Consider the following 57,671-nt stretch of genomic DNA (forward strand, 5'->3'; position numbering starts at 1 on the left):
AGAGATGGAATCGTGGCAGAATATCACACAGGTGCTGGCGCATGAAATCATGAATTCCATCACTCCAATTGCCTCCCTTTCCGGGACCATCCACATGTTGGTTCAACAGCGTTCAAAACAAGAGAACAATCAGGTATTGCTGGATCCTGAAACGGCTGGTGATGTGAATGAAGCTCTCAACACAATCAACAAGCGCAGCCACGGCCTGATGCGGTTTGTAAACTCCTACCGGGATTTCACACAAATCCCCACTCCGAACTACGAACATTTTTCTGTGAAAGAACTGCTTCACCGAATTGAACACCTGATGAAAGCGGAATTTGAAAAACAGGGGATTACTGTTAAAACCGAACTGCAAACAGAAACGCTTGAACTGCATGCCGATCCCCAACTTATTGAACAGATTCTGATTAATCTGACCAAAAATGCCCTGAGAGCTTTACGAAGGGTTGATGATCCCGAATTAACCTACAAAGCCGGGATCAATATTGACGGACGGGTTTTTATTGACATTATTGATAACGGTCCCGGCATCAAAAAAGAAGATCTTGAGAAAATCTTTATTCCGTTCTATTCAACCGCGGGAAATGATCCGGATAAAGGCACGGGAATTGGCCTGAGTTTATCCCGTCAAATCATGCGACTTCATGGCGGAGCACTTCAGGTTCATTCTGAGCCCGAAAAAGAGACGGCTTTTACATTGAAATTTTAAAACTCAGCCCTCACCATAATCTTCATCATCAAACCCGGTCATGCCACCAAGCATGCTTCCCAACATGTCGGAGTAAGTTCGGGTTTCGTCCGTATCTTCTTTTCCAAGCTTTGAATTTTGATGTAAGGCTTCAATAACCAAATCCATCAATGCATAGATGTTATCATCAGAATCGTTAGCATATTTTTTTACGATTTGGCTCAGCCCTGTTATCTGATCTAACCGGTTTTTGTACCCGGTAGTACTTAACAAGTCTGGAATTTCAAGTGAATTTCCCTTCGCAAACCAGTCCAGAATATCCTGGTATTCACCTTCTTCCTCACTTTCCGACCGTCTTTGGGGATCCGGGAAATAGCTCTTGAATGTTTTATTCACCGCTTTTCCAATGATGTGCTTGGCTACATTCGTTGCCCCTTCCTGCTCGCCTTCATACACAAGTTCCAGCTTTCCGGTAAGGGCCGGAATCATTGCGTAAAGATCCGTAATCCTGAGAGTTACCTCTGATTCATCATTACTTACCGCCCGGCGTTCAGCAGCAGAAATAATTTGCTCCATCGCTGTAATTGTCATCCTGGTAGACACACCACTTTTCTGATCGATATACTCGCTGTTTCGGGCCTCAAAAGCCACATTTTCCAGAATCATACGATAGCTGTCCGGTATGTTCACTTTCACTCCATCCTCCCGATCGGTCCACGACTCCTGCTTTGTGATTTCCACAGCAACATCCATTTCACGCGGATAGTGTGTGATGATTTGTGAATCAATCCGGTCCTTCAGAGGCGTAATGATATTTCCGCGGTTTGTGTAATCTTCGGGATTGGCAGAAAACGCCATCGACACATCCAGCGGAATTCGAATATTGAAACCACGAATTTGAATATCTCTTTCCTGCATAATGTTGAGTAAGGCTACCTGGATTCTCGGCTGTAAATCCGGAAGCTCGTTAATTACAAAAATGCCACGGTTTGTGCGTGGAATTAACCCAAAGTTGATTACTTCTTCATTAGCCAGAGCCAATTTTCTTGAAGCAGCTTTAATAGGGTCCAGGTCACCAATTAAATCGGCAACGGTTGTATCCGGAGTGGCTAATTTTTCTCCATATCTCCGGCTTCTGTGAATCCATTCGATTGGAGTTTCATCTCCTTCTTCATCAAGCAGGTCTTTGGCATATTTCGATACGGGTTGAAAGGGATCGTCATTCACTTCAGAACCTTTAACGATCGGCATGTATTCATCCAATAACTGGACCAACATCCGTAAAATCCGGGTTTTAGCCTGTCCTCTAAGTCCCAGTAAGATTAAATCGTGCTTGGCAAGAATTGCATTTTGAATCTGTGGAATCACCGTTTTTTCATATCCCAGGATTCCAGGAAATAATGCTTCTTTGTTTTTCATTTTCCGAATGAGGTTTCTCCGCATTTCCTCCTTGATGGATACGGATTTCCAACCACTTTCTTTTAACTGGCCAAACGTTGTTTCTTTTTTTGTCATCTCAATTTGTTGATTCAATGCTTATTTAACTCTTTAACTTAAAAACCAAGAGCTTCATTTCTAAAGATTGGATTCTTCTGCAAAAATTTCTGTCAAATTCCTGGATTTTATCATACACTCTTCCCATTCCAACTCCGGGTCAGAATCGCTGGTAATGGCTCCACCCACCGGGTAAAAAAGCGAGTCGCCTTGTAAAATGGCCGTCCTGATGACAACGTTAAAATCAAAATCATCGTCCGGAGTTATATAACCTATGGCACCTGAGTAGATTCCACGTTTATACATTTCAATTTCATCAGTGGTTTTCATTACTTCAATTTTCGGCGCGCCGGTCATCGAACCCATCGGGAAACAACTTTCAATAATATCAACAAGATCAATGCCATCGCGTGCAACGGACTCAACCGTTGAAATAAGCTGATGAACGGTACCGAATGTCTGAACATCATACAAATTGGATACTTTCACCGACCCCGGTTTTGAAACTCTTGCAAGATCGTGCCGCACCAAATCAACAATCATCAAATTTTCCGCACGATTTTTTTCATTCAGAAGTTGTTTACGATTGATGGCATCCAACTCACTATCCTGAGACCGGGCGGCAGTTCCCTTAATTGGCTCGGACAGAATACTGTCTCCCTGTTTTTTCAGAAATTGCTCCGGAGAAGCACAGCAAACGGAAAATTTCTCATCAGAAATAAATGCGCCAAAAGGTACGGGATTGATGTCACGCATTTTGGAATAGAGCCAAAAAGGATCACCCATGTAGGACCCACATAATGGAAAGGTGTAATTCATTTCATAAAAATCACCATTGTGGATCTTCTTCTGGATAGTTTTAACATTCCGGATATACTCATTCTTACGGATTAATGCCCCCAGCTCATTTTCAATCGAACCGGGAAGAGGGTTTTTTGAGTTCATCTCAACAGAAAAATCTCCCAAAAGAACTTCCGCTTCATTGTTTTCAATTTTGATGAGAATTTCAGGTTCCATGAAATAGAGATCAGGAACGTCCGTCAGCGGTGAATTTAGTGATTCCAAACCTTCGGTATGATTCTTCAGATCATAACCCAAAAATCCAAAAAGCCATCTTTTCTTTTGAGCACGAAACTGTTTCAGAGCCTCCCATGGATTCATCTCCAAGGTTTGTTTATCCCCATTTTCTACAATCTCAACCTTTGTACCGGTTGCGGTTATTGAACTTTGGGGTTTGGCTGCGATAAAAGAACTTTTGGAGGAGCGATGATCTTTCAGTTGAGATTCAAGAATCATCAGAGGATATCCACTCAGACTCTCATAAATCCCGTCGATCGTCAAATTTTTAGGAAGTATTTCCATGGGGTGAATGATAACAGATTTATTATTTACAATGAACAAGTTTCGTTATTAACCGTTCACTCTGTACCTTTAAGAAAACGCGTTCGGACCCAAAACTATGTATAAATATTTAGCCCGGCCTCTGTTATTCCGGTTATCTGCGGATACAACCCACGAGGCCACTGTTAGATTTGCTTCCTCCGTGGCCCAGCATGAATGGATGAAAAAAGCAGTAGGATCTATCTATTCCTACTCCGACCCAAGTCTCGAACAGAATATTTTCGGGTTGAAGTTTCCTAACCCCATTGGAATCGCCGCCGGCTTTGACAAGAATGCAACGATGGCCCCGGTTCTATCAAAAATGGGTTTTGGATACCTCGAAATCGGAAGTATAACTGCGAATTCATCTACAGGAAATCCCAAACCAAGAAGCTTTCGCCTTCCGGCCGACCGGTCCCTCATCAATCGCCTCGGATTGAATAACGATGGTGTTCAAACCATTTCAAGACGGTTAAAAAAACTGGATCTGCCGATTCCCATGGGTATCAATATTGCAAAAACTCATGATCCATCCATTACGGGAGAGGACGCCATCCAGGATTATGTGTACAGTTTTGAAATTCTAAAGAATATTGCCGATTACGTTACACTGAACATCTCCTGCCCCAATACAACAGAGGGTAAAACATTTGAAGAACCTGAAACGCTGAATGCTTTACTCGAGCATCTTGAGATTGGAAAAGATTCAAGCCTTCCCCCGGTTCTTATAAAATTTTCTGTTGATCTTGAAGACTCTCAGCTTGAAGAACTGATTTCCATTTGCGAAGATCACGCTATTGACGGATACGTTGCAACCAACACATCCTCCAAAAGGGTAAACTTAAAATCTTCTTCTTCGGTCGTTGAAAAAATTGGAAGAGGTGGGTTGAGTGGTAAAGCAATAGCAACGAGAAGCACCGAAATGATTCGGAAAATTTATGCCCAAACCAAAGGAGAAAAAGTAATTATTGGTGTGGGTGGAATCAGCACAACCGAAGATGCCATTGAGAAACTAAAAGCCGGTGCCGATCTTTTACAAATGTATACTGCTCTTGTCTATGAAGGGCCAGGAATTGTGAGAAAAATCAATAAAGGATTGGCTCAATATCTTGAGAAGCATGGAATTGAGCATATCTATCACATCCGAAAAATCAGAGATTGAACGGAAAAATAACCGTGCACTGAACAGTCTCTTCTTCCTCCGGAGGAGTAAAGCGAAGGCTATTTTCAATACCGGCTTCTACCGCCTGGGGAATGCCTGAGCGATCCATTTTGCTGATTTGTTCGTAGGATTGTATCGTTCCGTCCGGTGCAATTGTAAAGAGGTATTCCAATTCTCCCCGAATAGAAACGTCATTCGTCCAGGACGGATAACTTAGTGAATTCATAAACGAGTCGATCCCGCCGTCAACATTTACATTCATTCCCAAATCACTGCATCGTTGATATTCCGACAATTCCTCTCCATCCAACCCATCGAAAGCCTGTTCAAAAGCTTCATCAAAAGAAGAATCCGCAAGTGCGGAATCAGCACTTGGCTTGGCGAGTGTTTGTTGCAGGATTTGAACCTGAGGCATGATTTTACTTGAAGAATATTGATTTTCAATTTGGGAAAGGACGGTCCGGGAGCTGTCCCAGTAAGCACCTTCAAAGGGAAAAACATCGGAAAAATCCGGTTCGGAAAGTGTTGAATCTGCGATCTGTTGCCAATGCTGTAATTGTTCTTCGGTCAGGCTTGTATCTGAAAGTATTACCTGCGCTGAATCTTTCAGAGCCTGAAGCTCATCTTTTTGGGATTTAAATGCTTCTTCTCTCTCGTACCATTGGCGAATCGACTCATCGAAACCAGGTTGGTTTTTGGCCTCTTGCATGTAATTTTTCGCTTTGTCTAAAAGTAAATATGGGCGAATATTTTCATTGGATGTACTGTCCGATAACATCACCAATTCGTTTGAAGCCGTGGCAGAATCACTTGCAAAAAAAACATACTCAGGTTGTGGTTGAGCGGCAGGCTGATCAGATTGTTCTCCCTGTTCAATGTCAAGTCGTTCTGCAAGGCGGTTTGAAAAATTCGCGGCTGAATCTCTCTCTCTGAGTTTTTGATACCATTGCCTGGCCTGATCAGGATTGTTATTCAAAAGTTCAACTTCTGCAATGGAGTATATGGACTTTGTAATTAGCTCTTCATCGTATCCGGAATCAATCACTTTTTGATAATAAACCTTTGCGCTGTCCGGCATATCCAAGGAGAGGAAAAAGACATTTCCAAGCCGATAGTTCAGAGCTTCGATTTCCGATTGCATCTGCGTTTTCGCTTCTTCCGAAAAGGGAATATCACTTGTATCGATGGTGGGCTCGATACCTGTGGAGGTCAACTCCCTGTTGAGGCGTTGATTCGATTCTGTACTGCCTTCACTTATTTGATCAAACCGGCTGCCGCTCACAGCTTCACGCCGACGCCAGTTATCGGCCAAAGGACGATCGCCCCAAACAGCCTGGAATTGCAAACTTGCATCGGCAAGCCTTGGTGGGCTTTCGATATTCAAAAATCCATATTCCGCTGTGGCAGCGGCCTGTACGGGTTCCTCGCTTGAATCGACAACCAGCATTTGGTTTCGCTGATCATTTATTTCCTCAAGCTCCTCTTCCATTCTCTCCAGTTCCTGTTGTCTCAGTTCCTCGATAAATGCCTCCAACTCTTCCGGGTCCATTTCAGCAAGATTCATCAAACTGTCTTTTCCTGCAATATCTCTTTTGATGGAGACATATTCCCCAAAAGAAGTGGCCAGTTCCCGTGCATCAAAATCTTCAACCAGCAATGATTGATCCACTCTTTGAGAAGCTGCCGAATCGAAATAGGCGGCAGCCAGTCCAAGATCTCCCCTATCATCGCGGTATATCTCTCCCAAACCATAATAGGTTTTGGCTATGGTGATATTGGCAGGCGTCTGGGCCCGATCCGAAAGTACATTATTATAGCTTGTGATGGCTGCATCTACATCTCCCTTCAAGTGAAGGCTACGGGCAATTTCATACTGAAGATCACTGCGGTATTCAAGAAATTTATCATCGCGGCGGATTCTCCTGTAGATGCTAACCGCATAATCATAATTTCCGATTTGCCTCGACACTTCGGCTTGTTTTCGAAAGGCATTGAACTCAAGATCAAAATCTGTTCGGAGTTCGTTGATCCTGTTGTAAGAAAAAAGGGCTCGATTTAAATCACCCATCCGTTCAAAAACCTGGCCCAACAGAAATTGAGTCCGCGCTTTTTTCTCGTCACTCTCTATATTCGTGAGTGAGTTTTGAAGATGTTCTGAAGCGGTCACCCAGTTCTCCCGCTCCGTGTAAAGCTCGCCGAGAACAATATCCGCCTCTGCTCTCCAGTGAGGTGTCCACTCCATATCACCATCCATTTCAAACTCCAGGATTTCTATTCCCTGATCGAAGTTCGACATTTCCAGATAGGTCAAACCCAGCCAGACAATTGCCTCCTGCCGGTCTTCGCTGGTTGCAAGCGCGTTTAGCTCCTGGAATTTTTCGAGAGCGGCAAAATATTCAGACCGGTAGTAATAAGATTTCCCGATAATGAATAACGCCGGTATTACATATTTTGAATTCTCATGACTTCGAAGAATGCCGCTCCCTTTTTCAATCGCTTTTTCAAAATCTTCCAAACCAGCATTGGTTGGTGAAGGGTGAACCCGAATGGGCTGGTTTGGATTGATTTCCGGAAGCTGATTCAGATTTTTTTCCAACCCGGAATTGTAAAACTTCTTGGCGTTGTAAAATGTGTTGTAGTATGCTGTAAAATTATTCCATCCTTGCTTCAGACTTCCGCAGCCTGCAAGCAGAAATGCAAGAACCGTTATTTGAACAGCTTTTTTCACATTAGTTAAACGCCATTCTTCCAGGCAGCGTATTTAATTTAGGAGTCTTTAATGGTGCTTACTTTAATCATATTGGTTCGGCCTCGTTTTGCCAATGGAATTCCTGTAGCAATAATTACTCTATCTCCACTGCTCACCAGTCCGTCTTCCAAAAGATAATCTTCCATCATTTTCACGCTCATATCGGTATCAAAAATTTCATCGAGCCGTACGGAACTCACACCCCAAACCAAATTTAACTGGCGCCGCACAATCTGGCTTTCGGTAAATGCCACAACCGGAACGCGGGGCCTGAATTTGGCAATTCTTCTCGCGGTATTTCCGGAATGTGTAATCGTGCTGATTGCTTTAGCATCCACGTTGTCGGCAATTGTAACACACGAATAGGCAAGCGATTCAATAACCTGTTTCTCTTTCCAATCGGGCTTTCTGTATTTCAGGCTGTAGTAAATAGAAGAGGCATTATCCTCAACAGATTTAATAATCTTAGCCATCGTTCTAACCGCTTCGACCGGGTATTTTCCGGCTGCTGTTTCACCTGAAAGCATTACCGCGTCCGTTCCGTCAACAACGGCGTTCGCCACGTCTGAGCTTTCTGCACGGGTTGCCCGCGGATTATTAATCATGGAATCGAGCATTTGCGTAGCTGTGATAACCGGTTTCCCGGCCATACGACACCGTTCAATAATTTTTTTCTGAACCAGCGGAACCTGCTCACTCGGGATCTCAATACCCAAATCGCCGCGGGCCACCATAATTCCGTCCGCTTCTTCAATAATTTCATCAATCACTTCAACAGCTTCCGGTTTTTCAATCTTGGCGATAATCGCTGCATTACTATTTTTTGCGCGAATCCGGGAAATTACATCCTGCACATCGCGGGCCGACCGTACAAAAGACATCGCTACAAAATCCACACCTACATCCAGCCCAAACTCCAAATCCCTGATGTCTTTCTCAGTAAGGGACGACATGGAGATATCCACATCCGGGAGGTTGACCCCTTTTCGTGATTTCAAAACTCCTCCCACAACCACTTTCGCTGTTAAATCAGAACCATTCTTTTTGATGATTTTCAACTCAAGAAGGCCATCATCAACTAAAATCTGGTTGCCCTCCACAGCATCCTGAGCAAGATTGGGGTAATCAATGGGAACAACTTCACTGGTTCCTTCAATATTTTCGGTTGTTAACTTTACGATGGATCCGGTTTCAACAAACTGGCCACCATCTTTCATATTTCCGACGCGAATTTTCGGACCCTGGAGATCCATCAAAACCGGTAGAGAGTATTGATGCTTTCGGGCAACTTCACGAACATAGCCAATGGTTCGCTTGTGATCTTCGTGCGAACCGTGAGAAAAATTAATTCGAACAACGTTCATTCCTGCCTGGTAGAGTTGTTCAATCCCTTCCAGGGTATTACTACTTGGACCTAATGTACAGACAATTTTAGTCCTTCGGGCACTTCCTAACATAAATATGCGTTTGTTATTGAGAAAATTTTTGAATAGATAATATAAATACTGCTAAAGGTAAGCAATTATCCCGCAGTTTATACTGTTATAATAATGCAAACTTAACTTTCTGATGACTTCCGCTTCCATGAAAACCAAATTTAAAACGGCAAGCCTGTTGATAATATTACTTTTTACAGGATATGCAACAGGTTGTGTTCGCTCATCAAACCCCGATGTTGAACGAGGTTCAACATTTCGTTTCCAGGATGGATATCCAGAAGTAAGAATGTCTTCTATCGGCTTACTGAGCGAAGATGATCAAGCGTTAGTAGACATTACCACTGATATTGTTCTTGGAAGTTTAATCTATTCAACAAAAGACAGCGTACGATCGGCGCAGGTTTCTCTTGAAATTCGAATTCTTGAAAAAGAAGGAGAATTCACAAAAACGGTTCGCCGAGATTTTAGTGTAGAAGCCGACTTCGCCGCCGGCTATCAAAGCCAGGAGGTGTTTACCCATCAAGAATCTATTGAAGTAGAGCCAGGTGACTACGATGTTACTGTAACCGTTTTGGATCAGTCCTCCGGCAAGGCAACCAGCCGATCGAGCGAGGCAGAAATACCCGATCCGGAAAATCCCCAGATCAATTTAACAACTGTTCGCCTTCTTGGTAAACCAAACGCCGAGAATATTAGAGCAACCCCTCAGTATACTCCCATTACCACGTATACCGTTTCGGCCGGGTTAGATAGTCTGAAGTTTATGTTTCAGGTTACCAATAACGATATGGAAGATCCACTGGAAATTCGTTCCCGGCTTTTAAAATATGAGGCGGATACTTCTGTTGCACGCCCCATGAATTATAATAACTACAGCCCCTCAACCTTGCCATACGTGGGTGTGGAAATGAGAGGTCCGGAGGAAATCGATTTTATAACACGGCGCCTGGACCAACCCGGAAGTGTATTGATTGAATTTAAATACGCAATGCTGGAGAAGGGTACATACCGTTTTGAAGTTGAAACTACCGATGAAAATGGAGATGAAGTTTACAAAGCCAGGGATTTCTCTATTAAAAGTGAGCACTACCCCACCGTGCAAACTCCCCAAGAACTGGCCCGTCCTTTAATTTATTTGATGGACAGGGGCGAACATGAAGAAATGATGGAGATCCAGGATTCCGACTCCCTTAAAGCAGCCATTGACCGTTTCTGGTTGTCGCACATCGGTAATATGAACAAAGCAAAATCCGTCATCAGCCTTTATTATGAACGGGTTGAACAGGCTAATAAACAGTTCACTAATTTCAAAGAGGGCTGGAAAACCGATCTAGGAATGATCTACATTTTATTTGGCCCGCCCTGGTATGTAGACCGATATCTGAATACAATGGTCTGGTCATATTCTTATGACAGAACGGATCCCAGGTATAACTATACCTTTGAGCGGCCTCAAATGAAAAATGAATTCTTCCCCTTCGACAATTATTTACTTCAGCGAAATCAGGGATACTTCAATATCCAATACAGGCAGATTCAGCTTTGGCTCTCCGGAAACATTCTGACCACACGAATTTAAACAAAAAAAGGCTTGTCTCTTTCTCAAAGACAAGCCTTTTAATTTTGTGGTAAAAATCAGGATAACTGAAATCAGCCTTTATCCTGACCTTCTTTTATAAACGCATCAAAAACCATTTCCAGATCCTGGGCAACTTCTTCGCGGGTTCGCCCTTCAATTCTGTGTCTTGGTATCATAGCTTTGATTTCGCCGTCTACAAAAAATGCAAATGCCGGTGAAGATGGAGGATACTCACTAAAATATTCTCGCGCCCGTGCAGTCGCTTCCTTATCCTGGCCGGCAAATACCGTTACCAGGTGATTCGGTTTTTGAGCCGTATTTTCTAATGCGATGGAAAGTCCGGGACGGGCATTTCCAGCTGCACAGCCACAAACAGAATTAATGGCCATCAGCATTGTTCCCTTATCATATTCTTTCATAGCCCGGTCAACATCTTCGGGAGTTTTAAGCTCTTCAACTCCTACATCCGTAAGTTCTTTCCTCATCCAGGAGGTATCGGGGCCTACGCCAAATCCAAATTGCATAGCAGTTTCGTTTTGTTTGAAATTTACACTCAAAATATAACGATAATTCATCACTTTTAATACCAGCGGGTCTTCTATATTTATTATGAATCCGTTAGTTAAAATTGATGATCAAAATTTCATTTCATTTTTAAATATTCGCTCTTTATTCTAATTACCACTCATTTAAAAAATACAGAAACCCGATGTCTATGATTTACCAAAGATTATTTCTGCTGCTCTTTTTATTCGTTTTTCTTCTGAACTGTTCTGGTCCGGAGCAATTAACGGTTCATCAGGAAGATCAACCCATAGAAGTTGACGGAAGTCTTTCGAACTGGAATACAAACGAAGCACTGCTAAAATCGGACGATGGTGTTGATTATTATGCTACCGTCGTTGGAAATAATCTCTATCTGTTTGTGGACGTAAAAGGAATTATGAAGTACAGTGCTATTACCAGATCGGGTTTAATTGTTTATTTAAGTGATTCTGAAGAGAACAGGAAACGCTCCGGCCTGGCTTTTCCTCCGGGATCTTTCAACCTGCTGAGGCAATATCCCAATGCATTTGAGGAATTTACAACGGACATGGAGTGGATGCGCCAACCCGAAAATACCGAGCTCATGGAAAACCTTTCGGAGCAACTATTTTCCAATATTATGATTGTAGAACGCCCACTGGGAAATAACGATCCAGAATATGGATTTATCGATAAGTCTCAGCTGGAAATTGACGGCTTTGAAATTGCAGGAAATGAAGAACAGCGATTTATCTCCATGGAAATGAAAATTCCACTGGGCGAGACATCCCTTTTTAATCTCACGAAAGATCAAATCTGGCTCGGGTTTTCTATCGAACCGCCGGATTTTAATTTCCGGGACGAAAGTTCTTCAACGCCAAGCCAACGGGACAATTATGGGCAACGAAGCCAGCGACAGGCAAATATGCGGTTTGCAATGAGCCGAAATTTGGGCGAAAACGATGAATGGTTTCTTATCGACTTGAATTAGGCAAATAAAAAAAGGCGCTCAAATGAGCGCCTTTTTAGTTAAATCAATCTTGAATGCGCGTTTACTTGGCATTCTTGTAATTCTCTTCAACCTGATCCCAGTTAACAACATTCCAGATTGCAGACAAGTAATCCGGACGCTTGTTTTGGTAATTCAGGTAGTAGGCATGTTCCCAAACATCAACGCCCAAAATAGGGGTTAATCCATGCATGTATGGGCTGTCCTGGTTCGCAGTTGAGATTATTTTCAGATCGCCTGATTTATCTACAACCAACCAGCCCCATCCAGAGCCGAATTGTCCGGCGGCAGTGGATGAAAACTTGTCTTTAAATTCATCAAAACTGCCAAATTTCTCATTGATAGCTTCAGCAAGTTCTCCGGAAGGTTCTCCGCCGCCATTGGGTGACAAAACAGTCCAAAAGAGTGAATGGTTGGCATATCCGCCGCCATTGTTGATAACTGCCTGACGAATGTCTTCAGGAACTTCTTCAATTCTGCTCAACACTTCTTCAATCGGCAGATCCGCAAAAGGATGCCCTTCAAGAGCTGCATTCACCTTATTCGTATATCCCTGATGATGCTTTCCATGATGGATCTCCATTGTTCTTTTATCAATGCTTGGTTCAAGCGCATCATGTTCATATGGTAATTCAGGAAGTTCGTAAGCCATTATATTTCTTTTTTATGATTTAAGTTTACTACTCTAATGTATTTAACGTCAATACGTTAACTATTGGTTCTTACATTACTGATAATATCAAATTAGATCAAAAACGTTCCAACTTTTTTAGCTCCACCAGATATTCATTAAACTTGAGAAGATTTGCTCTTTTATTTCTTCTATCTTTGGTCTTTGAAAAAGAATAATTATTAGATTTTTATGAAGTACGATTACGACGTAATCATTATCGGCAGCGGACCCGCTGGTTTTTCCTGTGCCATGCAAAGCACAAAATTTGACAAAAAGGTACTTATTGTTGAATCGAACGATGCTAACCTGGGAGGTACCTGGGTTAATAAAGGAACGGTGCCCAGTAAAGCGCTGCGTGCAGCGGCAAAACTAATTCAGTCTTACCATTATCAATTCGGTGATGAAAAGGGCCGGAAACCCTACGAACGCTTCCGAATGGAAGATATTATGGATTACAAGCGCCCCATCCTTGAAAGCAAGAACAAAAAAATCAAGGATGATATTATCAAAAATGAGGTAGATACCGCCCGTGGCTGGGGTAAAATTGTTGATAAAAATACGGTAGAGGTTTTTACCAATATCGACAATAAGGAAACCTATACAGCCGAATACATTCTGATATCTACCGGAAGCCGGCCTTCGTCTCCCAAAAATGTAAATATTGATCAGACCAAAGTGCTGGACTACTCATCCATACTGGATCTTACGCACATTCCACGCCGACTTGTGATTGTGGGCAGCGGTATCATCTCGTTTGAGTACGCTACCATCTTTGCAGCATTGGGAACCCGCGTTACCATTTTAAGCGATCTGGATGAAATCCTTCCATTTCTCGATTCCGAAATCAAAACCTCCGTTTTTAAATCCATTCGGAAGAAAAACATTCAAATTTTCAATAACACCACGATTGAAAATATTTCCAGCAATGATCTGAGAACTTGCGACGAAGTTCTTTTCCGAACCAAAACGGACGATCGGCTTCAGGTTGTTGAAACCGATCATGTGCTTTACATCGGTGGAAAAATTCCAAACACAGATAATCTCGGCCTGGACGAATTGGGCGTAAAAAGAGATGCTGAAGGCTATATTGAAGTGAATGATCAATATCAGACCAATATTCCCAACATTTTTGCTGCGGGTGATGTGATTGGTTATCCCGCACTTGCATCCGCATCTTTTCTGCAGGGACGGCTTTCTTCATGCGAAATGTTTGGAAATAAAGTGGTCGCAGAAATGAGCGATACCAGCATGCCATACGGCATTTATTCAATACCTGAAATTTCCGGGATTGGATTAACCGAACAACAGGCACAAGATTTGGATATTGATGTAACCGTTGGCCGCGCCTATTTCGAAAACCTGACCCGCGCCGACCTCAATCATGAAATAGAAGGAATCCTGAAACTCGTTTTCCGAACGGATAACCTGAAATTACTGGGTGTTCATATTTTTGGTGAGCATGCTTCCGATATGATTCATCTGGGCCAAAGTATCATGGCGCATAATGGAAGTATCAAGTATTTCATTGAACGGGTTCTCAATTACCCGACGTACACAGAAGCCTACAAAATTGCGGCATTCAATGGTTTGAACCGAGTGCACAAGGCAGGCGTTAAGTACAAGAAGATTTTGGATAAGAGTTAAAGCTGTTTATCCGCAAGAGCCATCGGATGAATGTTTGAGAGCTTAAAAAATACTTTAAGCACATTCACTCATCCGGTGATTCACTTTAGATTAAACGTAATGAATTGCTTTAATCAACCCGCTTGAGTCTTTTTCCGGGTTTTCAGGAAGTGTTTTTATCCCCTTTTCTACAGATTGCTTTGCACCGAGTGCAAGAGCCATGGAATCCACGATATCATCTTCCTCTACCTCATTTCGCCGGAAATCCTCTTTGATATCCCGGAAAAAATCCTTGGCGATATCTTCCCGTTCGCTCACCAGTGAGAGCCGATGGCGTAATCCTTTCTTCGTGTTCTTCTTCTGAAAAATCATTCCGCCATTCAAATTCATAAAAAGCAGCTCCGGGTGGCTCTCAAAAACCACATTCTGAAGTTCGGGCTCTTCAGTCAGAAATCGATCAACCACTTTTATTTTTGGCGTGATATTCCATGCCTGAACAGTCATTTTCTTTTCGGTGAATTCAAAACTTTGCATGTTGGCTTCCACGTAAGATGGTGCATGCAAAGCCGGACGAATGGGCGGATTAAATACACTTGCCGCGTATTCCGGACCCAGTTTTTTTCGTAGAAGCGCATCGCATTCGCGTGTATATTGGTCATCCTCCAGGCCGATTGGCATATCAATAAAAATACGATCAAACCGATGAAAGGCATCCTTCAAATCATCATCGGTACGCAGTACTTCATATTTGGGATTGTCTTCGTCAAATGTGATCAAAATCCAGCCGGCTTTACAGCCGTCAATTCCGGCAGTTTTCAAATTATTTTCGCTTTAATTGATGGTTGGTTATTAATCGTCATTGGCATTGGATTCATCGCGAGGAGAAGACGCTCCGACGAAGCAATCTATCCGTGGTGATAAATCCTGAGATTGCTTCGCCTGGCTCGCAATGACATACACACTAATTACTTTTTGCAGTATTTCTCAATGAAATATGAAGCTCTCGGAGTTGTTTTTCATCCACTGTGCCCGGTGAATTATCCATCAGGCTCTGTGCTTTTTGATTCTTCGGAAATGCGATGACATCCCGCAGGCTTTGCGCGCCGGACATCAGCATAATCAGCCGATCCAGACCGAAAGCAATTCCGCCATGAGGAGGCGCTCCGTATTTAAAAGCGTTCATTAAAAATCCGAACTTCTCTTCCGCTTCTTCATCATCAATACCGAGTACATTAAACACTTTCTGTTGCAACTCGGAATCGTGAATACGAATGGAGCCGCCGCCAAGCTCATTTCCGTTCAGAACAAGGTCATAAGCCCGTGACTTCACTTTCTCGGGTTCATCATCCAGCAATGCCACATCTTCTGGTTTCGGCGCCGTAAACGGATGATGAAGCGAATGATATCGTAAATCTTCTTTGGACCACTCGAGTAACGGAAAATCCGTAACCCACAAGAATTTCGTTTCATCTTTTCTGATGAGATCAAAATCTTTGGCCACCATTAAACGCAGCGTTCCCATTTGCTTAAACACATCGGGTGACGGACCAGCAAGAATTAACACCAAGTCTCCATCTTTGGCGCCAGATGTATTTGCCATGTTAGCCATGGTTTCATCATCCAGGAACTTACCGACACTACACGTAATTTCGCCTTCCTGAAGCTTCATGAAAATCATTCCGGCTGCACCGGTCTGCGATTGAACGCGTTCGGTCAATCGGTCGAGTGCGCCTCTTCCCATACTTCCCTCACCGGGAACCGTGATGGAAACCACAGCACCGCCTTTGGCAACGGTTGACTGAAAAATTTTGAACTCGGAATCCTTCACATCTTGTGAGATATCATTGATTTCCAGGCCAAACCTGAGATCGGGTTTGTCGGACCCATATTTGTGAATGGCTTCTTCGTATGGCATTCTCTGGAAAGGTGTTTCTATATCCACATCTAAATGTTCTTTCCAAAGTTTTACCATCAACTCTTCATGAGTTGCATAAATATTTTCTTCATCAACAAACGACATTTCAACGTCAATCTGTGTGAATTCCGGCTGTCGGTCAGCTCTTAAATCCTCATCCCGAAAACATTTCACAATCTGGAAATAGCGGTCCATTCCGGAAACCATTAATAATTGCTTGTATGTCTGTGGGCTCTGGGGCAATGCAAAAAACCGCCCAGCATTTACACGGCTTGGCACCAAATAATCACGCGCACCTTCCGGAGTAGAACGCATCAGTACCGGGGTTTCCACTTCAGCAAATTCGTTCTCATGGTAAAAATTGCGAACCGAGTGATATACATCCGATCGTAGCATCAGCTTCTTCTGGATTTCGGGCCGGCGAATATCCAGATACCGATACCGAAGGCGCGTCTCCTCATTTGTCGGAATTCCATCTTTTATCTCGAACGGAGGCGTATCCGCTTTGGAGTAAACGGTCAGTTCGGTAACCTCTACTTCAATCTGGCCGGTAGACATCTCAGGATTTACGGTTTCCTCGTCCCTTTCAATCACTTTTCCCTTCACCCCTATTACAAACTCCGTGCGAAGATCTTCAGCCAATTCATGCAGTTCCTTATTGGTTTCATCGAATACAATCTGTGTAATTCCATACCGGTCCCGGAGGTCGATAAAAATAAGGCCGCCTAAATCGCGCCGGGTATTAATCCAGCCATTCAGCACTACCTCCTCTCCCTCATTACTACTCGTTAATTCGCCACATGTATGGGTTCGGTTCCAACTCATAAAAATCTTATTGATTAAATCTGTATTAAATCGTTTTCTTTGTAAGCGGCAAAAATAATCATTCTGATAACCATTCGCTCATTTGATCTTAAACTTTTATGCAGAACCTTATCCTTATTGCCAATATTTTCAGCAGTTTTGCACTTTCCGGGTTGATTTGGTGCGTGCAAATGGTTCACTATCCATTTTTCCTGCGTTCCGATCAGGTACATTTTGTGGAGCACATCGCGTTTCACAAAAACCGGATATCATTGATAGTAGCCCCATTGATGATTTTGGAACTGGTAACATCAGGCATTCTTTCCTTCCAATCTGAAACGCATACCGGTTTGAATATTTTCGGCTTTGTGGTTGTCATCCTCATATGGCTTGTAACGTTTTCAGTACAAGTACCCCTTCACGGAAAATTATCGAACGGATACGATGAACAAACCATTCAAAAACTGATCCAAACAAATTGGATTCGAACTTTTTTATGGACGGTTAAATCTTTTTCAAGCTTATATCTATTGAATGCTATCATGCCATAATCAAAGCTATCATAAAAAAACTTTACATTTTAGGATAAAGGATTATATTCAAAGTTGTAAAAGAAGGTTGTACAGAGTTTTATAAGTTATGGCGGACATATAAAGCAATCTCCTCTCTTTATTCATGGAATGGAAATTGTCCCACTTTGTTCGCAATTAGATCTATACTTCCTTTAAAAGACGGACCTCTCAGCGATCATTATGGGCAAAGTTCATGTATTAGTTGCGGAAAGTTCTGACATCTACAGGCGCGGGTTAGAAACTGTTTTAAAAGAATCCTCAAAGATCCAGCTGGGGAAAGTCTGTACCTCGGGGAAAGAACTTGTCAGGCACTATAAAAAGTCGTCTAATTCTGTCTGCCTGGTTTCTTCGGGAATATCCGACATGAATATTCATGACCTGATGCAGGAACTTGAAAAGGTCAACAAAAATGCGGCCGTTGTTGTTTTAACTCACTCCACAGAAATCTCGCATCTTAACCAATCTTTGAAAGCCGGTGTTAAAGGTTATCTGACGAAGAATGCTTCCATTGATGAATTGATTCATGTCATCCTCCATGTACATGACGGTAAACAGGCTTTTGGCAAAACGGCTTCACAAATGATGATTGGCAGGTATGCAGACATCACCAAAAAAACGCCTACCGCAAACAAAAAGCTGATTACAAAACGTGAGAGAGAAATCATGAAATTAATCGTGAAGGGTTACACAAGTGCAGAAATAGCAAACCAACTCTTTATCAGCACACGTACTGTAGAAACACATCGGGCTAATCTTATGAACAAGCTCGAGCTAAAAAATACAGCTGCTCTTGTTCGGTATGCCATGGAAGAAAATCTCGGATAACTCAATCATGCTACGTATTTATACGTAATTAAATTACGTTCAAATACTTATTGCAGAAAGCTATTGATAAAAGTATGTTAATTTTGCAAATGGGGTAATAGCCGTCTGTAGATGATATTTAGCAGCATTCTTTGATCGGAATGCTGCTAATTTTTTGCTCTTTAGTTTCAGTTTCCTCACCTCAACACGCCTAAAATAAACAGAAAATCTCGACTGGATATTGTGTTCTGATTTTTCAGAAGAGACGAACTACCTGTTGGTAAATTCTTCGATGAGGTTCTTGAAAAAAGGAATCAAAACTTTTGAGGTTTTTACCTTTTGTTGATGAGACATTTTCCGCGGCGGCCCACCGGGATGGCTGTTTATATCTACAACATAAATCTTTCCATCGCTGTCTCGCAGTACATCACATTCTCCATAATCAATCCCCATTTTTTTATTCATTTCAAGAATGTTGGAAATCTCATCTTCAGCAAAAACCTCATCCGGTTGTTTGACTTCAACCCTATCGTAGTGGCCTGTAAACTGAAATTCATACGGCCGATATTTCAGATAGACAATCGGAATCTTGCCGGCATAAACAGGAACTCTGTATACAACCGTCAGGCCATCAAACCCGGAGATGTTTTTAATTTCTTTTTGATAAACATAATCATCATGAATTTCCTCAGCAGTAATCGGCCCTCCGATAACGGTAGCGAAATTTGTTCCGTTATAAATTGATTTTTTTACAATAGAACCGTGGTAAGTTGTAGGATCAACATCCAGGGAGTAACCAAATATTTCTTCAAAATAGCGGCCGACTAATTCTTTACTCAGATTTGTGCAGTGGCTATTTATAATTTTTTCTCCCCTCTCTGCAAAACGCTGTATATCAGATGGATCGGGAAATGTTGAACTATGCGACCAAAAAATGACATCGCCCTTTTTCTGTGGATTTATTGAAATCTTGTATCCACACAACGCACATAATTTATAGATTACATGATACTTTGAAGGACGGCCGGGATAACAAAGAAGAGTTTTTTCCGGGCTGAAAAACATCCGTAAAGCTCCGGACAAGTTTTTAAAAAATGAAAAGTTTGTATATTCGCGCCTGATTAAAAAAAAACCTCTTACATCCTTCGCGGAAGCATAGATGTCTCGTAAAACATGGTAAGCCGAAATAGGTAATATTTGTTTTGAAAATTTTCTGACTGCCATCAAAAATTTACAGGTAGAATTGTTGCCGGGGAAAAATCATTCAAGTTTAAGCATTATTGGTCTACAAACGAATTGAAAAATAAATTATCTCTTGAAGATCCAAACGTTTTAATTGATCGATGAACATTCATCTGTTTTCATTTATTCGGAACGAAACATACCTGTTGCGTAAATGGATTCCCTACCATGCATCTATTATTGATCTAGATAAAATTCACATTATTGATCATAAATCTGACGAGCCCGGGTGCCTCTCTTTATTGAAGAAATATGAAAACAAAGGTCTGGATGTGACCAAAACATCGAAGGATTTCAGCTTGAAGCACAAGCTTCTCACACAGTTAATGCATCAATATAAATCCGAAGCCGACATTTTGATTCCTCTGGATGCCGACGAATTTTTGTGCTTATCAGAGGATGATCAATCCATGAATGCCGAGCCTGCAGCCATCAAAAAATATCTTGATTCAATCCCCATTAATGGAAAAAAATATTCCTTTAACGTATTTGAAGCCGTTCTGGACCAGATCGATTATGATGACCCTCTCGTGGAAATGAATATTTTTGAACACTTTCCAGCATCAGAAACGGCAAGCGGACCCAATCAGCAAACCAAGACCTTTTACCCGGCAAAAAACTTTGGATATACCGACCAGGGAAATCATAAAGGCGGAGTGCTTCTGGCGCCTAATGATCTTTACAACACCACAAAAATGGCCATCGCTCATTTTCATATGCAGGGGTTCACACATTTTTTGAGCAAACTGGAAAAGGCAGTAGATGCTTACCATTTGGAAGATCTTCCTGAGAACTATGTAGGAACGGGAATGCGTTGGAACCGGTGGTATCATCAAACAAAAGAGCTCAATTATGACCAAAAGATGGCGTGGTTTGAGAAAAATTTCGTAATAAAAGATGCAGGGGTAAAACAAACTACGTTATCAGAAACATTTAAGAATTTGGAATAGACTCGTTTAATGAATTTTGAAGAACCCATTAAACTTCTGTGGACCGGCGGCTGGGACTCTACGTTCCGTCTGCTTCAAATCCTGCTAGAAGAGAAGAAAGAAGTACAACCATTCTACTTTATTGATCCGGCTCGTAAATCTCTTGGCGTTGAAATTCAGTGCATGCATAGACTCAGGAAAAGTATCTTTGAACAATATCCTGAAACTGAGAACCTGATATTACCTACCAACTATATCAACATCGCAACCATTAAGCACGATGAAGAAATTGAACAGGCTCTCCGAACTTTAAATAACTATATCCCTTTGGGACGTCAGTATAGCTGGCTTGCCGGGTTTTGTAAACAAACCAATATCAGTGGGTTGGAGATGTCGATTGAGAATGGTGTGAATGACGATATGGGTTGGAAAAATCTGCCGTTTCTAAAAAACAATTTTTCTGCTGATCCTAAAACCCTTTCTGAGAGAGAGCGGGTTATCTATTCAACATCTAAAACACTATTCAGCTACTTCAAGCTTCCGATCATCAACATCAATAAAAAAGAGATGTTTGAAATTGTAAAACAAAACGGCTGGATGCCTGTAATGAAAAAAACCTGGTTTTGTTATCAACCTTTTTATCTCCCCCTTAAAGGATTGGTACCCTGTGGAAATTGCATTACCTGCAGATTTCAGGAAAAAAGTGACTTCGACTGGACAATACCTACTTATGTAAAATGGTTTCAACGGGCACGTAAATTCAAGAGCAAACTAACCCGTTCAATTTAGCAAACAATTTTCCAGGGGTAATGCTTTCCAAAGAAATAGACTGGCCGCAAACGCAACAAACCTTTTCTTCAGTTCAAACAAATGGAGATACATCTGAGGTTATTGATTTGCTTTGGACGGGCGGATGGGATTCCACTTTCCGGCTTCTTCAAATTCTTCTCCATGAAAAGAAAATCGTTCAGCCTTACTATGTAGTTGATTCCACCAGAAATTCACTCGGAGTCGAAATCTATTTCAGGAATGTTTTAAAAGAAGCGATTTTTGCGCGTTATCCTCAAACCAAAAACTTTCTTCTGCCCACAATTTATATAAATATTGACTCCATTGAACCTGATGACGAGATCCAGCAAGCATATCAGGATTTAAAGAAATATGTACCGCTTGGGAATCAGCATGAGTGGCTGCCACGGTTTTGTAAACAACATCAAATTTATGGGATGGAAATGTCTACCGAAAACGGCTCTACTCCTGAAGAACTTTGGGTAAATTCGAGATTCTTAAAAAATCACTTTTCAGACGATCCTCAAACGCTTTGTGAACGCGACTTTTTTCTTTACCAAACTTCAAAAAAACTCTATAAATACTTTCGTTTTCCGGTTATCCATTTTTCCAAACAGGATATGCTTGACGAAGCCCAAAAAAATGACTGGCTGCCAATCTTAACAAAAACCTGGTTTTGTTATCAGCCGTTATATATTCCCGTAAAAGGGTATGTGGCCTGCGGGAATTGTGTGACATGCAAGTATTTAAAACGAATTGACTTCGACTGGCGAATTCCATTCTACAGCAAATGGATACAGGACCTAAGAAAGTTTATAAAGAAGGTTTCCTGATCTATCCGAAATAAAAAATTTTATTCGGGATACTTTCTCATCCACTCTTCAAATAACTCAGGATAATCGGTATCGATAAGAGCTTTATTTAAAGTACTTTCTACAATGTCGGCTCCCCAACCGATATTTCCTTCAACCACACAGGGACCTTTCTCTGTCAAAGCAATATCCCACCCGAGAAACGCAGTTTTAAAATTGGCGTGAATGTAGAGAGCGTAATCAATTACTTCATCAAAATGAGGCAATCTGCTCCCGACAATGGGCTGATTTGTATCCGGATGATGATCAAAAAGAAAACTTCCATTGATTGGTTTTGCCGCCAAAGCCCTGTTCAGGATTCCGGTTTCCAGATCAATGGGAGCAGCGATTCCACCGAGAGCAAAATTATCAGCATCCAGGTTGCCAATCGGCATTCTCAGAACACAAAATAACGGTTTGATACTATTATCTGATGGCATTCTTGCAGTTACAATTCTGCAGGTGGCTAAGCTACCCGATGTAAACGGAAGCCAAGAAACATGATTTTTTTCGACTTTTTGTACTAGCGTTCCCCGAACTTTTTTCGAGTAGTCAGAAAGAAACGTGTAAATCTGTTTTTTTGAATAAACCTTGCCTTTGTTGTCGGAATACTGACCCTTTTTAAAATAAAACTTCTTTACTCCCTGACCTGATTTTCCGGTAATATCTTTTACAAAAATATCTGATTCAGGAATGTGCAGACTCTCGTTTTCCGGATAAATTAAGGTTCCGTTTTCAAACGCACCAATAACTTGCGGTGAGTGAATGGATTGATTTTGCCAATATTTAAAAAAATTCAGCTTACTTCGTAAGATCTGGTTTTCTTCCAGGTATGATTTACGAACCAATTCGTACTGTACTTCATACTGATCGAAAGCAAACCTGTCAACTTGTTCCCATCGTTCATCTAAAAACAACAGGTAACTTCTGAAGTATTTTGGGTTCACTCCTTTGATAAATGTCAGGTACATCATCCGGCAGAACTGCTGGAAGATCGAACAGCCATATTCCTTTTGGATTACAGGGCCGTAAGTTCTCATCTGCAACAAAATATTTATTCCCCATTTGGCGGAATAAATCAAATTATCTTTCATCCATCTAAAAGTTTGGATGAATGAAAAATCTGACCACCTTTTCAGATCACGCAGGTAATTAAAAAAGAACTTCTTCCGAATATTTAAAATCCGGTTAAACCAACGTTTTGTATCGTCTGACTCCATTTTATTCATCGGACTCTAAAAATTTCTCCATCCATTTTTCGTAAAGTATTGGATAGTTTGTGTCGCGAAGCGGCTTTATATTCGGGCATTCATAGCTGCGGCTGGCCCATCCAATATTTCCCTCCACAACGGCGGGTCCGGCTTTCGTCATGCTGATATCCCAGCCTACAAAAATAGTACTGAATTTGGAGTGTGTTTGCCGTGTGAACTCCAGGATTTCCTTCCAAAAAGGTAATTTTTCGCCATCAACTTTTTGTCCGGTATCGGGATGATGGGTAAAATCGAAACTCCCATTCGCTGCTTTTAACCCTGATGCAATGCTCAATTGCCCAGTCTCCAAATCAATTCCAGAATAAAATCCACCTTTGGAAAAATTATCAATATAGGCATCACCAACTGGCATTCGAAGTGCTGCAAATAACGGTATTACGGATCCGTCATCCGGTGACTTTGCCGTTACAATCCGCGCGGTTGCAAGCGCACCGGAAGTAAAGCCGCTCCATGAAGAATGGTTTTCAATCACATCCTGCAGAATAATGCCGCTTTTTATCGATTCTTTGCTAAGAACTTCAGAAAGCTCTTCTGGCGTGAACGTATTTCCTTTGTTATCCAAAAATTTACCGTCCGACCATTTTATCCTTCTGATGCCCTGTCCGGCTTTTCCATGAAGATATTTGATGAACAGATTCTGATGAGGTAAACCGAATGAAGAATCTGCAGAAAAACTCATAGATCCATTCTCGTAAATGGCCAGAATTTGTGGCGTGGCAATCTTTTTGGAGAGACAAAATTTTAAAAATTCAAACTTGTTCTCCAGGATTTTAATCTCTTCAGGAAATGATACTTCTGCCAGGTTATACTGAGATTCATCATGTTTGTAAGTATAATCATCTACATTTTTCCAGCTTTCGGAAAGATAAAGCCGGCGACCACGAATACTTTTCGGATCCACTTGATGATAAAACGCCAAATATGCCATCCTCCAAAATTGCTGCCGTTTGGAAAGCCCGTACTTCTTCTGAATGATTGGGCCGTACGTTCGAAGTTGTAGCAGAATATTTAGCCCCCATTTTTTCACATAGAAAAAATCATCGCTAATCCAACGAATAATTTGTTTTAAACGGCTCGCACCTGGATTCTTTCTATATCCAAGCTTTTGAAAAAAGTATCGTCGCCTTTCATTCTGAACCCGCGCCCACCAGATCTTCCTGTAATCAGCAGCTAATTTATTCATGGTTGCCGCAAGTCTCCATCCATTTTTCAAATATCTCCGGGTATTGCGTGTTTTTGATTGGCTTCTCGTAAGGAGATTCATATGTAGATACACCCCATTCAAGACTTCCTTCCAGAACACAGCATCCGTGGTCAGTCAGACAAATATCCCAGCCCACAAAAGCCGACCTGACTTTTCTGTGCATCTTCAATGCAAAAGCCAATAAATCAATCCATTCCGGAAGCACGGTCCCCTCAACTCTTTGTTTTGTATCCGGATGATGTGTGAACTCATAGAAACCGTTTATTGGTTTACTTCCAACGAGGGTTCCGAGCATTCCCGTTTTAACATCTACCGGTGCAGCAATTCCGCCTGCCGAAAAGTTATCTACATGCATGGTTCCAACCGGCATTCTGAAGGTCGCAAAAAGTGGTTTAATTTCAGAACTGTCTGGTGTTCGATACGTCACAATTCTGCAGGTAGCCAACGCACCAGAGGTAAACTTACTCCAAGATGGATGATTTTTGATCACATGTTGAAGCAAAACCGGATAGTTTTTTATGGAAGTTTCTTCCAATAAATTAAACAAGCTTTCCTCATTATAGCGATTTCCTCTATTGTCAGTGTAAACTCCATCCTGATAAAGCAATTTTTTTGCCCCCATTCCCATCATTCCATTCATTTTTTTGATGAAAAGATCTTCTTTGGGGAGCTGTTTATTCTCGAATTCAGAAAAGATACATCGGCCATTTTCATACGCTGCCAGAACACTTGGCGAACGAAAGTCATATTCCCTGCAAAATTGAAAGAAGAGAAATTTATTCAGAAAAAGATCTATTTCATCCGGAAACAAAGCATTGGAAAACGTTCGTTGCACATTAACATGGGCGAAGGCATAGTCATCTACATTACTCCAATTTTTCTGCTTAAATAGGCGGTATTTTCTAAAATTTCTGGGGTTCACCCTTATGACGAATGCAAGGTAGGCCATTCTGGAAAACTGTCGAAGAAAGGAAATATGGTAGTTTCTTTTGATGTCGGCGCCATACATTCTGATCTGAATAAGGATATTGAATGTCCACCGGAAAACATAGATTGCATCATTTTTAAAGCAGACAAACTTTTTGAATACTGAGACATTTTCTTCTTCTGAGGATTTTTCAAAAAAATAAGATCTCTTTGACTTCTGAAGGCGATTCCACCATCGCTGTCTGTAAATATCCTCCTGCTTTGTCATGCCGTTTGGGTGTATTTTTCCATCCATTTTTCATACAGTTCCGGGTAAATTGTCCGGCTAAGGGGAATCTGGTTTGTATTTTCGAAGAGGCCTGCAGACCAGGTAATATTTCCTTCAATCATATAGCACCCATCGGTGGTCATACTTACATCCCATCCTACAACCAGGGTTTTAAAATAGCCATGTACATCTAAAGCAAATGCCAGAATATCATTCCAGAAAGCAAGCTTAGTACCTTCAATTTGCTGTTTTGTATCGGGATGAACCGTCCATTCAAATTGACCATTTACAGGTTCTACGGTTACAGCTCTTCCTAAAATTCCATTTTCTAAGTTCACTGAAGATGCAAGTCCCCCGGTTGAATAGTTATCGTTATCTGCATTTCCTACAGGCATTCTGAAAGTAGCGAAAATAGGAATAATGGAATTTTCTTCCGGATGCCTGGCCGTGACAATCCTGCATGTGGCCAAACTTCCGGGTGTAAATACCTGCCATGCAGAATGGTTTTTCAACACTTCCTGAACAATCAAATCACTGTTGGATTGTGATGATTGAAGCAAATACTCATGCACATCTTCTGCAGAGAGCTTTGTTTGATTCTTATCCGAATAAATTCCTTCTGAATAAGTTAGCTTCCGAACTCCCGCTCCTTTTCCCCCTTTCTGTTCTTTTATAAAAACATCTTTCCGCGGCAATTTAAATTCCTCCCGGGGAGGATAAACAGCCTTTCCATTATTGAAAACTGAAAACACCGTCGGTGTCTTAATCTTCATTTGGGAGCAAAAGGAGTAGAATTCAAACTTGTCTTCAATAATGTCTATTTCTTCAGGATACGATGCTTTGGCTAAATCAAGTTGAGTGATGACTTGTCCGTATTCATACTGATCCGCAAACTGCCAGTTTTTTGGTTTAAATAGTTGTCGTTTCCTGTATTGGATGGGATGTTCGCGAATCACAAATCGAAGGTACATCAGTTGCCAAAACTGCCTCGGATAAGACGTCTTATAATTCTCGCGAATAACTTTTCCGTACTTTCGAATTTGTAATATTATGTTTTTGATCCATTTGAAAATAAAGACAAAATCATTTTTCATCCATCTCCATAACTGACTCAAAGATGGCCTCTTTTCTTGTGAAGCTTTCCATCGTTCAAAAACATAACGCCTTCTTGTTCGAAGTATCCGTTGGCGCCAGCGATGTTTATAAACAGCATCCGGTTGAATCATACAGCCCCGATTTTATCCATCCATTTCTCAAATAATTCAGGATAGATAGTATTTTTCAAAGAATCCTGAAATGGAATTTCATAACTGCATGAGGCCCAGCCGATATTCCCCTCAACAACACAGCATCCTTCGGTAGTAAAAGAAATATCCCAGCCAATAAAAATAGTTTGAAAATTAGAGTGGAGATCAAGTGTAAATTCTAATATTTCCTTCCAATGCGGCAGTGATTCTCCCTCAATCTGTTGCATTGTATTTGGATGCTTTGACAGTTCAAATTTGTCATCGTATGGTTTCAGAGTAACGCCTGAACCCATTATCCCTGTTTGTTGGTCTATGGGAATGATAAGCCCTCCCTTGGAATAGTTGTCTGTATCAGAATTTCCTAAAGGCATTCGCACTGCTGAAAACATGGGAATAATAGAATGTTCATCCCCGGGATTTATCGCGGTTACAATTCGGCAGGTTATAAGTCCACCGCTGGTAAATTTTTTCCATGAAGAATGATTTTCAAGTGCTTTTTGAACAAGAACTCCACTGTTTTTTTCCGACCCTGTCTTTATAAGCTGAATAACCTGATCTGAAGAATACTGTTTTCCCGAAGAGTCTGAATAGAATCCATCTTTATATGTGAATTTTTTGGCTCCGTCGCCGGCAACTCCATAAAGATCTTTTGCAAATAAATCTGTTGCGGGAACCGGATATTCATCAAAGTTTTGATAAATCTGTTCGCCCTGTTTGTACACAGCTACCACATCAGCACATGGAATATTCAATTCATCACAGTATTGGCAGAATTTAAATTTATTTCTCAATATTTCTATCTCATCAGCACTTGTTCGATTCACAAAATCATACTGTACTCTCCCGTGAAAGAGAACAAAATCGTCCGCCATCTCCCAATTTCTCTGTTTGAATAGCAGCCGGGTTCGGTAATGTTTGGGGATACTTGGGACTACAAAGGTAAGGTACATCAGGCGTAACCATTGCTGTGCATAAGAAGTGCCATATTCACGTTGGATCAAATTGCCGTATGCCCTTATTTGGAGAAGAATGTTGAGTCCCCATTTGGTAACGTAAGCAAGATCCGCTTTTATCCATCCAAGTACCTTGGATAAAGACTGAATACTTAATCCATCCAAGAGATGCATTTTCTGAAAGAAATAATGCCTTCGTGTTTTTTTAACGCGCTCGAGATATTTTTCCCAATATTTGTCGTTACTCATTTATGCCCTGCAACAATCAGTTGACTTTTTCCTATCAAAAAATTGGTTAAATGAAAAGCTATTGCAATAGCTATGAATAATTTTCTTTCGAAAATATATCATTCTGTAGCAGAATTTTCTTTACGCACTCTCTCTCGAAGAGCTGGGAATCAGACATTTTGTTCAATAAAAAAAGGCTACATCACACAATTTGTAATGCAGCCTTAACTTTGGTACCGTGGGAGGGACTTGAACCCTCGACCTCCGGGTTATGAATCCGACGCTCTTACCACCTGAGCTACCACGGTATGACCCTTTAAAAAATCAGAGCCTAAAAGATACCATTTTTATAAGAATGGTGAAACGTTTCTTTCCATATTTCTTTTCCTCGTCATACTTTTATAATTGATCTTTATCTTAAGCGGATCAAAAGGTATTTTTCTGAACACAATTTTAATGAAGTAAAAATAAACAGATGGCGAAACGTATCACGAACAGAAATGAGGATTATTCACAATGGTATTTAGATGTAGTTAAGGAAGCCAAACTTGCCGAACACTCTCCCGTTCGGGGCTGCATGGTGATACGACCCAATGGGTTCTCTTTGTGGGAAAACATGAAGGCCGCACTTGACAAAATGTTTAAAGATACCGGCCACGAAAATGCCTATTTCCCTCTTTTTATCCCCAAATCATTTTTATCAAAGGAAGCCCAGCATGTAGAGGGTTTTGCGAAAGAATGCGCGGTCATTACTCACAGCCGCCTGAAAAGTGTGGAAGGCGGGGTTGAAGTAGATCCTGAATCAAAGCTGGATGAAGAACTGATTGTCCGGCCAACGTCCGAAACCATCATTTGGGATTCATATCGAAACTGGATTCAGTCTTATCGCGATTTACCCATTCTTATCAACCAGTGGGCAAACGTGGTTCGCTGGGAAATGCGCACGCGTCTCTTTCTTCGCACGATGGAATTTCTGTGGCAGGAAGGTCACACCGCCCATGCTACCGAGGACGAGGCCGTAGAAGAAACCCTGAGAATGCTGGATGTGTACAAAACATTTGCTGAAGAATATATGGCAATGCCTGTAAAAACCGGCGTCAAAACTGCATCAGAGCGTTTTGCGGGAGCTGTAAATACCTACTGCATTGAGGCATTGATGCAGGATGGCAAAGCCCTTCAGGCGGGAACATCCCACTTTTTGGGACAGAATTTTGCGCGGGCATTCGATGTAAAATTCCAGGATACAGACGGAGAACACAAATATGTCTGGGCCACCAGCTGGGGTGTATCCACACGCTTGATTGGCGGTTTGATCATGACGCACTCGGACGATAACGGCCTGGTTCTTCCCCCAAAACTCGCTCCAATCCAGGTTGTTGTAGTTCCTATTTACAGGAATGATGAGCAACGAACGGAAGTCTTGGAATATGCGAAACCGATTATAGACGAACTGGAGGACAAAGGCGTATCCGTAAAACTGGATGATCGGGAAAATCAACAACCCGGATATAAATTTGCAGAACATGAAGCAGCCGGAATTCCGTTGCGGATAGCTGTTGGTCCCCGTGACGTAAAAAACGGTAAACTGGAACTTGCCCGTCGCGATACTCTCGACAAAAATATCATCGACAAAGATGGAGCTGTCGACCATATTGTTGACCTGCTGGATACCATTCAGTCCGATCTCTTCAATGCGGCAAAAGAGCGAACAGCGAATCAAACCACAGAAGTAGAAACATATGATGAATTCCTGGAAAAAATTGAGGAAGGCGGATTCATTTACGCTCACTGGGACGGTACAGAAGAAACCGAAGCCAGGATCAAGGAAGAAACAAAAGCCACGATTCGATTAATCCCGATTGAAGGAAAATCAGAGCCTGGAAAATGTATGATTACCGGCAAGGATTCCACACAAAAAGTGCTGTTTGCACGTTCTTACTAAATAATGACAAATTCATTTTCCATACCGGTTGAATGTCAACTGTCCACGGCCGAGCAGTCTCGCGAGATGGATTCAAAAACAATCAATGAGTTTGGAATTGACGGTTTTACCCTGATGGAAATAGCTGCATCTTCGGCAGCTTCACATATTAAAAATCTCCAGGGAAATGAGAAATCGGGATTGTTCGTGTGCGGCAAAGGAAATAACGCCGGTGATGCCCTCGCCGTGGCCCGATATCTCATCAATGACTCACAACATAAGGTGGCGATCTGGTTTGTTTTGGGTGATGACGATCTCTCTCGTGATGCAGAAAAAAACCTCACCCTGCTGAAGAAACTTAAAAAAAAGGGAGCCCGGGTTGAGTATATCACCGAATTGGAATCTCTTGATGAAGGAATGTTTGATTACATAGTCGATGGTATATTCGGCACAGGTTTAAATAGTGACTTGAGGGGAAATCTTCCTCAAATCATAAAAAAAATAAATGCTTTTTCGCTGCCGGTTTACTCGATGGATGTGCCCTCCGGTCTCCATGCCGATTCAGGTGAAATTCTGAAAGAATGTGTAAAAGCAGATTATACATTTACATTTGGCTCGAATAAAATCGGACTTCACTGGAAGAAATCAAGAGAGTATACCGGTAAAGTTGTTTTCTGCAATCTTCCATTTCCATCCACTTATCGAAATTGGGATGCTGTTCTTATCAATCAAACTTTGATGGAATCAATTCCTGAAGTAAAAAGAAAGGCGAGACATAAATACGATGGAGGCGTGGTGCATATCATGGCCGGATCGGCCGGGCTGACCGGCGCCGCTATCATGTCGGCCAAAAGTGCCTGGAAACAGGGAGCAGGCGCGGTGTTTTTGTATGCTCCCAAAGCATTGCTTTCAACATACGAATCTGCATTACCGAATATCATCAAAGTGGGAGTGGGTAAAGAATCCGATACCCATTTCAAAGAAGAACATGCAGAAGCAATCGTCCAATCTGTCAAAAATAAAAAAGGTGTTTTACTCGCGGGACCTGGAATCGGCACAACTTCTGAAACCGGGAAATGCCTTCTCTCAGTTTTAGAACAACATCAGGGTTTTACAATCCTCGATGCCGATGCTCTCTCCTTCTGGGACATACTAAACGAGTCAAAAATTTCTAAGCAGCAAAAACAAAATTGGCTTTTAACGCCACACATTGGTGAAGCGTCCAATTACCTGGATGGTGAATTTAGCAATGATTACGAGCGCTTCGAGTGGGCAAAAAGATTTGTTAGCCAGTCCCAAAGTTCATTATTAATGAAAGGTAATCCCACAATTCTTTCATTTATAAATGGCAATAATTTTGTAACCGGGTACGATACCTCCATGTTTTCGCGAGCTGGATTTGGGGATGTATTATCAGGCGCCCTCGCCTCATTTACTGCCATCACAGAAAATTCGGAACTTGCTTCGGTTTCTGCACTTTACAATGGGTATAAAAAATTCCATAAACACCAGGATACAGAACCGTTCGGTCCGGAACATTTGCTATGATTGACAGAGTGATTCTATTCTGCCTTAGAAACAGGCAGCTTCTCAAGATCCTTCTTGTATTAACAACCTTTATAATTCTCTTTTTGACGATGCTTCCACCCGACAAACTTGGGGAAAGCAGTGTTTATGAATATGACAAACTTGGACACTTTCTGATTTTTTTTGGATGGACGCTGTTATACGGGCTTTTTATGTTCGAGAAAAAAAGGACAGAAACGAAGTTTATTCTCATTTTTATAATCGGGTGTATCTTCGGAATTGTTATTGAAATCCTTCAGGGAGTGTTGCCAATTGGCAGAACCATGGATATAATGGATGCCCTTACAGACATAATTGCCAGCTTTATAGCCATGATTCTGCTTTTTTTGATAAAAAGAAGGTATTTAAGCAGAGAAATGGAGGAACATCTCAAAAAAATTTAAATAATAATATTCTAATGGATTTCATCGTTGGAAAATTAGATGAAAAACATTTATACTCTAACTCATTTCAGAGTAACACCAAACATCAATACAATTCCACATGACTGAACGAAAGAAACCAGAAGCTGATTTGCGAAAATATCATACTCTGTTTCTTGAGCTTGGACTTCTTATCACATTGGTAATATTTATCATAGCAGTAAAGATTAATATTACCAGTACTGAACCAGAAGAAGTTGCGCTCGAAGAACAAGAGGTGGTAGAAATGGAAGAGGTTATCCAAACCAAACAAGTTGAAACACCTCCACCCCCACCCAGACCACCGGTACCTGTTGAAGTACCAAACGATGAAATTATTGAAGATGTAGAAATCAATATTGGTGGTGATCTCGATCTAGGCGGTCAGCTTGATATGCCACCTCCCCCTCCACCAGAAGAGGAAGAAGAGGAAGAAGATTTCTTCGTAGTTGTTGAGGAAATGCCGGAATTGATCGGTGGACTCGGTGAGCTTCAGAAGCAAATTAAATATCCTGAAATGGCACGCCGTGCCGGAATCGAAGGACGTGTTTACGTTCAGTTTATCGTGAATGAGCAGGGTAGTGTGGAAAATGCCCAGGTTATTCGCGGAATTGGCGGCGGCGCTGATGAAGAAGCTCTACGTGTTGTAAAACAAGCTAAATTTAAGCCTGGTATGCAGCGCGGACGCCCCGTTCGGGTACAATACAGTTTGCCTATTTTCTTCAGGCTGCAAAACTAAGTATTGACTGAGTATAAATTTAAAAGGCGTGATTGAATTTCAATCACGCCTTTTTTTATGGAAAGGATATCTGCAATTAGAATTAGACAATCTGTTTCTCAAACTCGGTCAGCACATCCACAAGGTTTTTGAATTCGACTATAATTTTGGCTTTTTGCAATTCTACCCACTTTAGTTCAGTGATTCCCTCTTCTCCCTGAGGCTCGAGAGCCGCACCGGTTTGGTTAAATTTCATGGAATACCAGGTGGTGGTCTTTCCGAACTTTTTACCTTTCGCCTCAAATTCGTGGTAGGTATCACAAAGAAATTGTTCGATAGACAGGTTTCTGGCCCCTACTTCTTCCTCGACCTCGCGCACCGCACACTCTTCAATAGATTCACCCTTTTCAATTTTTCCTTTTGGAAGGTCCCAAAAACCGTTTCGTTTCATCAAAAGAACTTTTCTGGGAAACGAATTTTCCTTGTAAACTACACCGCCGCCGGCCGTCAACTCGATCTTGTCTTTACTCTTTGGCATCGGTTGAGCCTGAATCCTTTTGGCTATCTTTCTTCTTCTCGTCAGCGTAGTTGAGTCTTAGGTTGGTCAACGTCTGATCCAAAAATCCTTTCATCTCTTTGGGAAGATTTCCCTGCGTAAACTTTTCGAGCATCACCAACGTGTCGATTGCATACTTGGCGGATTTTAAATCACGCTCAATTTTATCCGTAGCAGGATTTTTTACTTTCCCCAAGCCCATCATAGCAATCTGTTCATGCTGTTGTATCAACATCATAAAAAGAAGTTGCTGTTGCTGGTCGGGACTGAACTTTTCATGGTTAGAAGGTTTATTTTCGTTCTCACTCATGTCTGTTATTATTTTATTTAAGTTTAGATTTCTATACGATGAAAAGTAAAAGAGTTTGTATACTTCAGGTTCATCTAAAATAAGAAAAACCAACAGACTTAATGGCAATTATTCACCCATTTAAAGGCTGGCTGCCAAAACCCGAGAGGGCAAACGAAGTGGCCAGTGTTCCATACGATGTAATCAGCACAGAAGAAGCCGCCGACATGGCCAAAGGCAAGCCAAACAGCTTTTTGCATGTCATCCGGCCGGAAATTGATCTACCCGAAGGCACTGCTTTTAACGATGAAACTGTTTATGAACGAGGAGCGGAAAATCTGAAAGGTCTTCTTAACTCCGATCTTTACGAGCAGGATTCAAAACCGGCCATCTATATCTACCAGCTCGAAACACCCAACCATACACAAACCGGTGTTTTTACGTGCGCTTCGGTTGAAGATTATGATGAAGATATAATTCTGAAACACGAGCTAACCCGCCCGGATAAGGAAGATGACCGAACCCGGCATATTCTTACTCAGGAAGCTCATGCCGAGCCGGTGATGCTTACTTTTAACGATACTGAAGACATTGCCTTTCATATTGAGAAAGAAACCATGACCTCCCCTCCTTTCATCGAACATGCGGGAGAGGACGGAGTGATTCACAGGATCTGGAAAACATTCTCTACAGTCAATTTTGTTGAAGGATTCTCAAAGATTAAGAATCTCTACATTGCCGATGGACACCATCGCTGCAAGAGCGCTTCACGGGTAGCTGAAACTCTTCGTGAAAGGAAAAACGCCTTCCCGGGTGAATCGGAGTTTGAATACTTCCCGGTTGTTCTCTTCCCAATGAAACAAATGCGAATTCTCCCCTACAATCGGGTTGTTAAAGAGGTATCAGAAGATACATTTAATAAGCTTGTAAATACTTTTGATGCTAAAAAAACATCAACCAAACAGCCGGAGAAAAAAGGTGTTGTAAATCTCTACTACCAGGGAGATTGGTGGGAAATGAATTTGCCCGAAGCAAAAGATGATAATGTTGCATCTTCACTCGATGCGGCCATCCTTCAGGATCAAATTCTAAGTCCGTTTTTCAATATTGAAAATCCCCGGACTGACAAGAAAATTAACTTTGTTGGAGGAATCAGGGGCACGGCCGAACTTGAAAAGGTCGTCGACTCCGGAAAATACGATTTGGCATTTAGCATGTATCCCACAAGCATTCAGGAATTGGTAGATGTTTCAGACCAGGGCGAACTGATGCCTCCGAAATCAACCTGGTTTGAACCCAAACTAAAATCAGGACTAATCATACATACATTTTAAACAAACCATGAAAAGAGTACATAATTTTAGCGCCGGACCGGCTACACTTCCGCTTTCCGTTCTGGAGAAAGCACAATCTGAACTAGCAAATTACAAAGAGAAAGGGGCTTCCATTGTTGAGATGAGTCACCGGAGTCCTGAGTACAGTGAGATTAATGAGCAGGCTATACAACGCCTGAAAACCATTCTCGGTGCCGATGATGACTGGGAAGTTCTCTTCCTGCAAGGCGGGGCCAGTACACAGTTCTTAATGGCGCCCTATAATTTCTTGTCTGAAGGCCAGACTGCCGATTATATCGACACAGGCGCATGGTCCAGCAAAGCCATCAAAGAAGCAAAACCATTTGGGAATGTTCACATACCGTTTTCCGGTAAAGAGATCAATTATACGCGAATTCCATCTAATGATGAATTGACCTCTTCTGATGATGCCGTGTATACTCACATCACCAGCAACAACACCATTTTTGGAACCCAATTCCAGGAAGAACCTGAAACCAACGGATCGCTTTTAATTTGTGATGCTTCCTCCGACTTTCTGTCCCGCCCGATTGATCTGGACAAATATGCCATGATCTATGCAGGTGCACAGAAAAATCTGGGGCCTGCCGGCGTAACTGTCGTGATGATTCGGAAATCATTCATGAAGAATCAGAAGTCTGAAGGTATTCCAACTATCCTGAACTACCAGACTCATCTGGACAAAATTTTCAATACACCTCCTGTGTTTGCCGTATACCTGGTAAACTACGTTTTGGAATGGATTCTTGAAGAAGGCGGAATTTCTCATTTTGAAGAACTGAACACCAAAAAAGCAGGTCTCCTTTATTCAGAACTGGATAAAGATGATTTCTACAGAGGAACGGTTGAGGAAGATTCCCGTTCAAAAATGAACGTAACATTTAGACTTCAAAACGAAGATCTTGAAAAAACGTTTTTGTCTGAGGCTGCCGGGAATGATTTGGTTGCACTGAAAGGACACAGAAGTGTGGGCGGAATCCGTGCCAGCATCTACAACGCCTGTGAACTGGAAAGTGTTGAAGCTCTTGTTAGTTTTATGCAGGAGTTTCGTGAGAAAAATGGTTAATCGCTAAAAGAATGAAGTGGCGCAAGCGTCCCGTTTGTGCCACCAACATTTTTTATCTCCATTTCTAAAACATGGTATTTCTTTAAAAGTTGAAGTAGTGCAAACAAATTCAACTTCATGTATGCTGATTTCCATCTTGGAATCAGCAGGAGAAATACCATGTTTTTTTATTTATAAAAGCCCAAACACCGTCAAAATATGATCGATGCTGTTGGGTACAAAAAAGATCAGGTATAAAATCCCCCAAATAGCTCCGGCAATGTGGGCTTCGTGATTGATTTTTTGGGAGTCTTTCATACCCTCATAAACGCTGTAGGCCAGAAACAAAAGCCCAAAAAGCCATGCCGGAATGGGTATCGGCAAAATCAACAGAATGAGTTTCTCAGTGGGGAAAACAAAGATATAACTAAATAACACCGCTTCAACGGCTCCGGATGCTCCAATTGTGGCATAGTTTGGGTTATTTCTGTGGAGAACAAAAGAGGGGATCGACGAAAATGCAAGTGCGCTAATATAAAGTGCCGTAAAATGATAGGTTCCCAAAACACCTTCCATCACGCTTCCAAAAAAGTACAGAACAAACATGTTTACCAACAAATGGGTAAAACTTCCATGCAAAAAACCGGAACTGATAACCTCATACCAGGTATTACTTCTGACAGTTCGATACGGCCGAAGCATCCCTATTTCATAAATAGATTCATTCACATAAAGGGCCAGCAGTGAAATAATGCTGGTAATGATGATCAGAATAAGAGTAACCGAAAGTGTCATCCGTAAAAAAGTTTCAGGGCAATTTTGTTAATTATCAGTGAGTTTATAAATCAATAAACACTATATTTTCAACTATCTATCCAAGATTTAAGTCTCCCGGAGTTTAGTCAGCCAAAATATGATCTACAGACGTAACATGTCAGTAAAACATTTTAGAATTTATTTCTTTCTATTGATTCCCATTCTGTTACTGACGTTATCATCCTGTGGAGCTGTAAAGAGAACCGCGTCGGAACAAAAATCCGGACAAATTATCGGGAGTGGAATTGCCAGCTGGTATGGGCCAAATTTCCACGGCAAGCTGACTGCCAACGGCGAAACCTATAATATGAATGCTTACACGGCCGCTCATAAAACCTTGCCATTTAACACGGTTTTACGGGTTGATAATGTTGAAAACGGCAAATCCGTAACCGTTCGCATTAACGACCGCGGGCCATATATTGCCAATAGAATTATCGACCTTTCCCGCAGAGCTGCCGAGCAAATCGATATGATTGGCACCGGTACTGCGAGTGTAAGGCTTATGCTTCTTCGTGAAGGAGATCGTCCCGTCGACATTCAAAACGTGAGCAGCGAAGAATCGTTTACCGTTCAGCTTGCCGCGTTCGAAAGTGAATCCGAAGCGGCAGCAAGATCCAATCAAATCGAAGGATCTCGTGTTGAGCAAGTGACGATTAATGACCGCACAATTTTTCGCGTTTACTACGGCAGCTATTCCAATCCCGAAGAAGCTCAATCAGCCTTAAACAAACTCAAGCAAGAGGGAATTGAAGGGTTTGTGAAGCAAGTGGAGAATTAAAAGTCTCCTAAAAAAATTCGCCTCTCAGGATTGATTCACTTGTTTTTTTGGTTAGTACAGGCGAATTAGAAATTGCTCGCTATGAAGAAAAACATCATTGTTATTGGCACGGGGTTTGGCGGATTGGGGACTGCATCCCGCTTACTCTCTCAGGGACATCATGTTACAATGTTCGAAAAACGGGATAAACCCGGAGGCCGGGCATATGTCTATGAAATGGACGGGTTCAAATTTGACGGCGGGCCAACGGTTATCACCGCGCCGTTTATGTTTGATGATATTTTTGAAGCGGCCGGAAAAAAGAGAGAAGACTATGTTGAGTTCGTCCCCTGTAATCCATTCTACAGAATTTTCGATCACAACGGCCGGCAATTTGATTACAATGACGATCACAAATTCACGCTCGAAGAGATCAGAAAAAGAAATCCCAAAGATGCCGAAGGCTATGAAAAGTTCATAAAAACCACGAAAGCTATTTTTGATAAGGGATTTGTTGAACTTGCCGATCAACCTTTTTTGAAGTTTTCGGATATGCTGAAAGTAGCCCCTGACTTGATCAAACTTCAATCCTATAAAACAGTTTACAGTTACGTATCGCAATTTATTGAGGATGATTTTCTTCGCAGGTGTTTCTCCTTCCATCCGTTATTGGTGGGGGGAAATCCGTTTGATACGACCTCCATTTATGCGATGATCCATTACCTGGAAAGAGAATGGGGCGTTCATTATGCCATGGGCGGAACCGGTGCTATTGTCGATGCGCTGTGCCAGCTAATTAAAGAGCAAGGCGGTGAAATTCATCTCAATTCGGAAATTGAAGAAATTCTGATTGACAACGGGAAAGCGTCAGGTGTGCGCCTGAAAAACGGAGACATTCACATGGCAGATGCCGTAGTGTCGAATGCGGATGTGGCGTTCACCTACAAAAATCTCATCAATCCAAAGCATCGGAAAAAATATACAGATCGAAAAATCGAGCGAACCAAATACAGTATGTCGCTTTTTGTGATCTATTTCGGGACGAAAAAAAGGTATCTCGATTCCGGCCTCGCCCATCACAATATTATTCTGGGAGAGCGATATGAAGGCCTGTTGAAAGATATCTTCCACAAGAAAGAGCTGGCTGATGATTTTTCTCTCTATCTTCATATGCCCACAATTACCGATCCGTCGATGGCGCCGGAAGGCCATGAGGCGTTCTACGTACTTTCCCCGGTTCCACATCTGGACAGCGGAACCGACTGGAATGAAATGACGCCAAAATACCGCGATGCCATCATGAATTTCCTGGAAGAAAACTACCTCCCCGATCTGCAGGAAAACATTGTAGCCGAACACACCATCGATCCCCTTCACTTCCAGAATACACTGAATAGTTATAAAGGATCAGCCTTTTCCGTTGAACCGATTCTGACACAATCGGCCTGGTTTCGTCCTCATAACAAATCTGAAGATGTGGACGGACTTTATTTTGTGGGAGCCGGGACTCATCCCGGGGCCGGGCTGCCGGGCGTTCTGTCTTCAGCAAAAATTGCCGAGAATTTAATTGGGAAAAATTAGCAAATTCTTACAAATTTAAGCCGCTTTCAGGGTACAATATTTAGCTCGATTACCTTCCAATTACCTTCCAATTACCTCCATAAATAATGAGTACTGAGATTAAAAAAAGTTCTAAATCTGCTTCGAACTATTCGCTCAAGCCTTTTTTTGAGCTCTCATCAGACCTGCTTTGTATTGCCGGATTCGACGGATATTTTAAAAAAGTGAATCCGGCTCTTTGCAAACTTTTTGGATATTCAGAAAAGAAATTACTTTCAGAACCCATCAATTCATTTATTCACCCCGAAGATATCGCACTGACCTCCAAATGGAGGGATAAAATCAGGGCGGGCGATCCCTTATTGAATTTCGAAAACCGCTATATCACAAAAGAAGGGAAAACAGTATGGCTTTCATGGACCTCAATTCCTGTGGATGACAAGGAGTTGGTTTATGCCATCGCGAAAAATATTACTCACAGAAAAAAGCATGAAGAAGAGAGAAATCAATTGCTTTCCGAACTCACTCAAACCAATCAACGGTTAAAACAACTGTCATATGCAACCTCGCACGATTTGCGGTCTCCTGTTGCAAACCTGATATCTCTCTTTAACCTGATTGATCTATCCACTATTGAAGACGAAGAAACACTAAACTTTCTTGAGCTTCTTAAAACGGTTTCAGAAAACCTGAAAGAAACGCTGGACATTTACCTTGACGACCTCAATCACCAGGAAACCTTAGAGATAAAGACCAGCAATTTGAATATTCAGGATATTTTGAATTCTGTGATTCAATCCATTCAAACATACATCAATGATTCCAAGACAACCGTGGAGGTTCATTTAGACGATTTTAAAACCGTTCTTTTTAATGAGGCTTACCTGAAGAGTATCTTCTTAAACCTAATCACAAACTCCATCAGGTATGCTCATCCCGATCGCAATCCACTTATATCCATAGCTACAAGAATCAACGGGGGAAATAAACAACTCATTTTCACGGATAATGGACGCGGCTTTGACATGGAAAAATTACAAGGACAGATTTTTGGACTTCATGAAAAATTCCATAATCACGCCGACAGCAAAGGTATTGGGCTTTACCTCGTTTACAATCATATCACAAATTTAGGCGGTACAATTTCAGTTGAAAGCAAAGTTGATGAAGGGACTACATTTACACTCACATTTAAAGAATGATACTGGATTACAAAATACTGTAAAATGGCTTCAAAAAAATTCAAAATACCCCTTGGAGACGCTTTAAATAAGCTCAAAAATTCCGGCAATGAGTTCGTCGAATTATTTACTCACGGGTCCTTGCTGGTTGAAATCTATAAACCCAATGAAGTTGATAATCAAAAGCCACACAGCCGGGATGAAGTTTACGTGGTTGTCAGTGGATCGGGAGAGTTTATTCTTGAGGATGAAAGAACTGTTTTCTCACCTGGCGATGTTCTCTTTGTCCCTGCCGGAGCAGAACACCGTTTCGAAAATTTTACGGATAATTTCGTGACATGGGTTTTCTTCTATGGTCCGGAAGGAGGAGAAAAATAATTGGCTTACAAGAAATTAAAATTTTGGTTTGATAAAGAGCTCGCCATACTCCTTGCTGATAAAATCAATTCCGTTTATCCTCCTTTTGATTTAAATGGATTTGTAGAGAGTATTGATCTCAAAGTTCAAATACTGGAGCTGAAGGACAGGGTAGAAGTGATTGCCGACGAACTTCATGCCAATCTCACGGGTTCATACCCTAGAAATGTACAATTGCTCACCCAAATCCTGGGCCCTGAGAACAACGATGAGACAGGCATGTTTACCAACTATTATTGGATTATGCCGATTGCCAAATACGTGGAAAAATATGGGCGCGATCATTTCGATCTGTCGATGAATACCATAGCCGAAATCACGAAGCGAAATACGGGCGAGTATGCTATTCGGCCTTACATTGAAATGTATCCTGAAAAAACCCTCAAAGTAATGTTGGGCTGGTCTGGTGATGAAAATTTTCATGTCCGGCGATTATCATCAGAAGGTGTACGTCCCCGTCTTCCCTGGGCGAAAAAGCTCGATACCTTTATTGAGAACCCTGCACCGATTATACCGATCCTGGACAATTTGAAAGACGACACCTCCAAATACGTCCAAAAATCTGTGGCCAATTGCGTGAATGACATTTTGAAAGACAACCCGCAAATCGGTAAAGAGATCATTGAAAAGTGGAGAAAACAACCGACATATGAGAGAGTCTGGATTATTAAACACTCGCTTAGAAACCTACTCAAACAACGTGATAATTGGGCACTGAAGATTGTGAATAATTTGAACCATCATTGAAGCTGGCCGTCATATCTCTGAAAAAAGAAACTTAGACTCAAATTATTTCTATTTAAAAATTTAGGGTTTTCCTCTTTGGAAACGCTTACAGAATGAAATTAATTAACTTACCTACACAAAAAACTTAATTATTAAATATTATTACTTTTTAAATCTAATTACTTAACGAAAAAAACACATTTTACTTTGTATTGTTTTGTAATTTATTATAGATTTTCGGCAGTCTACCATTAAGTCTATCAAAACAAACAATATGCTAAAAAAATATCTGGGTAAATTCCCACTCCTTCTGCTACTGTTTCTCTCAATTTCAACTCCTTCATTTGCCCAAGATGGCGCAGCCATTGATACCGGAACAACTGCCTGGATGCTCGTTTCCACAGCACTTGTTCTGTTGATGGTACCCGGTCTGGCAATGTTCTATGGCGGATTGGTCCGAACCAAAAACGTTTTGGGAACCATGATGCACAGCTTCGCGGCTATGGGCATTATGACCGTGCTTTGGGTTGCCGTTGGTTATGCCATGGCTTTCGGTCCCAATGTTCTCGGCGGATGGTTTGGCTGGAACCCCGGCTACATTTTCCTGGCTGGAATTGACGAAACTATTATGGACGCCGGTGTACCGGAATACGTTTTCAGCATGTTCCAGGGCAAATTTGCTATCATCACCCCCGCCCTGATTGCCGGCGCTTTTGCCGAGCGAGTAAAATTTAAATCCTATTGTCTTTTTATTGCTCTCTGGGGACTTTTAGTTTACAATCCGCTTTGCCACTGGGTTTGGGCTGAAGACGGATTCCTTTTTAACCTCGGCGCAAACGGTGCTATTGACTTTGCCGGAGGAACAGTGGTTCACATTTCTGCCGGTGTCAGTGGTCTTGTTGCTGCCATCTATCTTGGAGCCCGGCGAGGATTTCCGGTGACCAACATGCCGCCAAGTAACCTGGTGATGACCATGATTGGCGGCGGGCTTCTTTGGGTCGGCTGGTTTGGTTTTAACGCTGGTAGTTCCGTTGCCAGTGGCTTGAGCACAGCACAGGCGTTAACCGCAACACAAGTTGCTGCCGCTTCAGGAGCTATTACATGGATGATTATTGAAGCGTGGCACCAGGGCAAAGCAACGGCACTTGGAATTATGTCCGGAATTTTGGCGGGATTGGTTGCCGTTACTCCCGCAGCCGGGGTAGTTCAGCCGTTTGGAGCATTTATGCTTGGAATTTTTGCTTCTGTTTTCTGCTACATGGCGATTATTGCCAAAAATAAACTTGGATACGATGACAGCCTCGACGCTTTTGGTATTCACGGCGTTGGCGGAATTGTAGGAGCTATTTTACTCACATTCTTCATCCGCGATGCCTGGATGGCCGATGCTGCTGCGGCAGCCGGAGGCAGTTGGACCGCTTGGCAACAATTGGGAGTTCAAGTAGTTGCCGTGCTTATAGCCGTTGTTTACGCAGCCGTTTTAACGCTGATTCTTCTCTTTGTCATCAACAAGTTGATTGGTTTCCGATCTGATCCAAAAGAAGAGATGTCAGGACTCGACAGCGCATACCACAGCGAACACGGCTACGGAATGCTCAACCCCAATTAATCACTTTAAATCTACCATCACATGAAACTTGTCATAGCCATTATTCGGGAAACACAACTGGATGAAGTACGGGAAGCCCTCATTGAAGCCGAAATCCGCCGGATCACCGTCATGCGTGTATCCGGCCATGGAAAAGCTGAGGACGCAGAAATCTATCGCGGCAAAAAAGTCGTTCCGGGATTGATTCCGAGAGTCCGCCTCGAAATTGCCGTCAATGACGAATTCGTTGACATCACCGTTGATACCATCATCAAAACCGTCAAGTCACGCTACAAAGACAAACAACCCGGCAAAACTACGGGCGACGGGAAGATCTTCATCACGCCGCTGGAAGAATGTATCCGGATTAGTACGGGCGAGCGGGGAAGCGAGGCGATTTAAATACACAGTTTAAACTTATCATTATTTAAAAGGGAAGGACTTTATGGTTCTTCCCTTTTTTATTTGATTGAGTAATGCAACCACTGCACCATAATAATTCCTTGAAAATTATTATTTTACTGTTATGTACTTAAAACACCTCATACAACAAAAGGATCAGGAGTTTTTAAACCTGTGCCGTAATCACAGTATAAAAATGTTGTATGCATTTGGCTCGTCCGTAACGGATCAATTTAATGAACAGACAAGTGATGTCGATCTTCTTGTAGAAATTGATGAGGCTGACCCCATCGAACGTGGTGAAAAACTGATGTCATTATGGGATACACTTGAAGATTTTTTCGACCGAAAGGTCGATTTATTAACCAATTCATCTTTAAAAAATCCCATTCTTAAAAACAATATAGAGAGAACAAAAGTCCTGCTATATGACGGAAGAGGGCAAAAAGTACCTGTCTGATATTTCAAGAGCCATCGATCTGATTGAAAGCTTCACAAAAGAGATCGATGATTTCGAAGAATATCATGAAGATCTAAAAACCCAGAGTGCAACAGAAAGACAATTGGCTATTATTGGGGAGGCACTTAACAAGCTGTCAAAAGTTGAGACTGATCTGTCCATCAATAATGACAAACAGATTATTGCTTTTAGAAATAGGTTGGTTCACGCTTACGACAGTATCGATAATTCCATTGTCTGGACGATACTCAAAAAGTATCTTCCCAAACTGAAAAAGGAAATTGAACCATTTTTATGATCCATAAGTCATTTCTTACTATATCTCTCAGCATTTTACTTATTCCTTTTTCCTTTTCCTGCCAATCAGAAACCAATTCTAATGCTCAACAAACCACCGAACCTCAATCTCAAGACCAAGCCATCTCCGAATGGGAGTCCCAAAAATACTCCATGTTTATTCATTTTGGGGTGTATTCAGAACTGGGCGGAGTTTGGAATGATGAGCGCGTAGAAATTGGATACAGCGAACAGATTCGCGCACATGGAAAAATCCCGAAAGAAGATTTCAGAGAAGTGGCCAGCACATTCAACCCCGTAAACTGGAACCCGGATTCTGTTGCGGTCTTGGCAAGAAATGCAGGAATGAAATCCATTGTCATCACAGCCAAACACCACGACGGATTTGCGCTTTATGATACGGAGTACTCCAATTTTGATATCATAGATGCCACCCCGTACGGCCGCGACATCATCAAAGAACTGGCAGAAGCCACACGAAAACAGGGGCTCGATTTTGGCGTTTACTTCTCCCTCATTGACTGGAATTATGAACACGCCGTGCCGATTTCATCTCATAACAGTGATTCCATCCCTCCGCAGCATCACCAGTTCAATTTAAACCAAGTGGAAGAATTGATGACCGAATACGGACCGATCTCAGAAATTTGGTTTGATATGGGTAAGCCAACACTTGAGCAAAGCAGAGAGCTGAAAGAGATGGTGAAGAGGCATCAGCCCAACACATTGGTCAGCGGACGAATCTGGAATGACCAGGGCGATTTTGTGGTGATGGGCGATAACGTCTCTCCCGATTTCCGGATGGGAACATTGTGGCAAACCCCGGCGTCCATGTTCGACGAAACCTGGGGATATCGATCCTGGCAGGAACGTGGCAATCCACAGGAAAAAGCTCTCGAAAAATTGAAAGGCCTGATTAAAGTGGTCAGTAATGGCGGGAATTATCTGCTGAATATCGGTCCGAGAGGAGATGGAAGTATTGTAGAATTTGAGAAAGAAGTATTGCTGCTCATAGGCGGCTGGCTCAACAAAAATGGCGAGGCCATTTACGGTACAACCACTTCTCCCCTGTTTGAACAGAGCTGGGGAACGGTCACCGCCAAACCGGGCAAACAATTCCTTTTTCTGACAAATCCGCCTGAAAACGGACGAATCGAAATCGAAGGTCTCCGAACTCAACCGGCTGAAGCAACTTTACTTGCTGATCCGTCTCAATCAATCAGAGTAAACCAGGACGGTGACAAATACAGTATCGACATCACTGAATTGCCTGAAACGGATCTCGTGAATGTAATCGTGATTGAATACGAAGGAGAGTTAAAGTTTATCCCCTCAAATACTATAGAGGCATCTGATGGTGGTTCATACCCGTTGACTTCCGAAAATGCTACTGATTACCACAGCCTGAGCGGAAAAGATTACTATTCTACAAAGCCAACTGTTGTAAAAAAACAGTGGTTTATTTTGAATCCAGGAAAAGAATCCTATCAACTGATCGTTCAATATCCGCAGAATCAAACGGGTAAAGAGTTGGAACTGTTGATTAACGGAGAACCGGTCAACCTTTCTTTTGACGATCAAGCCGAGATGATTTCCGATAGAAAATATGAGAAGAAAATTATCGAAATCAATCTTTTACCGGACGAACTTAACAAAATCGAATTGAGACTTTCCGATCCGTCCAATCCTCATAAAGCTTTGGCAGTTGAAGACGTAGAACTCGTGCTGCAATAAAAAACTCCACGCCTCTTAGCGTCCTCAGCAGTTTTATAAACCGCCAAAGACGCTAAGGATCGCAAAGATGTCAACACTTAGAAATTCGCTATTCCTTGTTCAATATTCTACATTCATTCCATTTGCCAATCGTTCTGCCGACGCTTATTATATATTTTCAGACCTAAAAGCATCCAATCCAGAAAGTATTCGATATGAAAAAACCACTTCTGTTTCTCGTCGTTTCTCTTCTTTTTATCGCCATTATTTCTTGCAGTTCAACAGAGCCGAGCGAGGATTTACCCCGAATCGCCATTGCCGGAGTTGCCATTGAATCCAGCACCTTTTCCCCGGCTGTTACTCACGAAGAAGCATTCAAAGCCAGAAGAGGTGATGAGGTTTTTTCTTACTATCCTTTTGTGGATGAAGGATCTGAGAAACGGCAACGCGCCCAATGGTTCCCCACGCTTCGCGGTCATTCCATTCCGGGAGGAATTGTAACTCGTGAGGCATACGAATCGCTTGTGACGGAAACGCTGGAACGACTTGAAGAAAACCTGCCGTACGACGGACTCTTTTTTGATATCCACGGCGCAATGAGTGTTCAGGGGCTGGATGATCCTGAAGGAGATTTTATCAAACGGGTCCGAGAAGTGGTTGGGACGGAAACGTTGATCTCAACATCGATGGATCTGCATGGAAATGTATCTCAGAGACTTGCTGAACATACCGATTTGATTACGTGTTACCGGATGGCACCGCACGAAGATGCGCTGGAATCAAAAGAACGTGCGGTGGAAAATCTGCTTACGCGTCTCGAAAATGGAGAAGGAAAACCCGAATACAAAGCGTGGATTCCGGTTCCGATTCTCCTACCTGGAGAGAAAACCAGTACGCGCGTTGATCCTGCAAAGACTCTTTATGAAAAGGTTGAACCGGCAGCAAATGAAGAGGGTGTCATTGATGCAGCCATTTGGGTTGGATACGCCTGGGCGGATGAGCCGAGAAATCATGCTGTTGTGATGGTTACCGGCGATGATCAACAGAAAGTAACCGAGACCGCCGAAATGCTGGCCCAAAGTTTTTGGGATGTTCGAAATGAGTTTGAGTTTATTGCCCCGACAGCCACGCTCGAAGAAAGTTTAGAGATGGCTATCAACAGTGATGTGCAACCGTTTATCATCAGTGATATGGGTGATAATCCGACCGCAGGCGGCGCCGGAGATGTCACCTGGACGATTCGCCAAATTTTGGATCGACAGGAATTTCAATCCGAAGATGGTCCGTCACTTATCTATGCGTCCATTCCGGGACCAGAATTTATAGAAGTAGCGGTTGAAGCGGGAGTTGGCGGAACAGTCAGCGAATACGCAGGTGCCGAAGTGGATGACCGATACTCCCCTCCCATCCTTCTTGAAGGGGAAATCACGGCCATTGAACATGGCGATGAAGACGCTGAAACCGAAGTAGTTGTGAAAATCGGGAGTGCGAATGTGATCGTCACAAAGAAACGAAAACCCTATCACCACGAAAGTGATTTTACAAATCTGGGGCTGAATCCGCGAGAAACGGATATCGTGGTTGTGAAAATCGGTTATCTCGTACCCGAATTGTATGATATGCGAGCCGACTGGATTATGGCTCTCACTCCCGGCGGAGTGGATCAGGATTTGCATCGGCTGGAGTATGAGCGAATCAACCGGCCAATGTTCCCGTTAGATGAATTTGAAGAAGAACCGGATTTATCCGCCCGATTGATTCCGGCATCCGACGAACTTTAAAGAAACTTTTTTACTTACTCATTTATCCACGATTTATTTTTCCATATGAAAACATTGACGTTCAAAACAGACATTCAGTGCTCAGGTTGCGTATCAACCGTCACTCCGTATCTCGACAAGCAGGAAGGAATTCATGAGTGGTCGGTTGATCTCGATCATAAAGACCGAATCCTGACTGTTCAAACTGAAAATATGGCATCCGATCAGATCAAAAAAGCAATAAAGGAAGCCGGCTATTCTGCCGAAGAGATTAATGGATAATAAAAGCCATTCAGTAACGCTGGCCTGGCGATCATGAACCTGCAGAAGCATTACGACCGAATGTGGGATGAAGCTTCAGGGAAGTTCAAAACGAAGCAGTTTGAAACGGACCCGATGATTGATTCTTCTGATGACGATCGATACGGCATCACATTGCTGGCCCGGCCTTCGGAGCAAGTCAAACAGAATATTTCGGAAATGTTGAACGAGATCAAGTCCGTTGCGCCGCTTCAGTATTATTATCCCCTGAGCGATCTTCATTTTACGGTTTTATCGGTGATCTCTTGTTATTCAGGTTTTTCACTTACAGACATTCAGTCTTCCCGCTATATCAATTTGATTGAATTGGTTACAACATCATTCTCACCATTTCGGATTCGGTTTCAAGGCATAACGGCTTCTCCATCCTGTATCATCGTGCAGGGATTTCCGGAAGATGATTCGCTGAACGAACTTCGAACCAAACTGAGAGAACAATTTCGAACCTCCGATCTTCAAAACTCGATAGATCATCGCTATCTTTTGAAAACTGCTCATCTTACTTGTGTTCGTTTCAGAGAAGTGCCGGAAAATCCCGAGAAAGTTTTTTCATCTGTTTCCCAATTCCGGAACCGGGATTTTGGTATTTCTAAAATTGACCGGCTGGAACTTGTTGGAAACGACTGGTATCAGCGAAAAGAAAAAACTACATTGCTGGATACATTCCACTTAACAAGTTCTGCCTGACAAAACATGACGCCTTTTCAAAACCCAGCAGTTGAAAATAAATTCAGCAGTTATCCCGAAATTATTCGGCCACGACTTTTAAAATTACGGCAGATGATTTTTGAGACAGCCTCTGAAAATGAAACCGTTAACAAACTTGAGGAAACTCTGAGTTGGGGTGAGCCCAGCTATAAAACAAAAACCGGAAGTACGGTGCGAATGGATTGGAAGAAATCACAACCGGATCAATATGCGATGTACTTTACATGCACCACAAGTTTGGTGGATACTTTCCGAAAATTGTACGGAGATAAACTACAGTTTGATGGAACCCGGGCTATTGTTTTCGACTTGTTGAAAGACATTCCCGAGCTGGAACTAAAACATTGCATATCCCTTGCACTTACCTATCACAATGTAAAACACCTGCCCATGTTGGGTGTTTAAATACGTATTCTCACAAATTCTAACTTATGTCCGCCAATAACGATTACAAAATCCCGGCTCAAACCAGAATCGGGCATGTGCACCTCAAAGTATCCAACATTCAGGAATCTCTGGATTTCTATTGCGGTCTTCTTGGCTTCGAGTTGACGACAACTTATGGCTCTGACGCCGCTTTTATTTCTGCAGGAGGATATCATCATCACATTGGATTAAACACATGGCACAGTAAAAATGGCCCGCCGGCACCGCGTCATTCTACCGGACTTTTTCACACCGCCATTCTTTATCCCACAAGAAAAGATCTGGCAATTGCTTTTCAGAGATTGCAGGATGCAAATTATCCGCTGAGTGGAGCGGCCGATCATGGTGTCTCCGAGGCCATTTATTTGGATGATCCTGATCAAAATGGTGTGGAATTGTATTGGGATCGCCCGAAAGATCAATGGCCTCAAAAACCGGATGGCTCTCTTGAAATGTACACTCGCCCGCTGGATATTGCAGATTTGTTGGGTGAATTGGAGTGAATTTCACTGATTGGCAAAGTTCTTACAACTTTTTTGATCTTTTTGTAAATCAACAATTCTTTGCCATATTTCTTCAGCTCGAAAATCAACCAAAATACTTTGAAGTATTCTTCACTGACATTTCTCCTTGCATTGTTCTTCGTCTCGTGTACTTCTGACAGAAACCAATCCACATCTATCGCTTATCTGAAGCTGGATCGTTCCACATTAGTCCTTGAAGAAGTGGCCGGCAACTTGGGAATTCCATGGGATGTGGATGCATCCGTTCCCGGAGCTTTATGGTTTACGGAGCAGAGCGGTTCAGTCTATCGAATGGATCTGAAATCACTTGAGAAGGAAAAAGTTCTGGAAATCCCGGATGTGCTTTACAAAAAATCCTACGGACTTCTGGGGATGACGGTTCATCCCGAAGAAAAATCTGTGTTTCTACACTACACATTTCAATCAAACAAAGATGACCTTCAACAAGCGGTACAATCGCGCTTAGTGAAGTATTCTTTTGATGGCGATTCGCTCATCAATCCGCAGATTTTATTAGACAGCATTCCCGGAAATACGTATCACAATGGTTCACGTTTGGCCATCTCTCCGGATGAAAAACTCTTCTTCTCGATGGGTGATGCCGGCCGGCCGAATCAAACACAAAACGATTCAATTTTGGTTGGGAAAATCATGCAGTTCAACCTGGATGGATCCATTCCTGAAGATAATCCGATTCCCAAAAGCCCGATCTGGTCACGCGGCCATCGCAATCCCCAGGGGCTCGTTTTTTCTGATGACGGAACTTTTTACAGTACGGAACATGGTCCCAATAACGACGATGAAATCAACCTGGTTATAAAAGACGGAAATTATGGCTGGCCGGATGTTCAGGGATTTTGTGATCAGGATTTTGAACAGAACTTTTGTGCTGAATTTGAAATCAAAGAACCTCTGATGGCATGGACTCCAACGATAGCCATTGCCGGACTGGCAATTTTTGAGAATGAAACCATTCCTGAATGGAATCACAGCCTGATCACTGCGAATATGAAAGGCCGGGCATTACGGGTTTTAAATTTAAGTGATAGCGGTCAGGAGATCACTGAAGAACACATCTACCTGCAAAAAGAGTTTGGACGAATTCGGGATGTCTCTGTGGCATCAGACGGGTCTGTCTATTTCACTACCAGCAATACCGACTGGCATCCACGCTTTCAACCCTGGATGTATGATGAGTTACCGGAAATGAATGACCGTATCATTCGTATCCGGTCACTTACAGAAAATGAAACCCTAGATGATTCATTACCTTTTTTTACCGAAAACACTGAATCTCTTGATCTTCTGAGCGAAGACTGGAACCACCAGGTGGGTGAAGAAGAGTTTGCCGCAGGCCGGCAGTTGTATGTACAGCACTGCCAGATTTGTCACGGACCCGAAGGCCAGGGCTCGGCGGATATGTATCCCCCACTTTCTGAAACAGAATGGGTTACCGGTGACAAAGCCCGCTTGATTCGAACACTGCTTCTGGGCCTCTCTGAACCCATTGAAGTAAACGGCGAAATGTATAACCAAGAAATGCCTGCCTTCCAACAACTGACGGATCAGGAAATTGCCGATGTTCTCACTTACATTCGCAATAGCTTTGGCAACTCATCCGGTGCTGTTATTCCCGGTGAAGTATTTGAAGAAAGAAAAAGCCTTCATTAGACTGATTTTCTTTACCCGTGTCGCCACCCTCGTTAGAAAATTGTAAAATATGCTTCATTTCTTGTTTGGAATCTTTTTTATTACTAAATAAATCGGGTCTTAAAAAAGATTATCAATCATTAACCGGGCACTAAAAATTTAAAGCTATGGGAAAAGAATCCAGACTCATATCAGGTGGAGAAATCTATCAGACCGAACTAAAAAAAGTTGCAGAACATAAAGACTACAGGGGATCATTTTCAGAAATTTTCCAGGAATACTGGAATACCTGTATCGAACCGGTACAATGGAGTCTTGTAAAGTCAAAAGAGAACGTCTTCAGGGGAATGCATCTGCATAAGCGCCATGATGAATATTTTTGCCTGCTCACAGGCCATTGTTTTCTCGGTTTAAAAGATATTCGGCCCGGCTCACCAACGGAAGGTGTGCACTCCTTATATGAATTGTTTGAGGAAGACCTGGCGGCATTGGCTTTTCCCAAAGGTCTTTTACATGGTTGGTATTTCGATACTCCCTCCATTCATGTTCAGGCAGTTTCTGAAGCCTATGTGGATTATGGAAAAGACGACAACTGGGGAGTCATCTGGAATGCACCAGACCTGGGTATTCCCTGGCCAATGGATGATGCAATTCTTTCTCAACGAGCCCAGGATTTCCCGACAGAAGCTGAACTCAAGGCCTCTTTAGGAGACTGGAAGCCTTTTGAAGAAGCTCGGGAAAAAATTCAAAAATCGTAATCTCTTTTAAATATGGATGAATTTAAGTCTCATCCACCCTTTAAGTCTCTCTTCTGCCTGAGTTATTTTTCTTCAATCGTTCCAATAACTGAGAGGAAAGCTCTCTTAAATCGTATCCTTTTATCGAAATTAATGGAGTAGAAATGACTCGTAATCGCAATCGAAGCCGGTCATGCATCAATCCCTTTAAAGCTTCTTTTTTGATGGCTTCAATACCTTTTTCAGTTGAGATTTTTTCCGACCATCGTTTAAGTTCTTTTTCTCTTTCAGAAACGGGAACGCCGGGGAAATTCCCTCTTTTAAAATACAGCATGGTAGCTTCGTCATGTGAATATGCTTGGCACTGAGGATGAGCCAAAAACTGTTTCCACATGTACACATCTGTGTATTGACCTTCCGGAGTTGTCCGCCATCCATAGGGTAATTGTTGATAAAACGCCAGTGTATGGCCTACACTGGAAAGTGCTGCATTTCCCCGGTGCACAAACTTTTTGGGTGCTTCAGAAGCCGGACCAAAATATTTGGAATAATTATCAAACATAACGCTGTGATCTTCCCGTACCCGGATAAATGCTGTAAATGCAAAATTGTACTTCTGAAGTAGAGAATACAGGGTTCCAACATGGTTCGGCAGCATCAGGTCTCTGTCGCATATGTAACAAACGATTTCTCCTTTAGCTTCCTGAAGCGCCTGATGACGATAGACTTCTCCACGTCTTTCATGTTTGGGATGATCGAAAAACTTTATCCGGGAATCTTCGCTCTGAAGTTTTTGAACTACTTTCCTGGTCGCATCTGAAACACCGTCACCAATTACAAAAATCTCAATATCATCCAATGTTTGATGTTGGATACTGCCTATCGAATAAGGAAGCAATGGGCCTCTGTCTCTAGTTGTTGGAAGTACTACCGTTGCTTTTAACTTACTCATATCCGCTATTTTGCTAATTCAACAATGTCATGAATGGTTTTTATGACTTCGAGTCCGTCTTCAAAACTGCTTCGGGGAGTGGCACCGCCATTCAAAAAATCCAGGAATTCCCGGATTTCAAATCTTAATGGAGGAGTTTTATCAAATTTTCTGAATTCGATTTCCATTTTTTTGGGATCACTTGCAGCATCTCCGCGAACTATTTTGATGGCATCTACTTTCTCATCTTCAAGAATTGCAACGCCTTTTTCACAGTGAATCCTCACCTCTCTGACTTTCCGTTCATACCTGTTGGAAACTTCAAAAATACAATACGGATCGTCCCCGAGAAGTGCTACCAATCCTCTGATTATTCCATGATGACACTCTGCAATAGCTGATTTTGGATCCGGAATGTAACCTAAAACTGCCTTTGCAATGGTGATATCATGCGGCGAGAGATTCCATACGCTGTCGGTATCTGTCCGCGGACTCGTCCAGTTTGCCCGGGTTGACCTAACCCCCAGCACGTTCCCCAGCTCCTTGGACTGTGCAATATCCTTCAGCATTAAAATGCCGGGATGATACAACCAGATATGCATCAGGTAAATATCATCATGAGAAAGCTCCCGAAGTGCCAGCGCATCTTCGAGGTTTGTTGTCAGGGGTTTTTCCAGGAAAACCGGGATATCAAGTCCAGCCAGTTTTTCGAGTACCGGTCGGTGAGTAGTAGAAGGAGTAGCAACAATTAATCCATCGAAATTATCATTCACCGAAGGTAATCCGTCTGAAAACTGAACGGCTCCAAGTTTGATGGCTGTATCTCGAAGAGCCGGATTCGTCTCAAACACGTGAACTTCAGAATTGAGGATTATAAGTTCTTTTAAAATATTTTGACCCCAAATTCCACAGCCAACAAGAGCAATTTTTTTATTCATAGACCCGAACTCTGTTTGAGTATGATCAAAAATTATTTGATTATAATACTACTAAATTAATGGTTATGAAAAATATGCTAACAACCCGGAAAATTTTTCTGATCGTATTTTTCTCTTTACAAATTGCAGGGATTTTGGTGGGACGGTTCACAAAAACAAAATTCTTCTGTTGGGCACCGTATGATGAAATCTCATTTTATGATATAGATGTTACAGTTGATGGAGTGGAATTAGGTAAGGATGAAATTACAGATAGATACCGAAAGCCGGGATATGGACGTGAAAACAGAAGCATTCATAATCTCATTTCCATTATAAGGCAATACGAAACCACCTATGGGAAAGAAGATAATGCTATTGTTGAATTATCCTTTATAACAAACGGACACAGTGAAAAAATATGGATCTGGCCTGAAGACAAGATTATTCCATAAACCTGAACTTCCCGGAAGAATAATAGTTGCACTAAAAGCACTCATTCTCTTTGTCATTATTATTCAGCTCCGTTTTTTAGCGGCTCCCTTATTCAACCTTCCGTATCTGCCCTTCCTACATTTTTTAGATGTATTGCCGCCGCTTTTTTACACCGTTACTTCTGTTATTCTGATTTTTTCTTGTCTGCTAATTCTTTTAAATATTGGCAATTATTTAACTCTGAGCCTGATATCAGGATTAATCATTCTGTTTTACATTCTTTCCTCCAAACCAATGTTTGGAAATTCAACAACATTTATCGCGAGTCTCCTGGTATTGATTGGACTCTACAAGGACCAATCCACCCTTTTTCGCATTCAAATATCTCTTCTTTATCTCGGAGCGGCCATCAATAAAATATTTACGTCAGACTGGTGGAATGGAATGTATTTCGATTTCTTTCTCAGAGATGTTCTTGATGTTGGAGTGTATCAATCATGGATTTCTGCAGAAAATATGACGGTGGCGAAGGGTTTGGGTATCATGACCATTTTCACAGAGTTTCTTCTTGGAATCATCGTGTTAATTCCCAAACGAACCCGGCTCACAATATTGCTTGGTTTGATTTTTCATGGCGGGATGCTGGTAATTACATCCGGTCAACTATCCGTTCGATTTTTATATATCATGAGTGCAGCATTTCTGTTGATTTCAAATGTAGAAATTAAACCCATACATCTGGCACATCGGTCAAAGTTACTGTCCAACTTTCTGTATTACATGGATTTATCGGATTCATTGGTCTTAACCGAAAGCAAAGAAAGAGCATTTACGATTACCATCAATGAGGTTAAATACACGAGATGGAATGCGTTAGGAAAGTTAATCTCCAGCAGTCAATTTTTGCTCTCTTTCTATTTTTTATTCATCCTTTCTTATATGGTTGCTCCAATTCTGGCAAATAAACTCATCCTTCCCCTATTTTAATCTACATTAGTTATCTAATTATGTAATCACGAATATCTGCGGAAGAGTTATATTTCTATTTGAAGAACATTGAGCTCACCAAAAAAACATTTTAGCCAAGAGAAATATGATATCGAGAGAACAACATATTGCAAACCTGCAGCAAACAGAAGACTGGATTTCTTACCTGGAAAAACATTCAGGCTTGCCCGGTCCAAGAAGTAATCTCGAACTGTTGGCAGTAGTCATGGATACCGGCGATGAAGCTTTTTTTAAAACATGTCTTGCGTATAATGAAACGGTTGCCCCAACAAACACGCCGGGAGAATTTGTGGCCGCCTGCGGCACTGCCGGACTTGGTAAACTCATTTGTGAAGGAAAATCCGATTACTGGCAGATATTGAGAAATCTTGCAAGCGATTCACGCTGGCGGATTCGAGAAGGTGTTGCTTTTGCTTTACAGAGAATCGGCCAAAATGATTTCATTTCTTTGATTGAAAATCTTCGAAAATGGTCAACCGGCAATCCTTATGAGAAGAGAGCCGTTGTTGCGGGACTATGTGAACCGGTTCTTCTGAAGGATCTCCACCAAGCTCAAACTGTACTGGATATCATCCAACAAATCATTGTATCCATCAAGACAATTCCTGATCGAAAAAACGAACCGTTCAGGGTTTTGAAAAAAGGTTTGGGATATGGACTCAGCGTTGCAATGGCTGCATGTCCCGCCAAAGGAAAAGAACTTTTTGAGAGTTTGTTGAATGAAAATGATCCGGATATTCGATGGATCCTCAAAGAAAATCTCAAGAAAAACAGGCTTGTAAAAATGGATCCGGAGTGGACGGTTGCTATGAAAAACATTGCGTCTGCCGGTTCATAGTTATTTGCAAAGTTAAATCGATTTGCGGATCATGTTTTTAAGCGTACTGAATATCAATCATAACAACTGCTAAATCTGAAACAGCTGTTTTGGTCATTTGTCTTTCCGCTGATTCTCATAAACGGTTCGAGCCAAAGCAGAAACGTCTTCCAAGCAATCAATTTCATAACATGATTCGATCTACTCTCTACACTATTGTACTTGTTCTGATCTCAAGCTTTTCGCTTCATGCACAACGTTCTGTTATTGCTGATGGAGCTGAACTCACGCTAATATCCGATCAATTCAGTTTTACGGAAGGACCTGCTGCCGATTCCAAAGGAAACATTTATTTCACCGATCAGCCCAATAACGACATTTGGATTTACACTACAGAAGGCGAATTGAACTTGTTTATGGATGAATCCGGTCGCGCAAACGGACTCTACTTTGATGATAACGGAAATCTGCTGGCATGTGCTGATGAAAAAAGTGAACTTTGGTCGATTACTCCTTACATGGAAGTTGAGGTTTTAGTGGATGGATACAACGGAAAACGTCTCAACGGACCGAATGATCTCTGGCCTGACCTGAAAGGCGGTATTTATTTTACCGATCCTTATTACCAGCGCGATTATTGGGAACGAACCGAAAAAGACATTGAAGAAGAAAGAGTTTATTACCTCACTCCTGATCGTAAAAATCTGGTGATTGTAGCTGATGACTTAGTTCAACCCAATGGAATCATCGGAACTCCGGATGGAAAAACTCTTTATGTGGCTGATATCGGCGATGGAAAAACCTATTCCTATTCCATCAATGAAGATGGATCTCTATCCAATAAAACCCTTTTTACTGAAATGGGATCGGATGGCGTGACGCTTGATGAACAGGAAAATCTCTACCTCACAGGAAAAGGAGTATTCGTATTCAACAAAAATGGAGAACAAATTGAACACATTCCCGTTCCCCAAAACTGGACAGCCAATGTTACGTTTGGTGGAGAGGATAATCAGACATTATTCATCACAGCCAGTACAGCCGTTTATACGTTGAAGATGAAAGTAAAAGGCATCAAAAAGTAATACCCATTGAGAAGAATAAACACGATGAAATTTTTTAATTATATATTTCTCTTTGTAGTTCTACTTACTCTGCCTTTAGAAATTGCCGTGTCTCAAACTCATCCGGACAAGCTGAATTTTGTCCGACAGGGTGTACAACGGATGATATTTGACGAAGATCAATCTATACCATTAGCGGGGCTTTATCCCAAAAAAATCATTGGGTTATCCTCCATGCATCCTGTAAAGCATT

At 41.9% G+C, this 57,671-nt stretch carries 57 protein-coding genes and 1 tRNA gene (2 of these 58 only partly in view); 38 read left to right on the forward strand and 20 right to left on the reverse strand.

All coding sequences use genetic code 11. From position 1 onward, the window contains the following. Nucleotides 1–712 carry the 3' portion of a sensor histidine kinase gene (locus L0B18_RS17670; RefSeq protein WP_234573202.1) on the forward strand. The gene continues 653 nt to the left of window position 1, outside the view, so the window shows 712 of its 1,365 coding nt (coding positions 654–1,365); the start codon falls outside the window, past its left edge; the stop codon is at nucleotides 710–712. A 3-nt stretch (nucleotides 713–715) separates the two neighbouring features. On the opposite strand, the gene L0B18_RS19980 is transcribed toward L0B18_RS17670, so the two are convergent. Then, nucleotides 716–2,206, reverse strand: a complete 1,491-nt coding sequence (locus L0B18_RS19980) for a magnesium chelatase (RefSeq protein ID WP_234573203.1) — start codon at nucleotides 2,204–2,206, stop codon at nucleotides 716–718. A gap of 60 nt (nucleotides 2,207–2,266) precedes the next feature. Then, nucleotides 2,267–3,547: an anthranilate synthase component I family protein gene (locus L0B18_RS17680; protein WP_234573205.1), complete on the reverse strand. Its 1,281-nt coding sequence runs from the start codon at nucleotides 3,545–3,547 to the stop codon at nucleotides 2,267–2,269. A gap of 97 nt (nucleotides 3,548–3,644) precedes the next feature. On the opposite strand from L0B18_RS17680, the gene L0B18_RS17685 reads away from it, so the two are divergent. Beyond that, nucleotides 3,645–4,727 carry a quinone-dependent dihydroorotate dehydrogenase gene (locus tag L0B18_RS17685; protein WP_234573206.1) on the forward strand — a complete coding sequence of 361 codons (1,083 nt, stop codon included), beginning with the start codon at nucleotides 3,645–3,647 and terminating at the stop codon, nucleotides 4,725–4,727. Here the strand turns inward: L0B18_RS17685 and porW are convergent. Then, nucleotides 4,717–7,455: a type IX secretion system periplasmic lipoprotein PorW/SprE gene (gene porW, locus L0B18_RS17690; RefSeq protein WP_234573207.1), complete on the reverse strand. Its 2,739-nt coding sequence runs from the start codon at nucleotides 7,453–7,455 to the stop codon at nucleotides 4,717–4,719. The genes L0B18_RS17685 and porW overlap by 11 nt on opposite strands. A gap of 38 nt (nucleotides 7,456–7,493) precedes the next feature. Beyond that, nucleotides 7,494–8,933, reverse strand: a complete 1,440-nt coding sequence (gene pyk, locus L0B18_RS17695) for a pyruvate kinase (RefSeq protein WP_234573209.1) — start codon at nucleotides 8,931–8,933, stop codon at nucleotides 7,494–7,496. A 127-nt stretch (nucleotides 8,934–9,060) separates the two neighbouring features. Here pyk and L0B18_RS17700 point away from each other — a divergent pair, with 127 nt between their 5' ends. After that, nucleotides 9,061–10,494, forward strand: a complete 1,434-nt coding sequence (locus L0B18_RS17700; RefSeq protein WP_234573211.1) for a GWxTD domain-containing protein — start codon at nucleotides 9,061–9,063, stop codon at nucleotides 10,492–10,494. Between the two features lie 71 nt (nucleotides 10,495–10,565). On the opposite strand, the gene L0B18_RS17705 is transcribed toward L0B18_RS17700, so the two are convergent. Continuing rightward, nucleotides 10,566–11,018 (reverse strand): BrxA/BrxB family bacilliredoxin, encoded by a 453-nt coding sequence (locus L0B18_RS17705; protein ID WP_234573212.1) that lies wholly within the window; start codon nucleotides 11,016–11,018, stop codon nucleotides 10,566–10,568. A gap of 191 nt (nucleotides 11,019–11,209) precedes the next feature. Here L0B18_RS17705 and L0B18_RS17710 point away from each other — a divergent pair, with 191 nt between their 5' ends. After that, nucleotides 11,210–12,010: a hypothetical protein gene (locus L0B18_RS17710; protein ID WP_234573213.1), complete on the forward strand. Its 801-nt coding sequence runs from the start codon at nucleotides 11,210–11,212 to the stop codon at nucleotides 12,008–12,010. Between the two features lie 61 nt (nucleotides 12,011–12,071). Here the strand turns inward: L0B18_RS17710 and L0B18_RS17715 are convergent, their stop codons facing one another. Then, a complete protein-coding gene (locus L0B18_RS17715) occupies nucleotides 12,072–12,680 on the reverse strand; it encodes a superoxide dismutase (protein ID WP_234573215.1) in 609 nt (202 codons plus the stop codon). Between the two features lie 210 nt (nucleotides 12,681–12,890). Here L0B18_RS17715 and sthA point away from each other — a divergent pair, with 210 nt between their 5' ends. Beyond that, nucleotides 12,891–14,345 carry a Si-specific NAD(P)(+) transhydrogenase gene (sthA, locus tag L0B18_RS17720; protein ID WP_234573217.1) on the forward strand — a complete coding sequence of 485 codons (1,455 nt, stop codon included), beginning with the start codon at nucleotides 12,891–12,893 and terminating at the stop codon, nucleotides 14,343–14,345. Nucleotides 14,346–14,435: 90 nt separating this feature from the next. Here the strand turns inward: sthA and L0B18_RS17725 are convergent, their stop codons facing one another. Next, nucleotides 14,436–15,143 (reverse strand): DUF429 domain-containing protein, encoded by a 708-nt coding sequence (locus L0B18_RS17725; protein WP_234573218.1) that lies wholly within the window; start codon nucleotides 15,141–15,143, stop codon nucleotides 14,436–14,438. 142 nt (nucleotides 15,144–15,285) lie between these two features. After that, the gene (aspS, locus tag L0B18_RS17730) at nucleotides 15,286–17,064 is read right to left on the reverse strand and encodes an aspartate--tRNA ligase (RefSeq protein WP_234573219.1); all 1,779 of its coding nucleotides are present in this window, start codon (nucleotides 17,062–17,064) and stop codon (nucleotides 15,286–15,288) included. A 98-nt stretch (nucleotides 17,065–17,162) separates the two neighbouring features. Between aspS and L0B18_RS17735 the strand changes: the two genes are divergently transcribed. Beyond that, a complete protein-coding gene (locus L0B18_RS17735) occupies nucleotides 17,163–17,594 on the forward strand; it encodes a hypothetical protein (protein WP_234573220.1) in 432 nt (143 codons plus the stop codon). 201 nt (nucleotides 17,595–17,795) lie between these two features. Beyond that, nucleotides 17,796–18,440: a response regulator transcription factor gene (locus tag L0B18_RS17740; RefSeq protein WP_234573221.1), complete on the forward strand. Its 645-nt coding sequence runs from the start codon at nucleotides 17,796–17,798 to the stop codon at nucleotides 18,438–18,440. A gap of 249 nt (nucleotides 18,441–18,689) precedes the next feature. Here L0B18_RS17740 and L0B18_RS17745 read toward each other — a convergent pair whose 3' ends face one another. After that, entirely contained in the window at nucleotides 18,690–19,502 is an 813-nt protein-coding gene (locus tag L0B18_RS17745) for a hypothetical protein (protein WP_234573222.1), read from the reverse strand. A 260-nt stretch (nucleotides 19,503–19,762) separates the two neighbouring features. Between L0B18_RS17745 and L0B18_RS17750 the strand changes: the two genes are divergently transcribed. From L0B18_RS17750 to L0B18_RS17760, 3 genes are read left to right on the forward strand one after another with little or no spacing between them, the layout of a single operon-like run. Beyond that, nucleotides 19,763–20,611 (forward strand): glycosyltransferase family 2 protein, encoded by an 849-nt coding sequence (locus tag L0B18_RS17750; RefSeq protein ID WP_234573223.1) that lies wholly within the window; start codon nucleotides 19,763–19,765, stop codon nucleotides 20,609–20,611. Nucleotides 20,612–20,620: 9 nt separating this feature from the next. Further along, the gene (locus L0B18_RS17755; RefSeq protein ID WP_234573224.1) at nucleotides 20,621–21,379 is read left to right on the forward strand and encodes a 7-cyano-7-deazaguanine synthase; all 759 of its coding nucleotides are present in this window, start codon (nucleotides 20,621–20,623) and stop codon (nucleotides 21,377–21,379) included. 20 nt (nucleotides 21,380–21,399) lie between these two features. Further along, nucleotides 21,400–22,212 carry a hypothetical protein gene (locus L0B18_RS17760; protein WP_234573225.1) on the forward strand — a complete coding sequence of 271 codons (813 nt, stop codon included), beginning with the start codon at nucleotides 21,400–21,402 and terminating at the stop codon, nucleotides 22,210–22,212. Nucleotides 22,213–22,232: 20 nt separating this feature from the next. Here the strand turns inward: L0B18_RS17760 and L0B18_RS17765 are convergent, their stop codons facing one another. From L0B18_RS17765 to L0B18_RS17790, 6 genes are all read right to left on the reverse strand, one after another. Then, on the reverse strand, nucleotides 22,233–23,324 hold the full coding sequence (locus L0B18_RS17765; protein WP_234573226.1) for a sugar-transfer associated ATP-grasp domain-containing protein: 1,092 nt from the start codon (nucleotides 23,322–23,324) through the stop codon (nucleotides 22,233–22,235). A gap of 127 nt (nucleotides 23,325–23,451) precedes the next feature. After that, nucleotides 23,452–24,684, reverse strand: a complete 1,233-nt coding sequence (locus L0B18_RS17770) for a sugar-transfer associated ATP-grasp domain-containing protein (RefSeq protein ID WP_234573227.1) — start codon at nucleotides 24,682–24,684, stop codon at nucleotides 23,452–23,454. Beyond that, nucleotides 24,677–25,927, reverse strand: a complete 1,251-nt coding sequence (locus L0B18_RS17775; protein WP_234573228.1) for a sugar-transfer associated ATP-grasp domain-containing protein — start codon at nucleotides 25,925–25,927, stop codon at nucleotides 24,677–24,679. The genes L0B18_RS17770 and L0B18_RS17775 overlap by 8 nt, the downstream gene beginning before the upstream one ends. Further along, a complete protein-coding gene (locus L0B18_RS17780; RefSeq protein ID WP_234573229.1) occupies nucleotides 25,897–27,126 on the reverse strand; it encodes a sugar-transfer associated ATP-grasp domain-containing protein in 1,230 nt (409 codons plus the stop codon). Before L0B18_RS17780 ends, L0B18_RS17775 begins: the two co-directional genes overlap by 31 nt. Then, on the reverse strand, nucleotides 27,123–28,349 hold the full coding sequence (locus L0B18_RS17785; protein ID WP_234573230.1) for a sugar-transfer associated ATP-grasp domain-containing protein: 1,227 nt from the start codon (nucleotides 28,347–28,349) through the stop codon (nucleotides 27,123–27,125). Before L0B18_RS17785 ends, L0B18_RS17780 begins: the two co-directional genes overlap by 4 nt. 210 nt (nucleotides 28,350–28,559) lie before the next feature. Continuing rightward, nucleotides 28,560–28,636 (reverse strand) — tRNA-Met (locus tag L0B18_RS17790). Nucleotides 28,637–28,803: 167 nt separating this feature from the next. On the opposite strand from L0B18_RS17790, the gene proS reads away from it, so the two are divergent. From proS to L0B18_RS17810, 4 genes are all read left to right on the forward strand, one after another. Next, entirely contained in the window at nucleotides 28,804–30,270 is a 1,467-nt protein-coding gene (gene proS / locus L0B18_RS17795; protein WP_234573231.1) for a proline--tRNA ligase, read from the forward strand. Between the two features lie 3 nt (nucleotides 30,271–30,273). Then, on the forward strand, nucleotides 30,274–31,797 hold the full coding sequence (locus L0B18_RS17800; RefSeq protein WP_234573232.1) for an NAD(P)H-hydrate epimerase: 1,524 nt from the start codon (nucleotides 30,274–30,276) through the stop codon (nucleotides 31,795–31,797). Continuing rightward, nucleotides 31,794–32,219 (forward strand): VanZ family protein, encoded by a 426-nt coding sequence (locus tag L0B18_RS17805; RefSeq protein WP_234573233.1) that lies wholly within the window; start codon nucleotides 31,794–31,796, stop codon nucleotides 32,217–32,219. The genes L0B18_RS17800 and L0B18_RS17805 overlap by 4 nt, the downstream gene beginning before the upstream one ends. Before the next feature lie 100 nt (nucleotides 32,220–32,319). Continuing rightward, nucleotides 32,320–32,976 (forward strand): energy transducer TonB, encoded by a 657-nt coding sequence (locus tag L0B18_RS17810; protein WP_234573234.1) that lies wholly within the window; start codon nucleotides 32,320–32,322, stop codon nucleotides 32,974–32,976. Nucleotides 32,977–33,058: 82 nt separating this feature from the next. Here the strand turns inward: L0B18_RS17810 and L0B18_RS17815 are convergent, their stop codons facing one another. Further along, nucleotides 33,059–33,493 carry an NUDIX hydrolase gene (locus L0B18_RS17815; RefSeq protein WP_234573235.1) on the reverse strand — a complete coding sequence of 145 codons (435 nt, stop codon included), beginning with the start codon at nucleotides 33,491–33,493 and terminating at the stop codon, nucleotides 33,059–33,061. Then, complete coding sequence (locus L0B18_RS17820) at nucleotides 33,480–33,821, reverse strand: DUF1844 domain-containing protein (RefSeq protein ID WP_234573236.1); 342 nt, start codon at nucleotides 33,819–33,821, stop codon at nucleotides 33,480–33,482. Before L0B18_RS17820 ends, L0B18_RS17815 begins: the two co-directional genes overlap by 14 nt. Nucleotides 33,822–33,922: 101 nt before the next feature. On the opposite strand from L0B18_RS17820, the gene L0B18_RS17825 reads away from it, so the two are divergent. Further along, a complete protein-coding gene (locus L0B18_RS17825; protein ID WP_234573237.1) occupies nucleotides 33,923–35,134 on the forward strand; it encodes a DUF1015 domain-containing protein in 1,212 nt (403 codons plus the stop codon). Nucleotides 35,135–35,141: 7 nt separating this feature from the next. Next, nucleotides 35,142–36,221 (forward strand): 3-phosphoserine/phosphohydroxythreonine transaminase, encoded by a 1,080-nt coding sequence (serC, locus tag L0B18_RS17830; RefSeq protein WP_234573238.1) that lies wholly within the window; start codon nucleotides 35,142–35,144, stop codon nucleotides 36,219–36,221. Nucleotides 36,222–36,392: 171 nt separating this feature from the next. Here the strand turns inward: serC and L0B18_RS17835 are convergent, their stop codons facing one another. Further along, nucleotides 36,393–36,995 carry a rhomboid family intramembrane serine protease gene (locus tag L0B18_RS17835; protein WP_234573239.1) on the reverse strand — a complete coding sequence of 201 codons (603 nt, stop codon included), beginning with the start codon at nucleotides 36,993–36,995 and terminating at the stop codon, nucleotides 36,393–36,395. Between the two features lie 136 nt (nucleotides 36,996–37,131). Between L0B18_RS17835 and L0B18_RS17840 the strand changes: the two genes are divergently transcribed. From L0B18_RS17840 to L0B18_RS17920, 17 genes are all read left to right on the forward strand, one after another. Continuing rightward, nucleotides 37,132–37,797: a septal ring lytic transglycosylase RlpA family protein gene (locus tag L0B18_RS17840; RefSeq protein WP_234573240.1), complete on the forward strand. Its 666-nt coding sequence runs from the start codon at nucleotides 37,132–37,134 to the stop codon at nucleotides 37,795–37,797. Nucleotides 37,798–37,878: 81 nt separating this feature from the next. Continuing rightward, nucleotides 37,879–39,357 (forward strand): phytoene desaturase, encoded by a 1,479-nt coding sequence (locus L0B18_RS17845; RefSeq protein ID WP_234573242.1) that lies wholly within the window; start codon nucleotides 37,879–37,881, stop codon nucleotides 39,355–39,357. Between the two features lie 86 nt (nucleotides 39,358–39,443). Continuing rightward, on the forward strand, nucleotides 39,444–40,538 hold the full coding sequence (locus tag L0B18_RS17850) for a PAS domain-containing sensor histidine kinase (protein WP_234573243.1): 1,095 nt from the start codon (nucleotides 39,444–39,446) through the stop codon (nucleotides 40,536–40,538). A gap of 24 nt (nucleotides 40,539–40,562) precedes the next feature. After that, on the forward strand, nucleotides 40,563–40,895 hold the full coding sequence (locus L0B18_RS17855) for a cupin domain-containing protein (protein ID WP_234573244.1): 333 nt from the start codon (nucleotides 40,563–40,565) through the stop codon (nucleotides 40,893–40,895). After that, the gene (locus L0B18_RS17860) at nucleotides 40,896–41,681 is read left to right on the forward strand and encodes a DNA alkylation repair protein (RefSeq protein ID WP_234573245.1); all 786 of its coding nucleotides are present in this window, start codon (nucleotides 40,896–40,898) and stop codon (nucleotides 41,679–41,681) included. A gap of 253 nt (nucleotides 41,682–41,934) precedes the next feature. Further along, nucleotides 41,935–43,269 carry an ammonium transporter gene (locus tag L0B18_RS17865; protein WP_234573247.1) on the forward strand — a complete coding sequence of 445 codons (1,335 nt, stop codon included), beginning with the start codon at nucleotides 41,935–41,937 and terminating at the stop codon, nucleotides 43,267–43,269. 21 nt (nucleotides 43,270–43,290) lie between these two features. Next, complete coding sequence (locus L0B18_RS17870) at nucleotides 43,291–43,650, forward strand: P-II family nitrogen regulator (protein WP_234573249.1); 360 nt, start codon at nucleotides 43,291–43,293, stop codon at nucleotides 43,648–43,650. Between the two features lie 124 nt (nucleotides 43,651–43,774). Beyond that, nucleotides 43,775–44,110, forward strand: a complete 336-nt coding sequence (locus L0B18_RS17875; protein ID WP_234573250.1) for a nucleotidyltransferase family protein — start codon at nucleotides 43,775–43,777, stop codon at nucleotides 44,108–44,110. Then, nucleotides 44,079–44,408, forward strand: coding sequence for a HepT-like ribonuclease domain-containing protein (locus L0B18_RS17880; RefSeq protein ID WP_234573252.1), 330 nt, complete (start codon nucleotides 44,079–44,081; stop codon nucleotides 44,406–44,408). Before L0B18_RS17875 ends, L0B18_RS17880 begins: the two co-directional genes overlap by 32 nt. Then, on the forward strand, nucleotides 44,405–46,141 hold the full coding sequence (locus L0B18_RS17885; RefSeq protein WP_234573256.1) for an alpha-L-fucosidase: 1,737 nt from the start codon (nucleotides 44,405–44,407) through the stop codon (nucleotides 46,139–46,141). Before L0B18_RS17880 ends, L0B18_RS17885 begins: the two co-directional genes overlap by 4 nt. Nucleotides 46,142–46,335: 194 nt before the next feature. Next, on the forward strand, nucleotides 46,336–47,901 hold the full coding sequence (locus L0B18_RS17890) for a M81 family metallopeptidase (RefSeq protein WP_234573258.1): 1,566 nt from the start codon (nucleotides 46,336–46,338) through the stop codon (nucleotides 47,899–47,901). A gap of 45 nt (nucleotides 47,902–47,946) precedes the next feature. Beyond that, a complete protein-coding gene (locus L0B18_RS17895; protein WP_234573259.1) occupies nucleotides 47,947–48,162 on the forward strand; it encodes a heavy-metal-associated domain-containing protein in 216 nt (71 codons plus the stop codon). Between the two features lie 33 nt (nucleotides 48,163–48,195). Next, nucleotides 48,196–48,888: a 2'-5' RNA ligase family protein gene (locus tag L0B18_RS17900; protein ID WP_234573260.1), complete on the forward strand. Its 693-nt coding sequence runs from the start codon at nucleotides 48,196–48,198 to the stop codon at nucleotides 48,886–48,888. Between the two features lie 6 nt (nucleotides 48,889–48,894). Continuing rightward, complete coding sequence (locus L0B18_RS17905) at nucleotides 48,895–49,314, forward strand: DUF1801 domain-containing protein (RefSeq protein WP_234573262.1); 420 nt, start codon at nucleotides 48,895–48,897, stop codon at nucleotides 49,312–49,314. Between the two features lie 26 nt (nucleotides 49,315–49,340). Then, nucleotides 49,341–49,838, forward strand: coding sequence for a VOC family protein (locus L0B18_RS17910; RefSeq protein ID WP_234573264.1), 498 nt, complete (start codon nucleotides 49,341–49,343; stop codon nucleotides 49,836–49,838). Between the two features lie 99 nt (nucleotides 49,839–49,937). Next, nucleotides 49,938–51,530 (forward strand): PQQ-dependent sugar dehydrogenase, encoded by a 1,593-nt coding sequence (locus L0B18_RS17915; protein WP_234573266.1) that lies wholly within the window; start codon nucleotides 49,938–49,940, stop codon nucleotides 51,528–51,530. A gap of 146 nt (nucleotides 51,531–51,676) precedes the next feature. Continuing rightward, on the forward strand, nucleotides 51,677–52,267 hold the full coding sequence (locus L0B18_RS17920; protein ID WP_234573268.1) for a dTDP-4-dehydrorhamnose 3,5-epimerase family protein: 591 nt from the start codon (nucleotides 51,677–51,679) through the stop codon (nucleotides 52,265–52,267). Nucleotides 52,268–52,307: 40 nt separating this feature from the next. On the opposite strand, the gene L0B18_RS17925 is transcribed toward L0B18_RS17920, so the two are convergent. Further along, complete coding sequence (locus tag L0B18_RS17925; RefSeq protein WP_234573270.1) at nucleotides 52,308–53,198, reverse strand: glycosyltransferase family 2 protein; 891 nt, start codon at nucleotides 53,196–53,198, stop codon at nucleotides 52,308–52,310. A 5-nt stretch (nucleotides 53,199–53,203) separates the two neighbouring features. Further along, nucleotides 53,204–54,115 carry a Gfo/Idh/MocA family protein gene (locus L0B18_RS17930; protein ID WP_234573272.1) on the reverse strand — a complete coding sequence of 304 codons (912 nt, stop codon included), beginning with the start codon at nucleotides 54,113–54,115 and terminating at the stop codon, nucleotides 53,204–53,206. Between the two features lie 65 nt (nucleotides 54,116–54,180). Between L0B18_RS17930 and L0B18_RS17935 the strand changes: the two genes are divergently transcribed. The 5 genes from L0B18_RS17935 to L0B18_RS17955 form a co-directional block, all read left to right on the forward strand. After that, the gene (locus L0B18_RS17935; protein ID WP_234573273.1) at nucleotides 54,181–54,549 is read left to right on the forward strand and encodes a hypothetical protein; all 369 of its coding nucleotides are present in this window, start codon (nucleotides 54,181–54,183) and stop codon (nucleotides 54,547–54,549) included. Further along, on the forward strand, nucleotides 54,506–55,516 hold the full coding sequence (locus L0B18_RS17940; RefSeq protein WP_234573275.1) for a hypothetical protein: 1,011 nt from the start codon (nucleotides 54,506–54,508) through the stop codon (nucleotides 55,514–55,516). Before L0B18_RS17935 ends, L0B18_RS17940 begins: the two co-directional genes overlap by 44 nt. 106 nt (nucleotides 55,517–55,622) lie before the next feature. Beyond that, nucleotides 55,623–56,375 carry a hypothetical protein gene (locus L0B18_RS17945; RefSeq protein ID WP_234573277.1) on the forward strand — a complete coding sequence of 251 codons (753 nt, stop codon included), beginning with the start codon at nucleotides 55,623–55,625 and terminating at the stop codon, nucleotides 56,373–56,375. A 170-nt stretch (nucleotides 56,376–56,545) separates the two neighbouring features. Beyond that, nucleotides 56,546–57,439 (forward strand): SMP-30/gluconolactonase/LRE family protein, encoded by an 894-nt coding sequence (locus tag L0B18_RS17950; RefSeq protein ID WP_234573278.1) that lies wholly within the window; start codon nucleotides 56,546–56,548, stop codon nucleotides 57,437–57,439. A gap of 24 nt (nucleotides 57,440–57,463) precedes the next feature. Continuing rightward, nucleotides 57,464–57,671: the 5' portion of a hypothetical protein gene (locus L0B18_RS17955; RefSeq protein WP_234573280.1), read on the forward strand. The gene runs 1,358 nt beyond the window's last position; the window shows 208 of its 1,566 coding nt (coding positions 1–208); it begins with the start codon at nucleotides 57,464–57,466; its stop codon lies beyond the right edge, outside the window.

It is taken from the genome of Rhodohalobacter sp. 614A, from assembly GCF_021462415.1.
GTDB lineage: Bacteria > Bacteroidota > Rhodothermia > Balneolales > Balneolaceae > Rhodohalobacter.

Coding starts and splice junctions, on each gene's coding strand:
- L0B18_RS19980 (WP_234573203.1), bottom strand. CDS start 2,206: ATGACAAAAAAAGAAACAACGTTTGGCCAGTTAAAAGAAAGTGGTTGG.
- L0B18_RS17685 (WP_234573206.1), top strand. CDS start 3,645: ATGTATAAATATTTAGCCCGGCCTCTGTTATTCCGGTTATCTGCGGAT.
- L0B18_RS17930 (WP_234573272.1), bottom strand. CDS start 54,115: ATGAATAAAAAAATTGCTCTTGTTGGCTGTGGAATTTGGGGTCAAAAT.
- aspS (WP_234573219.1), bottom strand. CDS start 17,064: ATGAGTTGGAACCGAACCCATACATGTGGCGAATTAACGAGTAGTAAT.
- L0B18_RS17910 (WP_234573264.1), top strand. CDS start 49,341: ATGTCCGCCAATAACGATTACAAAATCCCGGCTCAAACCAGAATCGGG.
- L0B18_RS17895 (WP_234573259.1), top strand. CDS start 47,947: ATGAAAACATTGACGTTCAAAACAGACATTCAGTGCTCAGGTTGCGTA.
- L0B18_RS17925 (WP_234573270.1), bottom strand. CDS start 53,198: ATGAGTAAGTTAAAAGCAACGGTAGTACTTCCAACAACTAGAGACAGA.
- L0B18_RS17820 (WP_234573236.1), bottom strand. CDS start 33,821: ATGAGTGAGAACGAAAATAAACCTTCTAACCATGAAAAGTTCAGTCCC.
- L0B18_RS17815 (WP_234573235.1), bottom strand. CDS start 33,493: ATGCCAAAGAGTAAAGACAAGATCGAGTTGACGGCCGGCGGCGGTGTA.
- L0B18_RS17885 (WP_234573256.1), top strand. CDS start 44,405: ATGATCCATAAGTCATTTCTTACTATATCTCTCAGCATTTTACTTATT.
- L0B18_RS17750 (WP_234573223.1), top strand. CDS start 19,763: ATGAACATTCATCTGTTTTCATTTATTCGGAACGAAACATACCTGTTG.
- L0B18_RS17950 (WP_234573278.1), top strand. CDS start 56,546: ATGATTCGATCTACTCTCTACACTATTGTACTTGTTCTGATCTCAAGC.
- L0B18_RS17835 (WP_234573239.1), bottom strand. CDS start 36,995: ATGACACTTTCGGTTACTCTTATTCTGATCATCATTACCAGCATTATT.
- L0B18_RS17775 (WP_234573228.1), bottom strand. CDS start 25,927: ATGGATGGAAAAATACACCCAAACGGCATGACAAAGCAGGAGGATATT.
- proS (WP_234573231.1), top strand. CDS start 28,804: ATGGCGAAACGTATCACGAACAGAAATGAGGATTATTCACAATGGTAT.
- L0B18_RS17800 (WP_234573232.1), top strand. CDS start 30,274: ATGACAAATTCATTTTCCATACCGGTTGAATGTCAACTGTCCACGGCC.
- L0B18_RS17735 (WP_234573220.1), top strand. CDS start 17,163: ATGCAGAACCTTATCCTTATTGCCAATATTTTCAGCAGTTTTGCACTT.
- L0B18_RS17880 (WP_234573252.1), top strand. CDS start 44,079: ATGACGGAAGAGGGCAAAAAGTACCTGTCTGATATTTCAAGAGCCATC.
- L0B18_RS17785 (WP_234573230.1), bottom strand. CDS start 28,349: ATGAGTAACGACAAATATTGGGAAAAATATCTCGAGCGCGTTAAAAAA.
- L0B18_RS17715 (WP_234573215.1), bottom strand. CDS start 12,680: ATGGCTTACGAACTTCCTGAATTACCATATGAACATGATGCGCTTGAA.
- L0B18_RS17760 (WP_234573225.1), top strand. CDS start 21,400: ATGCTTTCCAAAGAAATAGACTGGCCGCAAACGCAACAAACCTTTTCT.
- L0B18_RS17900 (WP_234573260.1), top strand. CDS start 48,196: ATGAACCTGCAGAAGCATTACGACCGAATGTGGGATGAAGCTTCAGGG.
- L0B18_RS17845 (WP_234573242.1), top strand. CDS start 37,879: ATGAAGAAAAACATCATTGTTATTGGCACGGGGTTTGGCGGATTGGGG.
- L0B18_RS17710 (WP_234573213.1), top strand. CDS start 11,210: ATGATTTACCAAAGATTATTTCTGCTGCTCTTTTTATTCGTTTTTCTT.
- L0B18_RS17850 (WP_234573243.1), top strand. CDS start 39,444: ATGAGTACTGAGATTAAAAAAAGTTCTAAATCTGCTTCGAACTATTCG.
- L0B18_RS17905 (WP_234573262.1), top strand. CDS start 48,895: ATGACGCCTTTTCAAAACCCAGCAGTTGAAAATAAATTCAGCAGTTAT.
- L0B18_RS17810 (WP_234573234.1), top strand. CDS start 32,320: ATGACTGAACGAAAGAAACCAGAAGCTGATTTGCGAAAATATCATACT.
- L0B18_RS17945 (WP_234573277.1), top strand. CDS start 55,623: ATGATATCGAGAGAACAACATATTGCAAACCTGCAGCAAACAGAAGAC.
- L0B18_RS17680 (WP_234573205.1), bottom strand. CDS start 3,547: ATGGAAATACTTCCTAAAAATTTGACGATCGACGGGATTTATGAGAGT.
- L0B18_RS17865 (WP_234573247.1), top strand. CDS start 41,935: ATGCTAAAAAAATATCTGGGTAAATTCCCACTCCTTCTGCTACTGTTT.
- L0B18_RS17765 (WP_234573226.1), bottom strand. CDS start 23,324: ATGAAAGATAATTTGATTTATTCCGCCAAATGGGGAATAAATATTTTG.
- pyk (WP_234573209.1), bottom strand. CDS start 8,933: ATGTTAGGAAGTGCCCGAAGGACTAAAATTGTCTGTACATTAGGTCCA.
- L0B18_RS17870 (WP_234573249.1), top strand. CDS start 43,291: ATGAAACTTGTCATAGCCATTATTCGGGAAACACAACTGGATGAAGTA.
- sthA (WP_234573217.1), top strand. CDS start 12,891: ATGAAGTACGATTACGACGTAATCATTATCGGCAGCGGACCCGCTGGT.
- L0B18_RS17855 (WP_234573244.1), top strand. CDS start 40,563: ATGGCTTCAAAAAAATTCAAAATACCCCTTGGAGACGCTTTAAATAAG.
- L0B18_RS17770 (WP_234573227.1), bottom strand. CDS start 24,684: ATGAATAAATTAGCTGCTGATTACAGGAAGATCTGGTGGGCGCGGGTT.
- L0B18_RS17780 (WP_234573229.1), bottom strand. CDS start 27,126: ATGATTCAACCGGATGCTGTTTATAAACATCGCTGGCGCCAACGGATA.
- L0B18_RS17840 (WP_234573240.1), top strand. CDS start 37,132: ATGTCAGTAAAACATTTTAGAATTTATTTCTTTCTATTGATTCCCATT.
- L0B18_RS17825 (WP_234573237.1), top strand. CDS start 33,923: ATGGCAATTATTCACCCATTTAAAGGCTGGCTGCCAAAACCCGAGAGG.
- serC (WP_234573238.1), top strand. CDS start 35,142: ATGAAAAGAGTACATAATTTTAGCGCCGGACCGGCTACACTTCCGCTT.
- L0B18_RS17875 (WP_234573250.1), top strand. CDS start 43,775: ATGTACTTAAAACACCTCATACAACAAAAGGATCAGGAGTTTTTAAAC.
- L0B18_RS17705 (WP_234573212.1), bottom strand. CDS start 11,018: ATGCAATTTGGATTTGGCGTAGGCCCCGATACCTCCTGGATGAGGAAA.
- L0B18_RS17740 (WP_234573221.1), top strand. CDS start 17,796: ATGGGCAAAGTTCATGTATTAGTTGCGGAAAGTTCTGACATCTACAGG.
- L0B18_RS17700 (WP_234573211.1), top strand. CDS start 9,061: ATGAAAACCAAATTTAAAACGGCAAGCCTGTTGATAATATTACTTTTT.
- L0B18_RS17805 (WP_234573233.1), top strand. CDS start 31,794: ATGATTGACAGAGTGATTCTATTCTGCCTTAGAAACAGGCAGCTTCTC.
- L0B18_RS17890 (WP_234573258.1), top strand. CDS start 46,336: ATGAAAAAACCACTTCTGTTTCTCGTCGTTTCTCTTCTTTTTATCGCC.
- L0B18_RS17935 (WP_234573273.1), top strand. CDS start 54,181: ATGAAAAATATGCTAACAACCCGGAAAATTTTTCTGATCGTATTTTTC.
- L0B18_RS17920 (WP_234573268.1), top strand. CDS start 51,677: ATGGGAAAAGAATCCAGACTCATATCAGGTGGAGAAATCTATCAGACC.
- L0B18_RS17755 (WP_234573224.1), top strand. CDS start 20,621: ATGAATTTTGAAGAACCCATTAAACTTCTGTGGACCGGCGGCTGGGAC.